Below are 57,671 nucleotides of genomic sequence, written 5' to 3'. Positions count from 1 at the left end.
AAAAAGTAACCCTGAAAACGATCGAAGCCGAGTTCATGCGCCGTTTCGAAGTCGTCCTGGGCTTCGATACCCAGCGCGACCAACAGCTTGCCCGCGGACTTGAGCACGCTCGTCAGCTTGGGCAACAACGCCCGCGAGGCATGCATGAAATCGATCTTGACGACCTCCGCGTACGGCAGGAGCCTCGCGAACGTCTCGTTGGGCTGCGTCACTTCGTCGAGCGCAAAACGATAGCGGCGCCCGTGCAACTCAACGATCCGCGCGACCAGCGCGTCGTCGACCTCGATCGACGGCGACAGTTCGAGCATGAAACGCTCCGCCGGCAGACGCAGGATCGAGTCGTCGAGCAGCATCTCGCGGCTTACGTCGACGTAAGCCGGATGCCCGGTGAGCGCACTGCGTACATTGCTGTGGATCAGGCCACGAACAATGGCCCGCATCAATAACTGCGCCGGCTCGGGCGCGCGACCGGGCAACGCGTCGGCATCCGCAGCCGGATCACTGGCATCGGCCGCAGCCGCGCCTGCGTCCGCTTCGACGGCCGCCGGCAATGCGGGCGCGCGTACTTTGATCTCATAGCCGCACAGCATGCCGTCCCGATTCAGAATCGGCTGACGCGCGAAGCTGGCATTCAATTGTGCATCGGCCGTGGCGTCTGTCTGGCCCGGATTCTCGATTGCGATGGTGGTCATTCCGTTCCCCGCGAAGCGCCGCCCCGGCGCTTCCTGCCGTATTTTGATTTTTGCTGCACCAATCGCGCGCATCCAGGACCTCAGCCCTCGGGCGCGTGCGGTGCGGCGCGCCCGGCGATTTTAGCGCAGGCCACCGTGTGCGGACATGACAACGCCGCAATATCTCGAAATAATTGGCTGCCCGTCTCAATGAAGCCCGGAAAAGAATCGACCATACTCTTGTGCAGTGCAAAAGCGTTCCATCGCCCGCGCTACCCCGCCTTTAACCACCAAGGAAAATCATGGACGTCAAAAGCGTGCTGTCAAATGCCTTCGCGATGCCGATCACGAGCCCGGCGTTTCCAATGGGCCCCTATCGTTTCATCGACCGGGAATTCCTGATCATCACCTACCGCACCGATCCGGACAAACTGCGCGCCGTGGTGCCGGAGCCGCTCCAGATCGGAGAGCCGCTGGTGCACTACGAATTCATTCGCATGCCCGATTCGACCGGCTTCGGCGACTACACGGAAAGCGGTCAGGTGATCCCGGTGTCGTACAACGGCGTGGCGGGCGGCTATACGCACGCAATGTATCTGGACGACCATCCGCCGATTGCCGGTGGCCGCGAATTGTGGGGCTTTCCGAAGAAACTCGCCAAGCCCGTTCTCGAAGTGCACACGGACACGCTCGTCGGCACGCTGGATTACGGCCCGGTGCGCATCGCCACCGGCACGATGGGCTACAAACATCGGCAACTGGATCTCGCCCAGCAACAGAAACGACTGGAGACGCCGAACTTCCTGCTGAAGGTAATTCCGCACGTGGACGGCACGCCGCGCATTTGCGAACTGGTTCGCTACTACCTGCAGGACATCACCCTTAAAGGTGCATGGACAGGTCCTGCCGCGCTTCAGCTAGCGCCGCACGCGCTGGCCCCGGTGGCGGAATTGCCTGTGCTCGAAATCGTCGAGGCGCGCCATCTGATCGCCGATCTGACGCTCGGGCTCGGTGAAGTGGTATTCGATTATCTGAAATAGCACTCACCACTCGACGCTTTCGGCGCCACAGCGCGCCGAGCCATTCCGATAAACGGCCGCTTGCGGCCGTTTCTTATTTCAAGATGCCAAGTTAAGAGCGAATGCCAATAATCGAAAAAATTTGATGCAGGTATTGCGAAGAATAAAACGGACGCCGCACGCTAGAATCAATCCATCCCACCCGAGCCCAGGACCCAAGCCATCCCCGCATCAGCGATACGCCTTCCAACCTAAGGTCATCCTTTCATCACATTTACTTCGTTATACGAATGACACAACAGAACATAAAACCATTCGAATAACGCCCTACCTTCCCTGCCACCAGAGACAACTCCCACCATGAAAATCAACTCCGTTCTGCCCAATGCGTTTTCCATGCCGGTGACAAGCCCCGCCTTCCCCATGGGCCCGTACCATTTCGTCGACCGGGAATTCCTGATCGTCACGTATCGCACGGATCCGGCCAAGCTGCGCGCGGTTGTGCCGGAGCCGCTTGAAGTGCACGACCCACTCGTGCATTTCGAATTCATCCGCACGCCGGATTCCACCGGATTCGGCGCCTACACTGAAAGCGGCCAGGTCATCCCGGTCACCCTCGACGGTGTCGCCGGCAGCTACACCCTGGCCACGTACGTGGACGATCATCCGCCCATCGCCGCCGGCCGCGAACTGTGGGGCTTCCCGAAGAAACTCGCGCGACCTGAACTCGGCGTTCACACCGACACGCTGATAGGCACGCTCGACTATGGCCCGGTGCGCATCGCCACCGCCACCATGGGCTACAAGCACTACTCGCTCAACCTCGCCAAAGAGCGCAAGCGGCTGGGGATGCCGAACTTCCTGCTGAAAGTGCTGCCGCATGTGGACGGCAAGCCTCGTGTGTGTGAACTGGTGCGCCACTACCTCGACAATATCGAACTGAAGGGGGCCTGGACCGGGCCGTCGTCGCTACAACTCTCACCCCATGCGCTCGCGCCGGTGGCCGACCTGCCCGTGCTCGAAATCGTGGAGGCACGCCATCTGATTGCCGATCTCACACTCGGAATGGGCGAACGGGTATTCGACTATCTGGATCACTCGCAGATCGTCGCTGCGCCAGCCCATCGCCGCGTGCGGGCCTCTTCATCGAATTTCTTCGGCAGTCTGACCAAACATATCTAGATGATGAACAGTGTCATCGGCAAGATCGCTGTCGTGACCGGCGCGGCCGGCGGCATCGGTAAACAGATCGCACTGGCGCTGGCGCGCGCCGGTGCAATTGTCGGCGTCGCCGACCTCAACCCGCAGGGAGTCAAGGAAGTTGTACAACAGATCCGAAAGAGCGGCGGCACGGCCGTCTGCATGGCAATGGACGTCACGAACGAGGACGCCGTCAACGAGGGCATCGATCGGGTGGTCGCACAGTTCGGCGCGCTCGATGTCCTCGTCGCGAACGCCGGCGTCCAGCTCCTCAATCCGCTTGATAACAGTTCGTTTTCCGACTGGCGGAAGATGCAGGCGACCCACGTCGACGGGGCGTTTCTGACTACGCGCGCGGCGCTCAGGCACATGTACAGAGACGACCGTGGCGGCGTGGTGATCTACATCGGCTCGGTGGACGCACAGGACACCTCGCCGCAGATGTGCGCGTACGCCGCCGCGAAACACGCCTTACTCGGGATCGCTCGCGTCCTTGCCAAGGAAGGCGCGTCGCACAACGTGCAGGCGTATCTGATTTGCCAGGGCGCGGGGGACGACGACGTCGTCAGGCACGTGGCGCCTCACGGCGGCACCGACACCTCGTTCGCGACCGCCCACGAAGTCGCGCAGACGGTCCTGCATCTGGCGAGCAGTTCAAGCCGCCCGTTAGCCACGCATCCGCCGCTCGACTGTGTAAAGTGATGCCGCAACGATGACGCCGCAATGCAAACCGGCCGCGCAGGCGGCCAGTTTGCATACAACGGAGAACGACGGTCGAGTCTTACTTCAACACAACCTTCACGTCGAAGTACTTCGCGGCGAAGCGGTCGATCGTGCCGTCGGCCTTCAGTTCCTTGAGCGCCTGGTTCAACGCGTCCTTCAACGCCTTGTCGCCCTTGCGGATACCGAAGCCCACGCCCGCGCCGAGCAGCTTTTCGTCAGTGACGGCCGGGCCGGCGAATTCGAAACCCGCGCCTTGCGGTTTCTTCAGAAAGCCCTTCGAAGCCGCTTCCGCGTCCTGGAATGCGGCATCCAGCCGACCCGACGCGAGGTCGGCGTAGATCTGGTCCTGCGTCTGATACGGCACGACGTCGACACCGGCCGGCGCCCAGCGCGCCTTCGCATACGCTTCCTGAATCGTGCCTTGCAGCACGCCGACGTGCTTACCCTTGAGCGAGGCCGGCGTAGGCAGCAGACCACTGCCCTTCTTCGCGATCATCTGATTCGGGATCGTGTAGATCGGATCGGTGAAGTCGATGGCCTGGCGGCGCTGTTCCGTGATCGTCATGTCCGAGTTGATCGCGTTGAACTTGCGTGCTTCCAACGCTGGAATCAGGCCGTCGAACGAATTCTCGACCCACACGCACTTGGCCTTCAGTTTTGCGCACACGGCATTGCCGACGTCGATATCGAAACCTTGCAGCTCGCCTGACGGGGACTTCGATTCGAACGGCGCGTACGACGCCTCGACGCCGAAGCGCACTTCCTTGATATCTGCCGCCGACGCAGCACTCGCCGTGACTGTTGCCGTCGCGAACAGCGCGAGCGCGGCCATGTTTCGCCAATTCATCTTCATTACGGGTGTTCCTCTACGGTATTGAATAAGACGGAGCCGAATCCGGGCAAGCATGATTGCCGCGCCAAAATTGCGATTCAAACTCGTGCGGCCAGTGTGGTGCAACGCAACCGCCGCGAGGGCGGGATTGTACAGAAGCATTCAGACGAGCTTCGAGAGCGTTTCCTGCGTGGTCTCGACGACCAGCAGACCCGCGCGCAAACCCGGCTTGACCGTCGCATTGGGAAACACGATACGTTCTTCGTCGTGACGCACGATGTAGCGATAGTCGCCGTCACGGGCGAGCACGGTGTCCTTCGCAAAGGGCGTGAAATTCGGCACATCCGCGGCAACCAGCAATTCGAATGCGTCGCTTTGCTTGGTGAGCTGGTCGATCACGGTGAATACACGCGGCATCGCCGTGGACACGTTGCCGTTCCTTGTACCGGCCAGCAACTGGTGCAACGCCTCGTCCGCGCCGGCGAAACGCGTCAGGTCGTTCTGCCCGAACGGCCGCACCTTGCCGAGTTCGAGCGTACAGGCTTCGGCGCCGCATGCTTGCGCGGTGAAGTGCGAGTACGTGTTGCCCTTGGTGGTGTGCAGCAGGACCGCGCTAATGCGCGCCTCGCCGAGCCACTCGAACATTGCACGCGAAAACGGCTTGCCTGTATGCGGCAACAAGGCGAATTGCTCGAAAGCCGACGCGCGGATCGCCGTGTGCATATCCACGTGCCAACGAGCGCCCGGCGCCTGCGAGGCAGCGGCAAAGAATTCCGTTGCCGCCCGCTCCAATGCCGCCGCGCGCGGCGCTTCGTGGCTGTGCGGCAGTTGCGTGTGACGTCCGCTAAACAGGCGGTTCAGATCGTCGTCGCGATAACGGCACGCGTCGCGCATTGCATCGACGTTACCGAGAATCACCAGCACGCGGCATGTCAGCGGCGCCCCGCCACGTGCGATATCACGCACGAGACGCGACAGCAGCTCGATCGGCGCAGTCTCATCACCATGCACGCCGGCAGAGGCGAGCACACTGCGCACACCCTCTTCCTGCGTGGCCGGCTCCATGAGCAGAACGCCGTCGTCGAGCCATGACCAGCGCACACTATTGTTGGCGCACGCACCCTGCGCTTCGTGCGCGCCAGGCCGCGTGCCCGCCAATGTGTAGGCGAGGAAATCGTCGAGCATCGGAATCGACATGCCGCGCTCAGCGCTGGAAGTCATACAGCGAACCCAGACCGAGAATCTGCGTCAGTTCATCGAGTGCGGTGCGCGACTCGGCGAGCAATTGCGGATCGGTCAGATCGGACGGCGCGAGACGATCGCGGTAATGCTTGTCGATCCACGTATCGAGGCGGCCAAACAACGTGTCATTGATCCACACGCCAGGCGTCACCGCCGTACGCTCCACCTCGTTCAACACCACGCGCAGCCGCAAACATGCCGGGCCGCCGCCGTTTTTCATGCTTTCACGCAGATCGAAAACGAGCACATCGTCGATCGGGCCGCTGTGCGAAGTCAGATCGTCCAGATACGCGCCCACGCGCGCGTTCTCGCGGCATTCCTGCGGCACCACCAGCACCTGCTTGCCGTCCGGGCGCGTCAGCAACTGGCTGTTGAACAGGTACGACGTGACCGCGTCGGACACGCTCACTTGCGCGTCGGGTACCTCGATCACATTGAACTCGGCTTTCAGCCCGGAGAGCTTCGTGCGCAATTCGTCGTAGACCGCTTTCTGTTCGACAAACGCGAGTTGATGGCAGAACAGCGTGTTGCGATTGCCGACGGCGATGACGTCGTTATGGAACACGCCCGCGTCGATCACGTCGGGATTCTGCTGCGCGTACACCGTGGCCGCTTCGGCCAGACCGTGACGATGCGCGACCGCGCGACTCGCCTCGAACGTCTGACGCGCGGGGAAACGCTTCGGCTCCGGTCCGCGGCGATATTCACTGCGGCCGTACACGAAGAATTCGACGCCACGTGTGCCGTACTCCGAGCAGAAGCGCGTGTGGTTCGCCGCGCCTTCGTCGCCGAGAGCGGGCGTGCCGGGCAAGGCCTCGTGCACGGCAAACCGATCGGCATCGCTAAAGATTGCGCGCAGCGTGCGGCGCGTCGATTCATGCTCGATCGCGCGATGCAGCTTGCTGCACAGATTGGCCGGCGTGAAATGCACGCGGCCGTCGTGCGTATCGGCCGACGGGCTCACCGTCGCCGCGTTCGCGGTCCACATCGCCGAGGCCGAACTCGCCGCAGCGAGCAACTCGGGCGCGTCTTTGGCCACGCGTGCGATCACCGTTGCGTCGTCGCCGGAGAAGCCAAGTTCGCGCAACAGGCGCATCGACGGTCGCTCCTGCGGCGGCAACACGCCCTGATGAAAGCCGAGGTCGGCCAACTGCTTCATCTTCCGCAGGCCTTGCTTCGCGGCCGCTTTAGGGTTGGCAATCGACTTATCGTTGTTCTGCGACGCGACATTGCCGAACGAGAGTCCCGCATAATTGTGGGTCGGGCCGACGAGACCGTCGAAATTGGCTTCAGTGGCTTGCATCGTCGATCCTTAGAATTGAAGACCCGGCGAGACGCTCGCGGGCATTTGCAGTTGCGCGCTTTCGACGGACGCCATCGGATACGCGCAGTAGTCGGCGGCGTAGTACGCGCTCGGCCGGTGATTGCCCGAACGCCCCGGGCCACCGAACGGCGCACCCGACGACGCCCCGTTGGTCGGCCGGTTCCAGTTGACGATGCCCGCGCGGATGGTGCGCTGGAAATGCGTCCACAGCGCTTCGTCGTCGGCGAGCAGGCCGGCGGAAAGACCGAACTCGGTGTCGTTGGCTTTGTCGAGCGCTTCTTCGAAGCTGCCGTAACGGATGATCTGCGCCAGCGGACCGAAATGTTCTTCGTCCGGCAGGTCCTTCACAGCGGTCACGTCGAGAATCGCGGGCGTGACGAAGCCGAGTTTCGGATCGCGCTGCTCCATCTTCAGCAGCGCTTTCGCACCATCGGCCAGCAAACGCTCCTGTGCCGCGACCAGACGCGAAGCCGCCCGCGCGGAAATCACCGCGCCCATGAACGGCTGCGGATCGGCGTTATATTCGCCAACGCTGATGCGCGAAGTCACTTCGGTCAGGCGCTCCACAAAACGGTCGCCGAACGCGTCGTTCGGTACGAAAATACGGCGCGCGCACGTACAGCGCTGCCCTGCCGACAGAAACGCCGACTGAATCGTGTGATGCACAGCGGCGTCGACATCCGCCACCGGGCCGATCACGAGCGGATTATTGCCGCCCATCTCCAACGCGAGGACAATCTCCGGACGGCCGCCGAATTGTTTATGCAGCAATGTTCCGGTATCCGAACTACCCGTAAAGAACAAACCGTCGATCTGCCGATGGTTGGCAAGCGCAATGCCCGTCTCTTTCTCACCTTGCACGAGGTTCAGCACGCCCGCGGGCAAGCCCGCATCGCGCCAGATCTGCACCGTGAGCGCCGCCACGCCCGGCGCGAGCTCGGACGGCTTGAACACCACCGCATTACCCGCGATCAGCGCCGGCACGATATGCCCGTTCGGCAAATGGCCCGGAAAGTTGTACGGCCCGAACACCGCGACCACGCCATGCGGACGGTGCCGCAACACAGCCGTGCCATCGGCCATCGGCGAACGCTTTTCGCCGGTGCGCTCGTTGTAGGCCTGAATCGAAATCTCGACCTTCGCCGCCATCGAAGCCGCTTCCGTGCGCGCTTCCCACAGCGGCTTGCCGGTCTCGCGGCCGATCGCTTCGGCCAGCGCTTCCTTGCGTTCGGTCACGAGCGCGGCGAAGCGGCGTACCGCACCGCACCGCTCGTCGAGGCTCAACGCCGACCACCCGGCAAACGCGCGCCGCGCACTGCGTACCGCACGATCGACGTCGTCCGCCGAGGCGCTGTTGCCTTCCCAAACCGTTGCGCCCGTCCCCGGGTTACGCGACGCGAATGCGGGTCCTGTGCCGGCGGCCCATTCGCCGTCGATGAAAAGCTCGCTCATGATCATCCTTGTTTGTGTTTCAGCGGCAGCACCCGCACCGGGTCGCCTGCCTTGACGTCGAGCGCGGCCGCCTCGGCAGCGCTCATGCGGAACACGCCGCCTTGCGGCACGCCCGCGGCGGCGCCGACGCGAAAGTCGCCCAGCGACGTATTCGATACCAGCGAACGCGGCGCATCCTGCGGCGCGCCCGCCGGCACGTCGCCGATTTCGACCGGCACCACCACGCTTTCGCGCACCGTGCGCAAGTCGGCGATATGGCATTCGAGCACCGGGCCTGCGTCGAAAATATCGACGTGATTCTCGTAGCGCAGCCCCTCCGATTCGAGCATGCGGCGCGCCGGAATCGTGTCGCTATGCGTGAGGCCGACGCATTCCTGCGCTTCTTCCGGCAGCAACTCGACATATACCGGATAGCGCGGCATCAGCTCAGCGAGAAACGCCTTACGGCCGTGCGAGCTCAGATAGTCCGCGGCGTTGAAATCGATCTGATAAAAATGCGAGCCGACCGCGCGCCAGAACGGCGAGGTGCCTTCCGCATCGAAATGACCGCGTAATTCCGCGCACAGACGCTGCGGAAAGCGCTCGCGAAACTGCGCGAGAAACATGAAGCGCGAACGCGACAACAAACCGCCTACCCCGCTCGTGCGGTAACGCGGGCTCAAGAACAGCGAACACACTTCGGCATAACCCGTGAGGTCATGCGAAATATTCAGCGCGCGCATGCGAGTCCAGATCCCGAGATCCTGACTCGCGTGCACGACCGTGCTCACGCGGTAGTTGTAAAACGGTTGCTGCAGACCCACTGCTGTTTCGATGCCGCATACACCGGCCACGTCGCCGGTCTCGGTGTCTTCCATCACGAAGAAGTAACCCGCTTCGTGCGGTTCGGCCTTGTCTTCCATCGTGCGGCGCGCACGTTCCACCCGCGCCGCCAGTGCCTCGCGATCCGGCTTGAAAGTCGTGAGACCGGGCCCGGTCTCTTGCGCCAGCCGCATGAGCGCGTCCACATCGCCTCGTTGCACAACGCGAACGACGATCATTGTGCGTCTCCCGTCAATTCTTCCTGATGCGGCTGATGCAGCGGCACGCAGCGTACCGCATCGCCCTCCTGCACGCCGAGTGCGGCACGCGCCGCATGCGACAACGACGCACCGCCTGTTTTGTCGCCCGGCAATTCACCGAGCACGCAGCGAAACTCGCCATCCGCGCCGTTATGCGCGATCAGATACGTCGAGCCGCCGGCAGCCGCGCTGGCTTCCCGCACCACACGCGTTTCATTGCGCGTCACGCAGGCGCTGCGATCCACCTGCGCGGTCAGCACCGGACCCGCGTCGAAAATATCGATGAAGCGATCCGTCTCGAAGCCTTCTTCAAGATGAATCTCATACGCGAGCAATGCTTTCGAATCGGGCTCGCCGAGCACGCGCTGGGCCGCTTCCGGCAGCAACGGCACGTAGATGGGATAGGTCGGCATCACTTCGGCGATGAAGGTGCGGCTGCGGCCACCCGATTCGATTTCGATGTCGGCGAAGTTGCGGCCGAAGAATTTGCGGCCCACCGCTTCCCAGAACGGCGACACGCCGGAGTCGTCCGTGACGCCGAGCAGCAGCGAGAACACTTCCGATGTGAAACGCTTGCGATTGGCGGCGATGTACATCATCCGCGCCCGCGACATCAGATGCGCGGCCGCATCGCCGCGCAACGACGGATCGATGTAGTATCCCGCCAGGCGGCTCTTGCCGGTCAATTCATGCGACATGGTCAGCGCGTGAATCTTGCGGTTCACGTGCAATTCGCGCGACGCGTGAATCAGTGCGTCGTTGCGAAACGCGTAGAACGGGTCCGAATACCCGGCTGCGGCGACAACACTCGCCGTACCCATCAGCTTGCCGCTCTGCGCATCCTCGAGCACGAACAGATAGAACTCCTCGCCCGGAAAATCCACGTCCGCGCGAAACGAGTCTTCCGACAACGCGACGCGCGCTTCGAGCGCGCGCCGGTCGTGCGGCAGCGAATGCAGCACCGGTTGCGCGGTGCGCGCCATATGTTCGAGCGCATCGAGATCCGCGAGGCGGCTTGGGCGTACGAAGAGCATCATCGTTCCTGTTGAATGTGACGCATGATCAATGCAATGACTCCGTGCTTCGGCTCAGTGTCGTGGCTCAATGCTGTGAATCAATGCCGTGGCTCAGTGCCGTGGCTCAATGTGAAGCCGTTTCGGCTTTCACGCCGACAACCTCTTCGATCGCCTTGGCCAGACGCGCGAAGCCTTCGTTCATATCGTCGAGCGGCATGATCAGCGACGGCACGAAACGCAGCACGTCCGGGCCCGCCATCAGCATGATCACGCCATGCTGACCCGCGGCAGTGACGAAATCTTTGGCGCGGCCCTTGAACGCATCGGTCAATTCAGCGCCGATCAACAGGCCCTTGCCGCGCACTTCCTTGAACAGGCCAAAGCGTTCATTGAGCTTTGCGAGGTGGCCTTTCAATGCTTCGCTGCGGCTGCGCACGCCTTCGAGCACCTTTGGGTCGCTGATCAGCTCGACCACCTTCTCCGCGATCGCCGCGCCCAGCGGATTGCCGCCGTAAGTCGTGCCATGCACGCCGACCTTGAAGTGCGCGGCCAGTTCGTTGGTGGTCAGCATCGCGCCGATCGGGAAACCGTTGCCGAGCGCCTTCGCGGTGGTCAGGATGTCCGGCGTCACGCCGGTGTCCTCATACGCGTAGAAATAGCCGCTGCGGCCCACACCCGTTTGTACCTCGTCGAAAATCAGCAGTGCGCCGTGCTGATCGCAGGCTTCGCGCAAGGCCTTCAGGAACGCCGGATCGGCCGGGATCACGCCGCCTTCGCCCTGGATCGGCTCGACGATCACCGCGCACGTCTTCGCGCCGATCGCTTTCCTGGCCGCTTCGATATCGTTGTACGGCAGATGGATGATGCCGGCCGGCACCGGGCCAAAGCCTTCGGAATACTTCGGCTGGCCACCCACGCTGACGGTGAAGAACGTACGGCCATGGAACGACTGCGTAAACGAGATGATTTCGATTTTGTCCGCGCCATGACGCTCGAACGCGACGCGGCGCGCCAGCTTCAGCGCGGCTTCGTTCGCTTCCGCGCCCGAGTTGGCGAAGAATGCGCGGTCGGCGAAGGTCAGGTCTTCGAGACGTTTAGCCAGACGCAGCACCGGTTCATTGGTGTAACCGTTACCGATGTGCCACAGCTTGCCACCCTGTTCGTGCAGCACTTTCAGCAGTTCAGGATGCGCATGACCGAGCGCGGTCACCGCGATACCGCCGGCGAAATCGATATAGTCGCGGCCTTGCGTATCCCAGACGCGTGAGCCGAGACCGCGATCCGGTACGAAGGCGGCGGGCGAAAACACCGGCACCATGACTTCGTCGAAGGTCTGGCGTGTCACAGTCAGGTCGTTCATGGCAAATCCTCGTTACAGTTGAGAGGTAATACACGTAGTGTAGGAAACCGCGGCCGATACGTCTTGCGCATACGCGACGCTTTCTATGAGCTTCCGGGCGGATCGGTCGCAAGCGGAGCGCAAGCGCGTCGATTAGTCCGCCTCGTCGGGCCGTTCGATCAACGCGGCCGGCCGCGGCTCACTGGCCGCGGCGCCCGTCGCGCCGGTCTGCTTGTCGATCCAGTTACGACGATCCTCGCGCGGTGTGACACCAAAGCGTTCGCGGTAAGCATTCGAAAAGTGCGCCGCCGACGAAAATCCGCAAGCGAGACTGATCTGCACCACCGATTTGCTGGTGCGCTGCAATTGCGTGCGCGCTTTCGAAAGCCGCAGGCCAAGATAGTATTTGGACGGCATCGAGCCGAGATACTGGCGAAACAGCCGCTCCAACTGCCGCCGCGAGACGCTGACGAGACCCGCGATTTCATCGGTGGTCAGCGGGTCTTCGATATTCGCTTCCATCAACATCAGCGCATCGTTCAGACGCGGATGGCGCTCGCCCGGCGCGGTCACGAACGGAATGCGCTGCCGCTCCTCGCCCGCGCGCAGCACGCCGACGCCTAGCGTGTCGGCAATCCGGTCCGCGAGTTCAGGCCCATGATCGCGGCCGATCATCGCCAGCATGAAGTCGACGGTGGCCTGACCGCCCGCGCACGTTGCGCGATCACGGTCGATTTCGAAAATCTGCTGGGTGACGATCGAGCGTTCGAACTGCTCGGAGAACTGCTGATAGGTTTCCCAGTTGACGCTGACCCGATAGCCGGACAACTGCCCCGCCATGGCAAGCCACCAGACGCCGTGATGAATGCCGGTGACGAGCGGCGTGCGCTGTCCGACGCGCGACAAACTGGCAAGAAACAGCCGGTAGTCGGCGAATTGCTGGAACCGCTCGCTGACGATGATCAGCCAGTCACACGAGATCGCATCGCCGAAAGCGGCATCAGCCGGCCATTGCGCGCCGCCCGACAAGGGCACCGCGCGGCCGTCCCACGAACACACCTGCACGCGGTATAGCGCCCGGCCGTCGATTTCGTTGGCGAGATTGAGCGCGTCGACGATCGGCCCGACGCCCGACATCGACACCGGCGGCAACGCGACGATTGCGACCTGCGTGGTGCGAGCCGGGCTGGATGTGCGAGCCATCATCTATTGATCAAACCCGAATGAAGCGCGAAAAGCGCGAGCCGCGCGTTACTTCAGACTGCCGGACAGGAACTGCTTGAGCCGTTCGCTGCGCGGCGTGGTCAGTACGTCGGCGGGCAAGCCCTCTTCTTCGGTACGGCCCTGGTGCAGAAACATCACGTGATTCGACACGTTGCGCGCGAAACCCATTTCGTGGGTGACGACGATCATCGTGCGGCCTTCTTCGGCGAGCTTCTGCATCACCTTCAGCACTTCGCCGACCAGTTCGGGGTCGAGCGCCGAAGTGGGTTCGTCGAACAGCATCACGTCAGGGTTCATCGCCAGCGCGCGGGCAATGGCCACGCGCTGCTGCTGACCGCCCGACAGATGCGACGGATACTGTTTTTCCAGACGCGGCGCGAGACCCACCTTCTCGAGATATTCACGCGCCCTTTCTTCGGCTTCGCGACGCGACATGCCGAGCACATGAATCGGTGCTTCGACGATGTTCTCGATCACGTTCATGTGCGCCCACAAGTTGAAGTGCTGGAACACCATCGCGAGTTTCGTCCGGATGCGTTGCAGCTGCTTGTGATCGGCGACTTCCAGATTGCCGGCGCGGTCGGCCTTGGTTTTCACCATTTCGCCGTCGACGACGATCTGCCCCGCGTTCGGCCGCTCCAGAAAATTGATGCAGCGCAGAAAGGTGCTCTTACCCGACCCGCTCGCACCGATGATGCTGATCACGTCACCCTTGTTCGCGTTCAGCGACACACCCTTGAGCACCTCGTTGTCGCCGTAGCGCTTGTGGATATCCTGAACGGCGAGCTTGCAAGCTTCGGTTTGAGTGGTGTGGAGCAAGATGCTCTCCCTTTGAAAATACGGATCAAATCAAACTACGTGACGGCGCACGCCAGCCGCGCCGCTGGATCGGAACACGCCTCGTCAGTGCGTGCGCACTGCCAGGTAGCCCAGCCAATGACGCTCGGCACGGCGGAACAACGCTACCAGCGCGAACGACACCACCAGGTAAATCAGCGCCGCGAGCCCGAACGAATCGAACGACCGGTACGTGGCTGAATTCGCATCGCGCGCCACCTTCAGGATGTCCGGCTCCGTGGCCGTAAACGCGACCGTGGTGGCGTGCAGCATCAGGATGACTTCGTTACTGTACAACGGCAGCGCCCGGCGCAGCGCGGACGGTATCACAATGCGGCGATACATCGTGAACCAGCTCATGCCATAAGCACGGGCCGCTTCCACTTCGCCATGCGAGGTCGAGCGGATCGCGCCGGCGAAGATTTCGGTGGTGTACGCGCAGGTGTTCAGTGCGAAGGCGAGGATCGCGCAGTGAAAACCGCTGCGGAAGAACGCATCCAGCAGTTGATGCGAGCGCACGAATTCGAGGCTGTACATGCCGGTGTAGATCAGCAACAGTTGCACGTACAACGGTGTGCCGCGAAACACGTAAGTGTAAAGACGCACGGGTGTCGACAGCCAGCGCTTCTTCGACACGCGCGCCACCGCTAGCGGAATAGCCGCGCAAAAGCCGATCCCGACCGATGCCACCAGCAGCCATAGCGTGACCGCCAGGCCGGACAGGCGCTGACCGTCCCAGTACAGGAATGCGCGCCAGAATTGATTGAGAATATCGATCATAGTCTTAGAGCTCCGCGTGCCGCACGCCGATTGAATAGCGCTTTTCCAGCCAGATCAGCACGAGATTCGACGCGGTGGTGATCGCCAGATAGATCAGGGCGGCGACCAGAATGAAGAAGAACATGTTGAAGGTGCTCTTGCCGGCGTCCTGGGCGGCTTTGACGACATCGGCGAGGCCGATGATCGACACCAGCGCGGTGGCCTTGACCAGCACCTGCCAGTTGTTGCCGATGCCGGGCAGCGCGAAGCGCATCATCTGCGGAAACAGGATGCGCGTGAACACGCGTGCGCCGCTCATGCCGTACGCGCTGCCTGCTTCGAGCTGACCGCGCGGCACCGCGAGAAACGCGCCGCGGAAGGTCTCGGTGAAATACGCGCCGTAGATGAAGCCGAGCGTCAGCACACCGGCCACGAACGGATCGATATCGAACTGCGGCAGGTTGAGGGCGTCGGTAAGATTGTTGACGGCGATCTGGATGCTGTAGAAGAGCAGCAGCATCAGGACGAGGTCGGGCACCGAGCGGATCAGTGTCGTATAGCCGGTGGCGATTGCCCGCAGGGGGCGATTGAAGGAGAGTTTAGCTGCTGCGCCCGCGAGGCCGAGCAGCACGGCGGCTGCCAGCGACAGGACGGACAGCTCGATCGTCTGGATCGTGCCGGCTAGCAACACCGGACCAAAGCCGTAAAGGAACACGCGTGTCTCCATCCAGGTTTATTGAGGATGTGATGGATGGGGTCGGGGTGTGGTTGCGGCGACCCATCCGGTATGGCGCGGAGTCTCGCAAGCCGGAATTATTTTCTCAAAGAGAGGGTTGGGGTGTGCTGCGGTGCAGCAAGGGGCCGCCTGGCGCGGCGGAAGCTTGCCCGGGCGTGGTTTTGCAGGAGAGATGGGGTTCGAGCGCTGCGCGAGATTGAGGGATTTTGCAGGTTTTGGGTCGCTTTTTCGATAGAGGTTGGAGGCCTTGCGGTGGGCTCTTGTTGATGTTTGCCTACGGCGTAAGGTGTATGCATGCGGTGCTGGGATGCGGTGCTGGGCTTTCCTTGATCTGGTTGCCCGCTCGGCGCTTTTGGCTGCATGCGTACGGCGTTGGCCTTTGCTTGATTTCTTATTGGTTTATTAGCGTTGCCCCTGTGCGGGGCGGCACCTACTTCTCTTTGCCGGCTGCAAAGAGAAGTAGGCAAGAGAAAGCAGCTCACACCGCTAGTTCTTAAGCGGGTCCCCCGCACAGCCACGGTAGTGGTACATCTGGAATCTGGGTTCTCGCACATTCGACGTTAGTGACCAGGCAGTCATACTTCCCGCCTCGCACTACGTGCTCGCCGGAAGGGTCAATCATCGATGCTGTGGCTTCGTTCGTGCGCAGTGGGAACCATCGGCGTCGCCTCGGCGACGCACCCAACCAGCAGCGGGAACGAGCAAGCGCCAAGCAAGAGCCAAGCAAGAGCCACCGCAGCGGAAAACTGAGAGGCCGGGAGGGCACAGAGGCAAGAAGGCAGAGGGGCGAAGGCGAAAGCGAAAGCGAAAGCGAAAGCGAAAGCGAAAGCGAAAGCGAAAGCGAAAAGACGATACGCGCTGCGGCTTCGGCGCGAAATGAAATGTGAGCGCGAAAACGCAATGATGAGCCAAGCGAAGCCTGTGGCCCCGGCGTGCATGAACGAAGCCCCGTGTTCTCAGTGGCTCCTTCCGGCGAGCACGCAGTGCGAGGCGGGAAGTATGACGCCCTTGTCACGAGAGCCGAATGTGCGAGAACCCAGATTCCAGATGTACCACTACCGCGACTGTGCGGGGGATCCGCTTAAGAATTAGCGGTTTGAGCCGCTTTCTTTTGCCTACTTTTCTTTGCGGCAGGCAAAGAAAAGTAGGTGCCTGCCCCGCACAGGGGCGACGCTAATAGACCACTAACAAATCAAGGAAAGGCCAACGCCATAGGCACACAGACAATAAGCGCCGCGCGGGCAAACGAACCAAGGAAGGGCCACCGCCGCAGGCAAACAGACAACCAAGCGCCGCGCAGGCAAAAAAGAACCCCTTACTCCATCCCTAACCGAGCCCGAATCGCGGGCAACATATACTCAACTGCCGCGCGCCCCTCCTCCATAGCCGGCCCCGCCCGGTGAAAATCAAAAATCCCCATTCCGCCCAGCCGCGGCTGGATCAGAATATCCGCCGGCTCGCCAGCCAGCCGACTCCTCGTAATTCGCACCTGCATGATGTCGATGCTCTGCGCGATCGAACTGAGCATCGACGGCACTCGCGCACTCGGCGCCGGCGGCACGCGTACATCATCGGTAGCACGCACTTCGGCAGGCGCTAGCCAGCGTGGCCAAGGCTTGCCGTTGCGGCGCAGCGCGACCGGCGGCGGCGCATCCGGATCGAGCGCCGGCGTATCGACCACCGCGCCGCCGAAATCGCGGCCATTCAGAATATCGTTGTTCAGATCGACAGCGATCACGCAGTCCGCCCGCATACCGCGCGCCACCGAGACCGGCACCGGATTGCTCAAGCCGCCATCCACCAGCCACACGCCGTTGTAAAACACCGGCGTGAAAATCCCCGGGATCGCAATCGAGGCGCGCACCGCGTCGACCACGCTGCCGTCCTGCAACCAGCTCTCGCGGCCCGAATCGAGTTCGGTGGCCACCGCCGCGAACGGCATGTTCAGCTGCGCAATCGAGCGGCCGGCGAATTTGTCCGCGAATATCTGGATCACCTTGCGCCCGCCGAGCAAACCGCCCGAAAAACGCAGATCGAGCAGCCGCACCACCGTTTGCCAGGTGAGCCGAGAAACCCACTCTTCGAGCCAGTCGAGATCGCCGTTTGCATACACGGCGCCGACCAATGCGCCGATCGACGTGCCGCACACCACATCCGGCTTGATGCCCGCATCATGCAACGCGCGAATCGCGCCGATATGCGCCCAACCTCGTGCGGCACCGCCCCCCAACACCAGCCCGATCCGGCTGTATCGACGTCGACGTATCATTTCTTCCCCGCCTTTTATCGGCTATCGCCCGCGTATCACGTCCGAGCGCGATGTCGTGTACACCTTGTGATATTGATCGAAGTGCACGTTGAATATACCTTCTTCGGTCACGCCGCCCTCACGCCACTTCCAGCTCCACACGGTTTCCGGCTTTAGCGGAAACACGGCGATCTGGCCGGGCTTGCCAAGCAGGCGGCGCACTTCGTCTTCGGTCATGCCGATGCGAATCTTGCCGAAGTTGGCGGCCGTCAGCACCTGGGTGATGGCTTGCAATTTACCGTCACGGTCGATGTCGACCATGTACGTATTCAGCCCTTGCGGGCCGCGCGGATATTCGAAGCGCTTCGACCCGTCGGTAAAAGTGCGCTCGGTTTCCGGCTTGCCCATCTGATCGCGAATCTGTGCCTCGGTCGTGACGCCCGGCGTCATGTTCTTGAGCAATAAAGCATCCGGCTTGACGGCGTTAAAGAATTCCTTGAGTTTTTGCACGGCGCGGTCGCTCTGTTGGTCGTCGCAGCCGGTCAGTGCAAAGCACGCGGCCAGCATCATGACGATAAGCAATTTGAGGCTCACGGCGAGTTTCCTGTACGGATGCGAAGCACAGTTCGCCGGCATCCCGTTGTGTAGGGCGTCTCCAGGGAGACTGACTTCAGGGCGCCCCAAGAGGACGTCCGTCCGACGTGCTACAGGATAACCGCGCACGGAAAAAACCGCGAGCGAGGCCGGCAAGGCGGGCGGTGGGGTTGGTTGGTGGGTTGGTGGGTTGGTGGGTTGGTGGGTTGGTGGGTTGGTAAGTCGGTAAGTCGGTAAGTCGGTAAGTTGGTAAGTCGGTAAGTTGGTAAGTCGGTGAGTCGGTAAGTCGGTGAGTCGGTGAGTCGGTGAGTCGGTGAGTCGGTGAGTCGGTGAGTCGGTAAGTCACCAGGTGCGTGGGCGGCGGGTGTGTGTGGGTGAGTGGCTCCGTGAGTCCGTGGGTCGTTGAGTGGCGAGCGGTGAGCGGTGAGCAATGGGCGATCAGGCGAATGCCGTTGCCGAGACTGGGTGACCTGATGGCGAGTGCCGGTATTGTGCGGAACGCGAGACTGAAATGGTGTAGTCGGTTTTGTGAAGCGCTTCGGCGCGCGCAGCGCCGCCGGAGGTATGACTGCCTGGTCACTAAAGCCGGATGTGCGAGGGCACAGATTCCAGATGCACCACTTACTGCGACTGTGCGGGGGACCCGCTTATGAGCTAGCGGTTTGAGCCGCTTTCTTTTGCCTATCTTTTCTTTGCGGCCGGCAAAGAAAAGTAGGTGCCGCCCCGCACAGGGGCAACGCTAATAGACCACTAACAAATCAAGAAACCACACAACAAAAAAAACCTCATCACTACAAGCAAAAAAGCGACGCTGTGCAAAGCGTCGCCATGCCGGCCGATACGGTCAAACCCGGCAATAACCGGCACCAACAGGCGGCCGAAAAAAACCGCCAGAAAAAGACCGCGGACGACGCGCAGCGGCCCGATCCCAAGCGAAGCGGTGAGAGACCTTAGCCTCTGACCTTACGCCATCGCCGGAATGGTGGACCGCTGCTTGTCTGGTCGCCCTGGTCCCTCGATAAGCCTTCCAAGTGGAGTTAATCTAAACGGAATGGCGGATTTAGACGAGAGCGCGTTTACACCGAATTGGCAGACGATTCGCACTCCGCGGCGCCGGCGTAAGCGGGCTTGCACGGTGGCCACGCGAGCAGCGCACCGAACGCATCGCAATCGAGCGATGGATAACAGCGCGCCACCGCGCTTTCAGCAATCGGAGCGCTTATACGAGGGCGAGGACGAGGACGACGCCTCCATCACCCCCCATCAAGGCAAAGCAAAACTGCGATCAAAGCTCGAGCGCACATCAAGATGCGCACGAATCACATTAGCGGCTTCGTAGGTATCGGCGGTGCGCTGCTGCGCGGCAACCACGCTGTCGTCGATCGCCACCGGATGCACCTGGCCGCGCTGATAGACAGTCTTCAGCACATCCATCGGCAGACCCGTGACTTTCGATTGCATCGTCGCCACTTCATCGGGATGTGAAAGCGCCCAACGCTGCCCAATCGCCACGCGTCGCAGAAAGTCGGCCAGTTGCACGCGCTTGTCCGCGATCGCGCGTTCGGTCGCCACCTGGTAGCTGAGACCTTCGGAAAGGCCCACGCCGTTCGCAATGATGCGGTCGTGATCACGCGCCTCGCCGAGCGCGGTGTAAGGATCCCACACCGACCATGCATCGACGCTGCCCGACGCAAGCGCCGCCTTCGCATCGGCCGGAGCAAGAAATACGAACGAGACGTCGGTAAGCGGCACATTGGCCTTCTTCAACGCGGCGAGCGCGAGATAGTGGCCGATCGAACCACGCGTCGTGGCGATGCGTTTGCCCTTCAGGCTCGCCGCATCGTTCAACGGCGAATGCGCGCCGACAACGATCGCCAGATCCAGCGGATTCGACCGGGTTGCCGCGACCGCGCGTACCCGCGCGCCGGCAGCGAGCGCGAACACGAGCGGCGCATCGCCCAGCCCACCGACATCCACAGCACCGGCATTCAGCGCTTCGCCAAGCGGTTGCGCGGCCGGAAAGTTGAACCACTCGATCTTGTACGGCAGGTCTTTCAGCTGACCGGATGCTTCGAGAATGCCGCGCGTTTGCAAGGACTGGTCGCCGACTTTCAGCACAGGTAAATCCGCTGCATGGGACTGCGTTGCGCAAACCGTCGCGCACAGTGCGAGCATTGCCCTGCCGAGCGATTTGAACAAGGCGCGTTGCAAAGCGGATGAAGCGGGGAAAGAAGAACGGGAGGTCGTCATAGCGGTGCTTAAGTCGTGGCATCGAGGTGATGTGATATCGACGATAAGGCACGCATCTGTATAAGACAAACGCATTATTCTGCTAAGCAAATATGCGACTTTTCTTGCGCGGCGAGGCATGCGCGCGCGTCGATACGGGTATCATCGAGCGCACGAATCGTGCGCCGCCTGCGCCCTCATCGAGTTACCGCTCCCCATGAAGATCGACGAAATCGACGCCTACGTCACCGTGATTCGCTGCCAGTCACTGCAACAGGCAGCGCTCTCGCTCGGCCTCACGCAACCGGCAATCACGCGCCGCCTGCAGAATTTCGAAGAGGCGCTCGGCGTCGAATTGCTCGACCGCAATACGCGCCCGCTGAAAGCGACTGCCACGGGCCGCATCGTCTATGAACAATGCCGAGTGATTCAGCGCGAACTCGACGTGCTGCGCGAGATCGTCGCCACCGACACGCCCCCGGTTGGCACCTTGCGTCTCGGCGTCGCGCAGACGATCGCCGATATCGCGCTCACGGATGCGATGCGCGGTCTCAAGGCGGCCTACCCTGCTCTGCAAGCACGTGCGTCGACCGGCTGGGGCAGCCAGCTCCTGCAACGCGTCGAGCAGGGCGAACTCGACGCCGCCGCGATCCTGTTACCCCGTAATAAGACGTTCGACGAAACAGTGTCGGCACGCTCACTTGGCCGCATCAAACTGGCGGTGGTCGCGCAGAAAGGCAGCTTGAAAAGACGCGCGCATACGCTGGCGGAATGCCAGTCGATCGGGTGGGTGTTAAATCCGGATGGTTGCGGCTTTCGCGACGGCCTGCAACGCACGCTGACGGGCCTGGGGCTCGCGCTCAAACTCAATCTGGAAACGCTCGGCACCGAATTGCAATTGCAACTGGTGGCCGACGGCAACGGCCTGGGCCTCGTGCCCTTACCGCTGCTGCAGGCCAGCGCTCACGCGAGCGCACTTGATATCGTCTCGCTCAGCGACTTCAAGCCGCTGATCGATATCTGGCTCGTGCATCCGCGCGTGCTGGGTAAATTGCAACAGCCGGTGGAGCGCTTCGGCGCGGCGATCGAGCGGCAATTCAAGGAAGTACGGACACAACGCGCGGCTTGAGCCGCACGCCGCGTTCGTTCGCTCCAGCAGGTTCGGCCAGCGCACCGGCCTCGCCTGATTTCTCTGGCCGTGCCTGACCGGCCTTGCCTAACCCGCCGTGCCCGACCGGCCGTGCCTAACCGGCCGTGCCTAACCGGCCGTGCCTGATTCACCAACCTCGTTTGCTTCGCTCAACAAGACCCATCAGAGCACCCGAAAACCATGCGTCCCATCGCGTCCAAGTTGCGCAACGAGGCCATACTCCCATTCCAGATACGCATTCATCGCTTCGCGCGGATTATCGGTTCCCTCATACGGACGACGATAACGATCAATGCGCGGCGACGCCAGGCGCGTCTCGCCGCTTTCCACGGCGAGGCCCGCTTCGATCCACGCGTTCGTGCCGCCGCTTAGCACCTGCACCGGCTTACCGGTCAACGCCGCCACCTCAGGCGCCGCGAAGCGCGCCAGCGCACTGCTGCCACAGGTGAGCACATAGCGTTGCGCATCCGGCAGCTTGGGCAACGCCTCATCGAGCTGTCCGCGAATCACGAACCACGCGCCGGGAATATGGCGCTTCACATAGTTCGCACTGGTCGTGAAATCCAGCACGACGGTGCCACGCGATTGCAGCAGCGTAACCAGTCCTGCCGGCGTGATCTCATCGACATCGGGCGCGGTGGGCGCATGGCGCGCAGCCGGCGCGGGGCCTTTTTCGCCGAAGTCCGCGTTGCCCAGGCCGTCCACCACATACACCTCGATGTTCATCTGCGCGAGCCACGACGCGGTCATGTTCGCGCGCACGCCGTCGTTGTCGGCAAGGATCACGCGCGCGCCACGCACCGGCGCGAACATGTCGGTCTCCTGCACCAGTTGACCGCCGGGCGCGTTGCGAAAGCCGGGCACGTGCCCCGCTTCATATTCTTCGGGCGTGCGCACGTCGAAGCGATACACGGTGCGTACCGCTTCGTCGGCCCAGCGGCGCGCTTCGTCGCGCGAGGTGCGGCCCACCCTTGCACGATCCGCCACGCCGCGCGCCGAATCAGCCGCGGCGAGGCGAAGTGCGTCATCGACAATCGGCTCGAAGCGGCGCGAACTGCCATGCGCGAGTGCCTGGCCGGCAAGCGTCCAGCCGATCGTGCCATTGCGCAGCGCCGCAACCGGATTCGGCAGGCCCGCATTGATCAGCGACTGCGCGCCGATGATGCTGCGCGTACGCCCCGCGCAATTGACGATGATCCGGGTGGCGGGATTCGGCGCGAGCTGCCGCGCACGTAGCACGAGTTCCGCGCCGGGCACGCTCACGCTGCCGGGAATATTCATGGTCTGGTATTCGTCGAAGCGGCGTGCGTCGAGCACCACCACGTCGGCTTCATGATCGAGCAGCGACAGGACCTGCGGCGCCGCCAGAGACGGCGTATGGCGCACGCTTTCGACCAGTTCGCCGAATGCCTTGCTCGGCACGTTGACGTCCTGGAACAGCTCGCCGCCCGCCTCGCGCCAGCCTTGCAAACCGCCTTCGAGCAACGCGACGTCGGTATAGCCCAGCTCGCTTAGCCGGTGCGCGGCGCGCCCGGCAAGCCCTTCGCCGTTGTCGAACACGACCACCGGCACGTCGCGGCGCGGCAAGCGCACCGGTGCATCCAGTTCGAGCCGCGACAACGACAGATTTGCAGCAAAAAGCGGGTGACTGCGAGCGTGCGGATCCTCCTCGCGCACGTCGACGAGTGCGATTTCCTCGCGATCCAGCAAGGTGCGGCGCACGTCGTCGAATGATCGGCTACGGAATTCTTTAGCGAAACTCATGAGATCGGGGACTCCCTTGAAACATTCCAGATATTCGGCAACACGTCGTTCGAGTAACCAGAGATAAACGTTTTGCGGCCTCCGCCGGCGGGATAGACGGAACGCGTCACCGCGCCGATATTCCCACCGTACACGTGAATGCTGATCGACGTACGATCACCAAAAGCATTGCTCACGCGATGGATATCGCCGATGCGCGGCGACACAGCGTCCACCGTGCCGGCGTCGAGGCGTTTTGCCGCCCCCTCTTCCAGTACGCCATCTGACGTGAGGTGATATCCCTGAGCAATTTCCGCACCACGCAGCACGCCGATCAAACCCCATACGGTGTGATCGTGCACGGGCGTCGACTGCCCCGGCCCCCAGACGAAACTGACGATTGAAAAGCGCTGCCGCGAATCGGCGTGCAGCAGGAATTGCTGATAGCGCTCGGGATCGGGTTGCGCGAAGGCGTCGGGCAACCAGTCGTCGTGGGCAATCAGTTCACACAACGCGGCACCGCCGGCTTTGAGCAGGTGCGCTTCGGGCACCTGCTCGTCGACCAGCGACGCAATCCGTCCGACGAACGCGCGCAGCCGGTCCGGTCTCAAAGTTTGAGTCATCGAATGTTCAGAAGATGGGTGGTGGGGTAAGTCGGTCGCGCACCGCGGCCGAGCGCGGCGTTGAAGATGTCGGTGCACAAAGGTGCAACGCCGACGCGCCGAGCCGCGCGACAGCCGGCAGCGTGGACGCGAGCTGCCGGCGCCGGAAGGAAACCAGCGAATCGAAACGAAGAGTCATCCAGGGAGCGCTCTGGTAAGGATGTCAGGCTCGACACCCAGACCGGCTAAAAAGATGCCGTGATTCTTCAGGGTCCCCGCTTTGCGTTCGCCAAGGGCCGCGGCGATGCGCGCGCCTTCATCGGTATCCGGCAGGACGCTGCGGGAATCGCCGAACAACGCGTGATTCTGATAGAACGCGGACGAGTCCTGCATGAGCGGATCGAGCGTGCGGAAGAGCGTCGATCCTGCCTTGCTGCAGTGCGAAGGCGAGTGCGCGACGGACCGATCGGTCATGGTGGCTCCGTTCAGGCGGCCACGCGCTCGACGCGCGCGATTCGTTCGCGGGTGGCGGGAATGAGTTCACGGCCGTAGTCGATGGCGTCTTCGAGCGGATCGAAGCCGCGGATCAGGAAGGTCGAGACGCCGAGCGCGTAATAGTCGGCGAGCGTATCGGCGACCTGTTGGGGCGTACCGACCAGTGCGGTCGAATTCGAGCGTCCGCCGATTTCCCTGGCGACGCCGGTCCACAGCCGTTCGTCGACGCGATCCGATTCACCGGATGCCGCGAGCAGCCGTCGCGCGCCTTCGCTTTGCGCCGGGCCGCCGACGCCGAGCCCTTGCGCCGCGCGCAGCCGGCGGGTTTCCTCGAGGATGTGCTCCGCGCGCTCCCACGCGGCCGCTTCGGTCGCGGCAAGGATGGGCCGGAACGACACCGAGAAGCGCACTGTGCGGCCATGTCTGGCGGCTTCGGCGCGCACGCGGGCAACCTGTTCGCGCACTTGTGCCTTCGATTCGCCCCAGAGCGCGTAAACGTCCGCATGACGTCCGGCGATTTCGAGTGCGGGTGCGGATGCGCCGCCGAAGTACACGGGGATATGCGGTTGCTGCACCGGTTTCACTTCGGAGAAGCCTTGTTCGAAACGGTAGTACTGGCCGGTGTGATCGAAGGGCTTCGTTTCGGTCCAGAGGCGGCGCAGGATGTGCAGGTATTCGTCGGTGCGGGCGTAGCGTTCGTCATGTGACAGGTAGTCGCCATCGCGGCGTTGTTCGGCGTCGTCGCCGCCGGAGATGATGTGGACGGCCAGACGGCCGCCCGAGTAGTGATCGAGTGTGGCGAGTTGGCGCGCGGCGAGCGTGGGCGCGACGAAGCCCGGACGATGCGCGAGCATGAAGTGCACTTTGCTTGTGACGCTGGCCGCGTGGGCAACGGTGAGGAGCGCATCGGGACTTGTCGAATGATGCGGCACGAGGATGCGGTTGAAGCCGGCGGCTTCGTGCGCGCGGGCGAATTGTTCGAGGTAGTCGATGTCGATGACCGGTCCTTGTGGTGCGTGGGTTTCAGACACCTTGCGGGTCTGGATCATGCCGATGAATTCGATGGACACTTTGGGTGTCTCCCAGAGATGGTGTGTGTTTTTGCCCGGCGGGGCGGTGGCTTTTTTTTGCTGGATGCGGTGCTCTGTTCGAAGGGTTTAAGGTAGCAGCGCTACATGCGGTTGTTAAATATTGATCGGACATATCTATATCGGGTTTGCATGTAACAGAGGGGGTTGTCGCTGCGCGGGGATTGGTTGTTTTGTATGCCTGCGGTGGTGTATTTCTGGTTTTTTTTTTTGCCCGCGCGGCGCTTATTGTCTGTATGCCTACGGCGTTGGCCTTTCCTTGATTTCTTATTGGTCTATTAGCGTCGCCCCTGTGCGGGGCAGGCACCTACTTTTCTTTGCCTGCCGCAAAGAAAAGTAGGCAAAAGAAAGCGGCTCAAACCGCTAATTCTTAAGCGAGTCCCCCGCACAGTCGCGGTAGTGGTGCATCTGGAATCCGGGCCCTCGCACACTCGGCGTGAGTGACTAAGCCGTCATCAGCGCCCACTCCGCACTGCGTGCGTCGCGGATGGGTCTGCATGGGAAACCAGAGCCCTTCGTTTGCGCATGGTGAGAGCCATCGGCTTCGCCTCGGCGATGTACCCTGCGATCCAGCGAGACACTGGCAAAGATGCGATATACGCAGTACTCGCCGCCACTGCGCCGAATAAAGCGTCAGCGCGAAAAACGCCGCGGACCGTTTTAAGAAGTACCCTTCGGTACGGCCGTCATACTCCGTCGGCGCTGCGCGCGTCGATGCGCATTTCTCAGAACCGATTGCTGCGTTTCGCGGTCCGAGTCCATTCGCGTTTATCAGCTCATTGGGCTCATTGGGCTCATTGGGCTCATTGAGCTCATTGGGCTCATTGGGCATTCGCCGAGGCGAAGCCGATGACCCCCTGCTCCCAAACGAAGCCACTGGTTTGCATGATGAGCCCTTCCGGCGAGCACGCAGTGCGAGGCGGGAAGTATGACTGCCTGGTCACTAACACCAAATGCGCGAGAACTCAGATTCCAGATGCACCACTACCGTGACTGCGCGGGGGACCCGCTTAAGAACTGGCGGTTTGAGCCGCTTTCTCTTGCTTACTTCTCTTTGCGGCGGCAAAGAGAAGTAAGTGCCCGCCCCGCACAGGGGCGACGCTAATAAACCAATATCAATTCAAGGAAAGGCCAAAAAGCCAGATCAAGGAAAGGCCAACGCCGTAGGCAACCAGACGAACAAGCACCGCGCAGGCACCCAAAACCTGAAAGGCAAAAAAACACCCCTTCCACGAACGTGGACATCCTTCCGCTCATCTGCAGAAAACCCAAACCTTTGCCACAATGCCCCATCGCGCGAAAGCGCCCGAAACGGCATGTGAACAGAAAATGATCCCCTTCTCGGTCCTGGACCTATCCCCGGTCAACACCGGTGCCACCCCCGCGGACGCGTTCAAAAACACATTAGACCTCGCCCAGCATGCGGAAAACTGGAACTACCGCCGCTTCTGGCTAGCAGAACACCACAACATGACCGGCATCGCCAGCGCAGCCACCTCCGTGGTGATCGGCTACGTCGCCGGTGGAACAAAGAAAATCCGTGTCGGCTCCGGCGGCGTCATGCTGCCAAACCACGCACCGCTAGTCATCGCGGAACAATTCGGCACCCTCGCCTCGCTCTACCCGGATCGTATCGACCTGGGCCTCGGCCGCGCACCCGGCACCGATCAAAGTACCGCCCGCGCCCTGCGCCGCGATCTGCAAAACAGCGCCGACTCTTTCCCCGACGACGTCGTCGAGCTGCAACGCTATTTCGCCGACCCCGTGCCAGGCCAACGCATTCGCGCGGTCCCCGGTGCAGGTCTGCATGTGCCGCTGTGGCTGCTCGGATCGTCGCTGTTCAGCGCGCAACTGGCTGCGAGTCTCGGTCTGCCGTTCGCGTTCGCATCGCACTTTGCGCCCGATTACATGTTCAGCGCGCTCAAGGTCTATCGCGAACAATTCCGGCCGTCGGCGACGCTCGACAAACCGCACGCGATGGTCGGCGTCAACCTGTTCGCCGCCGATACCAACGAGGAAGCGCAGCATCTGTTCACGTCGCTCCAGCAGCAGTTCATCAACCTGCGGCGCGGCACGCCCGGTCAGTTGCAGCCGCCGGTCGAGCGGCTCGAAGCGTCGGAGATGGAGTTGAACGGCGTCGCGCATTCGCTCGCCTGCTCCGTGATCGGCGATCGCGATACGGTTCGCGAAGGACTGCTGTCGGTCATCGATCAGACCGGCGCGGATGAATTGATGCTGACCGCGCAAATCTACGATCACAAAGCGCGGCTGCGCTCGTTCGAAATCGCCGCGCAAGTGCGCGAAGAGTTGAGCGCCGGTAAGTAACTTCGCCGGCAAGCAAAAAAAGGGCGGCCCGCATCAGCAGAGGCCGCCCTTCTTTTTTGTCGACACCAAAACTCACCGATTTGCCGGCACCGCCGCCAACCCCTCGAGCAGCGCCTTATGAAACGCCTGCGGGTCCTGCATCTGCGGCGCGTGCCCTAAACCGGCGAATTCGACGAGCGTCGCGTGCGGAATCGCCTTCGCTGCCGCCTTGCCCAACTCCGGGTAATGGCCGAGCTTCGCGCGCACCTCCGGCGGCGCGGCGTCCTTGCCGATCGCCGTGGTGTCCTTCTGGCCGATCAGCAAAAGCGTCGGCATGGTCAGCTGGCTCAACTCGTACACCACCGGCTGCGTGTAAATCATGTCGTACAGCAGCGCGGAATTCCACGCCACGATCTGCTTGCCGGGGCCGCGGTACATGCCCGCCAGCATCTGCACCCACGGCTCATAGTCCGCCCGCCACTGGCCCGCGTAATAGGTGGCCTGTTCGTAGCGGCGAATGCCGTCCGCGGTCGTCTTCAGTTCACGCTCGTACCATTGGTCGACGGATAACGACGGCACGCCCTTCGCCTTCCAGTCCTCGAGGCCGATCGGATCGACCAGCACCAGTTGCTGTGTTTCATGCGGATACATCAGCGCATAGCGGATTGCGAGCATGCCGCCAGTCGAATGGCCGATCACGGTCGCGTCGGTCACGCCGAGCGATGCGAGCAGCGCGTGCGTGTTGCGCGCCAGTTGCTGAAAACTGTACTGATAGTGCTCGGGCTTGCTCGACTTGCAAAAGCCGATCTGGTCCGGCGCGATCACCCGATAGCCGGCGTCGCTCAAACGATGAATGGTCGCGTCCCACGTCGCCGCGCAGAAATTCTTGCCATGTAGAAGCACGGCCGTGCGGCCGTTCGCATGCTCCGGCTTGATATCCATGTACGCCATGTGCAGCGCAACACCTTGCGAGGTGAAGTCGTACTGCTCGACCGGCTCCGGATAGTTGAAGCCCTGCAGCTCGGGTCCGTACGCCGGGCCGCTGTTGTCCGCGGCCGCTGCGGGCGCGACACCGGCTGCAGCGGAACCGGGCTGGGCAACGGTGCCGGAAGCAGGACCAGGGGCGATATTCGAAGCACCAACAGCACCGGCGGCACGAACCGAACCATCCGCCACCGCGGCGTTAGCCGGCGTAGCGGCAAGCAAACCTGGCGCCGCGGCTAGCACGCAGGCGCTCAACATGGCGAACAAAGACTGGCGGCGAAAATTCATCGATAGGTTTCTTGCAAAGAGAATCAGCGGACAACATGCAGGCCTCGCACGCCGACAAGACAACGCGCGCCCCCGTTCAGAGCGCACGATTCTACGACGCGCCGGCCGACTCTGCTGCCGCCCGCGCAAGCTGATGGCGGCACCGGCCGGTTTGGCACGCATATTGCGGCACTTCACTTCGCACGCTATGTGTCGTGGCGCACGGAGGCCTCGGATGCAAGGGTTGATCGTGCGCAAGTAGGCAGGCGACCGGCATCCGCACAATTCACACTACTCGGCCGGGGCAAATCAGTGCTAGAACTAGCAGACGGCGCGGCGAAGACGGCGCCGCCTGGTAGCCCGAATCATCAGCGCAGAGTAGCGGAACAGAAGCAGGCGAACGAGACATCCGGAGCATACAAATCAGCAACTATCTTGCATGGGACCGGAGGAAGCGCCCTGGGGCCGGAGTAAACGCCAAAGCGTTACCTCCCGGCCGGCACGCTAACTCCCGGGTCGATGCGCTGCATGGAGACAGACATGGAAACGCCGGCACGGCTGAATGATCTGCAACGCACCACCCTCGCCATCGTCCTCGCGGGCGGACGGGGCACGCGGCTTGGGCCGCTCACCAACAAGCGCGTCAAACCAGCGGTGCACTTCGGCGGCAAATACCGGATCATCGACTTCGCGCTCTCCAATTGTCTGAACTCCGGCATCCGCCGCATCGCGGTGGTCACGCAATACAAGGCGCACTCGCTATTGCGCCACATGCAGCGCGGCTGGGGCTTCCTGCGCGGCGAATTCGGTGAATTCATCGATCTGTGGCCGGCGCAGCAGCGTGTGGAAGGCGCGCACTGGTACCGGGGCACCGCGGACGCCGTGTTTCAGAATCTCGACATCATCCGCTCGATCCGGCCGAAATATGTGGTGGTGCTGGCGGGCGACCACATCTACAAGATGGACTACACGCGCATGATCGCGGACCACGCGGAAAGCGGCGCGGATTGCACGGTCGGCTGCATCGAGGTGCCGCGCATGGAGGCCGTCGCGTTCGGCGTGATGGCGGTGGACGAAAACCGCCGCGTGACCGGCTTCGTCGAAAAACCCGCCGATCCGCCCGCCATGCCGGGCCGCCCCGATTCGGCGCTCGCGAGCATGGGCATCTACGTGTTCAGTTCCGACTACCTGTATTCGCTGCTCGAGGAGAACATCTCGAGCGTCGATACCGATCACGACTTCGGCAAGGACATCCTTCCGCGCGTGGTCACACAGGGCACGGCGATCGCGCATCCGTTCAGCATGTCGTGTGTGTCGTCGAGCCCGGACGTGGAGCCCTATTGGCGCGACGTCGGCACGATCGACGCCTACTGGGCCGCCAACCTCGACCTCGCCTCCACCATTCCAACGCTCGACCTGTACGACCGCAACTGGCCGATCTGGACGTATCAGGAGCAGTTGCCGCCCGCCAAATTTGTCCGTGACCTGAAAGGGTTGCAGGGCTCCGGCAACAATCTGATCGTGTGCGGCGGCTGTGTGATTTCGGGCTCGCAGATTTCGCGCTCCGTGTTGTCGTCGAACGTCAAAGTGAGTTCGTTCTGTAATATCAATGAGGCAGTCTTATTGCCGCAGGTCACCGTCGGCGCGAGCTGCCGGCTGCAAAAGGTCGTGGTGGACCGCGGCTGCGCCATTCCGGACGGCACGGTGATCGGCGAAGATCCGGTGGCCGACGCCGAACGCTTCTATCGCACCGACGACGGCGTCGTGCTGGTGACGCCCGAGGCCCTGCGGCAGAAGAAGGGCCCCTGAGCCGCGCCGGAACGGCACGGCGAGCGGACTGAATGGGCTGGCGGAGCCGCCGCCCGTCGGGCCGCTCCTGCAAGCCGTCATGTAATCGTTGCGCAAACCTCGCACTAACAGGAACGAGACCGAGCCTATGACGATTCGCGCCCTGCACGTCGCCAGCGAGTTGTATCCCCTCCTCAAAACGGGCGGTCTCGCCGACGTCGCGGGCGCGCTGCCGTCGGCGCTGAGCGAGCTCGGCGCCGATGTACGGGTGCTGCTGCCCGGCTTCCCGGCAGTGGTCGCCGGCTTGACCGACTTGCGGCCGGTGGCGCAACTGGGCCGCCGTTTCGATTCGCCAGGCGTCGCCCTCGAACAGGGCACGCTGCCGTCGAACGGTCTGATCGTCTATGTGATCCGCGCCGGTTCGCTGTACGACCGGCCCGGCAACCCCTATCTGAACGACGAACACGTGCCGTACGGCGATAACGCACAGCGTTTCGCGTTGCTCGGCTGGGTCGCCGCGCAACTGGCGCAGCACCTCGACCCGGCATGGGCGCCGCAGATCGTCCACGCTCACGACTGGCACGCCGGGCTCGCGCCGGCCTATCTGAAGGCCGCTGAACGGCAGCACGGCCGCTCGTTCGCGCGCAGCGTCTTCACGGTGCACAACCTCGCGTATCAGGGCGTTTTTCCGGCGCATCAGTTCGGCCAGCTGGCGCTGCCTGACGACTTCTTCAACATGCGCGGCGTCGAATTCTATGGGCAGTTGTCGTTCCTCAAGGCGGGCCTCTATTACAGCGACCGCATCACCACCGTCAGCCCGACCTACGCCCGCGAAATCCAGACACTCGCCCAGGGCGGCGGGTTAGACGGGTTGCTGCGGCATCGCTCGCACGATCTGAGCGGTATCCTGAACGGCGTCGACTACTCGGTGTGGAATCCCGCCACCGACGCGCTGCTCGACGATCACTACACGGCCACCCGTCTGGCCGGCAAACTGGCCTGCAAGGAGGCGCTGCAGAAACGCTTCGGCCTCGCGCAGAAAAGCGATGCGCTGCTGTTCGGCGTGGTGAGCCGGCTGACCGAACAGAAAGGCCTCGACCTGCTGCTCGAGACGGTCCCCGAAATCGTCAAACGCGGCGGCCAGCTGGTGGTGTTCGGCACTGGCGATCCGGCGCTCGAACACGGTTTGAAACGCGTCGCGCAGGCGCATCCGGAATCGGTGGCGGTCGAACTGGGTTTCGACGAAACGCTCGCGCACACGATCGTCGCCGGCAGCGACGTGATCGCGGTGCCGTCGCGCTTCGAGCCATGCGGGCTGACGCAACTGTATGCGCTGGCTTATGGGTCGCTGCCGCTCGTGCATTGCGTCGGCGGCCTGGCGGACACCGTGGTTGACGTGTCGCTCGAAAATCTCGCCGACGATCTCGCCACCGGCTTCGTGTTCGAACGATTCGAACCGAAAGGCCTGATAGCGGCGATCCGTCGCGCGTTCGCACTCCACGAACGCCGCACCGAGTGGAAAGCCACGCAGCGGCGCGCGATGCGTCAGGATTTCGGCTGGGGCGCTTCGGCCGAGCGCTATCTGGCGTTGTATCGCGAACTCGTCTGAAGCGTCGAAGCACGCCTGCGCAAGACCTCGCCGACTGCCAAACTCTCCTGACGCCGGCTTTGGCGCAAGCCGGCGCCCTCGAGGAGCCGTTCGTCCTCGCGCCCCACCCCGCTCCGCTTGATGGTTCGACGCAACAACACGGGGACGGATCAACTCGCCTGTGACAAACTCATGTATTGTTTCCTGACTACGCGGATTGCGCGTTTTTCTTGCATCATCTGAAACAGTCATAGCGCTTCGGGCGCCCGGCCAAGGCCGGTTCGTTGCCGAGGCCATCCTTCCGCTCTCATTGATCGCGCATCATTGCTTGCGCGGGCCACACCATGACGAAAAACGTTCTGAGCATCCAGTCACATGTCGTCTTCGGGCACGCCGGTAACAGCGCGGCCGTGTTTCCGATACGCCGGCTGGGCGTCAATGTCTGGCCGCTTAATACCGTCCAGTTCTCGAATCACACGCAGTACGGCCATTGGACCGGCGGTGCGATCGAGGCCTCACAAATGGAAGAACTGGTCGAGGGGATCGGCGCGATCGGCATGCTGCCGCGCTGCGACGCCGTGCTGTCCGGCTATCTGGGCACCCCCGAGCAGGCGCAATCGGTACTGGAAATCGTCAAGGCCGTGAAGGCCGCCAATCCACGCGCGTGGTACTTCTGCGATCCGGTGATGGGCGCGGCGAGCGGTTGCAAGGTCGAACCGGGCATCCAGGAATTTCTCGTGCGCACCATGCCGGAGATGGCCGACGCGATGGCACCGAACCACACCGAGTTGCAACGGCTGGTGGGCCGCGAGATCGATACGCTCGAGGAAGCCGTGACCGCCTGCCGCGAGGTCATCGCCCGCGGGCCGAAGCTCATGCTGGTCAAGCATCTGCTCGACCGCAACAGTCCCGCCGACCGCTTCAACATGCTGGTCGTCACCGAGCGCGAGGCATGGATGGGCCAGCGTCCGCTCTACCCGTTCGCGCGGCAGCCGGTGGGCGTCGGCGATCTGACGAGCGCAGTGTTTGTGGCGCGCACGCTGCTGGGCGATTCGATCCGCGCGGCCTTCGAACACACGCTGGCCGCCGTGAACGCGGTAGTCAAGGCGACGTGGCAGGCCGGGCGCTATGAACTGGAACTGGTGCCCGCGCAGAACGAAATCGCGCAACCGCGTGAATGGTTCGACGCCTGGGTGGCGGAGACAGCGTAGAGCGGCGGAGAGAACCGCGGTTGCATGGAGCGATGTCGGTACGGTGTGCCTGAAGACGCGCTGCTTTGGGTAATTCGGCGGCACAGCACGATCTGCTCGCCGGACACATGACCCACGTCTGTCAGCCGGCCATCCTATAATGCGTGCCGCGTGGGCGAGGCAAGCATCCGCCCACACCGCATTTTTTCAGGCGTCCGGGCATCCGGGCATCCGGCATCCGGCATCCGGCATCCGGGCGTCCAGGCACCCGGCATCCGGGCGTCAGGGCGTCCGGCATTCAGCAGACGAGGCATCGATGGACGGTTATATCCGCAGCGAGCGGGAAGAATTTTTTGAGCAGTTGTGCATGAGTGTCGACGCGGACGAAGCGCACGAGCAGGAAGCGATCGAGTACTTCGAGAACCAGTTTGACCAGGCCGACTTCGATCCCGCACAGTGGCTCGACATCGCGCTCTACTACTCGCCGGCGGTGGCGCGCGGCATCGTCGACATGGTGACGTCCGACGACAAGGCACGCAGCAACATCGCCGAAGTGATCGCCGACAACCTCGACATTTCATACGGCGAGGACGAGTGCCAGAAGTTCGCCGAGACCATCGAATTCGCACTCAACAATAGTGTGCCGGTGGACCTCGACCTGGTGCTCGACGGCTGCCAGCGCGCGATCGACGATCTCGACACCTGGGCCGATGAAGAGACCAAGGCGCCGCTACTGCGTCTGCGTGAGGAGTTGCTGCGCCAGCAGGGCGAGCGTTGAGGCGTTTGCCTGGCCCCCCGCCATTGCGCCATTGCGCCATTCCGTTTCTTAAGCATATGCCGCAATCCGCACCTGCGTGATGCTGCGCACTGGCAGTTAGCCCAAGCACTGCACTGCCTATGCTGAAATGCTCATTCAAAGCGCCGCGAACTGCCAAGACGGTAGCAAATTGGCTTTCTATATTCGCGCCAGATTGACTCGCATCTGAAGCCACTTCGCGTCCCCCAAGTTCCCAGGAGCACTTCCTTCGGAGCGGGGACTTCCTTCGGGAGGACTCCCTACGGGGCGTATTCCCGGATTGTTTATGGCGTCCGATCATCCGTACTCTTAATGATGCGCGCCATGCGAAGTGATCCAGAGCTCGCGCGCCGATCCAGCGTTACTGCCTTGCCGCTTTCACACCTGAAACTGTCGATGGAGAGAGAGACCATGAGTCTTCGCAACACGCTGAAACCGCTTGCACTGTTGGTTGGCGCTGTCTTCGCGATCGCGCCGCTGGCCAGTTTTGCCGACGACCTGCCGGTGAAGATCGGCTTCGCCGCGCCGCTGACGGGAGCCAACGCCGGCTACGGCAAGGATCTTGAGAACGGCGTGCGGCTGGCGATCGAGGAAGCCAACGCACAGAAGATCAAGATCGGCGACAAGGTCGCTCAATTCCAGCTCGTGTCCGAAGACGACCAGGCCGACCCGCGCATCGGCGTGCAGGCCGCGCAGAAACTGGTCGACGCGGGCGTATCGGTGGTGGTTGGCCACTTCAATTCGGGCACGACGATTCCGGCTTCGCAGGTGTACGAACAAGCCGGCATTCCGATGCTCGACCCGGCCGCGACCAATCCGATCATTACCGGGCGAGGCTTTGCAAACACCTTCATGGTGATTTCCACCGACGCGCAGAACGCCGGGAACGCGGGCGTCTACGCCGTGGAGGTGACGAAGGCCAAACGTATTGCGATCATCGACGACCGCACCGCCTTCGGCCAGGGCGAGGCCGACGAGTTCGAGAAAGCGGTGAAGGCACACGGCGGCACCATCGTGACGCGCGAGTACACCGACAATCACGCGGTCGACTTCAGCACGCAGATCACCAAGATCAAGGCGGCCAACGCGGATCTGATTTTCTTCGGCGGCCTGGATACCCAGGCGGCGGGATTCGCGAAACGGATGAAGCAGTTGGGGATGAACGCGCAACTGGTCGGCGGTGGCGGCGTGATGGACCAGGACTTCATCAAGCTCGCGGGCGACTCGGCCGAAGGCGTGATGGCCTGGGAATACGGCAGACCGTTGGCCCAGTTGCCGGGCGGCAAGGACTTTTCCGCGAAGTTCAAGAAGCGCTTCGGGGTGGATATCCTGTCGTACGCGCCGTTTGGATATGACGGCGCATGGGCCGCGATCAAGGCAATGCAGCAGGCGAAATCCAGTTCGCCGGCAGCCTACCGGCCGGTGCTCAAGGCGATCGACTACGACGGCGTGACCGGGAAGGTCTCTTTCGACAGCACCGGCGCGCTGAAGAGCGGGGCTTCCACGCTGTATCAGGTCAAGAACGGAGCGTGGGTTCCTATCGTGACCAAGAGCGGGAGTTAAGCGTCTCGTTCTGCCCATGAAGGCCGTGTTGTTTGTGCGGCAGTGGCGGTGTTTTTTACCGCCACTGCCGCAGCCACTGCCGCAGCCACTGCCATCGCCCCTCGCATTTGCCGCTGCCGAAGCCACGGCCCCACATGCCTACCTGGCAACCTTGACCACCACCTCGGCATCGAGATCCCGTTCGATCCGGACAAGATCGTCCTTCACTTCGGCGAATTCATCGGCCGCACACATCTGGTGCCCAAACGTGGCGCGAAGGTGCCGCCTGACCTGCAGAACCCGCGCGCCAGGATCGAACACGTAGCGAGAAGAAAACTCGAAGAACCGATCCCTCACGGTGGCATCCGGCGGAACATCCGTCACGCGCGCGAAGCTCGGCAGCGCCATCTCCAGCGTCTCGTCGAATTCCCCGCCGATGCACGCCCATGGCTGCGTCCGGGCGGGCTCCGCAAGCCATGTCTGCACCTGCCCCGCCATCCCGCCGGACAAACTGGTCAGCGCGGGCACGGCCGTCGTGCCGTCGGTCCAGACAAAGTGCTCGACGCGTCCTTGCATCGACGTGGAAAACGGCCCGCCGGTTGCGCTCAGATCGCCCGCGCGCAACTGCGCGGTGCCATGCAAGCCGGTCAGCATCAGACGATTCGCCGCGACCTGTTGCATACGCTGGCGCGTTGCCCGCCGAAACGTATTGCGTTCGAGCTCCGCGGTATAGCCATCGTCCTCCACGCGGTAAGCGTAGTTCGCCGCCCCGCTCTCATCGATATCGATCTGCAGGCGCGCAGTGCGTTCGCGCAGTTGCGTGGCCGGTGTGCGCGACAACACCCCGGCATCGACCAGCAAGACCGGCCGGTCCATGACGCTCGGCGGCAAATAGCCAAAGCCGATGCCGCCCGCGGTAGTGTCGGCGAACAAAGACAACTCAGGAATCCAGACGATGGCATGATTGATCGCGCTTGCGCCGTATCCAGGCACGTCCGGCAAACTGTAGTAAGGCCCCAGATTGAGCAGCACGGCCTCACTGCGGATCCCGACCACGGCGAGCAGCGCGCTGTACAACGCAACGTGGTCCTTGCAGTCGCCATAGCGGTTGTGCAGGATGTCGATCACCTTGTGCGGGATCGCCGCCGTTTCGCCTAGAAACAGCGCGACGTAGCGAATATTCAGACGCATCCAGTCGTACAGGATCTGCGCTTTCGCGCGCGGGTCGCTGGCCTCGGCGGTCAGGCTCTGCGCGAGTCGAACGATCGCCGGGTCGCTCGCCGTCGCGTCGGCGGCAGGACCGCGATAACGCGCGGCAAAACTCGCGAAGTCCGGCACCGTCGACACCATCAACCGGTCGCCCCAGTTCGCATAGCCCACCGCGCCCGCTTCGAGCGGCGCATAGGTGCCGTGCCGGTAGTCGAACTCGTAGCGGGTGCGGCCGTTTGCCGTCACGGGCGGCACCGCGACGTAGCCATGCGCATCGGCATAAAGCGGCACGTCGGTGGGCAGGTCGAAGATCAGACGCTGCATCTCGACCGGGTCGCGCGTCGGTTCGACCAGGTAGGCGAAGGTACCGGCCTGCAGGGGCTTCGTGCGGGTCTTGCGAAACGCCAGATGCACGCGCGAGCCAGGCTCGACGCCCGGAAAGATCACCGTGCGCAGCACGCCGTCTTCGAAACTCGGCGCGCCCGCCGAGCGCGGCTCCTGCACGTCGCGGATCGCCTCGGGGCCGACCGGATGCGCGACGCCGCTCGGGTCGATCGTTTCGGCGCTCAGCAATTGCACCTGCTCGATATCCTTGTTGAACCACACGTAGCGTTGCGCAATATCGTCGACGCCGCTCGTCGTGTTGGCCCGCAGGACCGTGTCGTCGTGCTCTTCGACGGAACCGTCTTTCTGGATCATGAAAAGATGGACGTCGCGCTCCATCGTCGAGGGGGCGAGGTCGTCGTTGGGGATGCTTGAGGTGCTTGAGGTGCTGGCGGTGCCCCCCTCAGCCTTCGAGACAGTTGCACATGCAACCAGCGCCAACCCGGCGGCCAGCTTGATGAACAGAGCGCAGCGCGTCATGCGCGACGCGCCCTGCCCCGTGCGCATTGCGCAAGCGCCCGCGCGGATATCAATCCCCCTCCCCGATTTGCCCAAGCAAAGCCTGCAAACGCTCCACATGCCTGAGCAGTAAATGCCGATGCTTTTCGATCTGCTCCAGCCGGCCCGCCAGGTCGGCCTGAATCGGATCGTCGAGATCGGCGGCGGCGATCACCTCCTCCACTTTCGAGCGCATCGACGCAAGCTCCACCGGCGCATGATTCAAATGCCGCTCGAAGCGCCGCACGTCCTGCATCGCCAGATCGCGAACCTTGCGAAAATGCGCCTGACGCCGATGCATTTCGGCGTCGAGCGTCTCTTCTTCCACCCGTTTGGCCGGGCCCGTCTGGCCGAAAATCGGCTCGGGCGGCCTCAGCACGGTCTTCTTGCGCACCGGATGCGCGGTGCCGCGAAAGCGCGCAAGCGGCTGTTCATTGTCGATTGCTTCGCGCGCCTTGGCAGGTATGTCATGTTCCGTGTGTGACACGTTCATCCAGCCATTGGGCAAGCCCGTCACGGCCTCGATACCGCGCACGAACTCCTCGCTGAATTCGCGCTGACCGGACAACATCAATTTCAGGTAGCTGGCGGAAAAGGTCATCATGCGCGCGAGACGCGTCGCCGCGCCCACCTCGCGGGTCAGCAGCACCAGGTTCGCTCGCCAGACCGGGAGCAGGTGTTCGTCGGAATCTTCCATCGCTGGGTCTTCCATCTTTTGCCCGATGTATGGACGACGCGATGCACACGCGTCATCGGTTTGAAAGGGTAGCCGTTTCACCGCGTGGCGCGCAATCCCGGAGCGAATATATGGCGGCTGGAGATGTGCTGAAATTACACGCTACGCTGCGCCACCGCTCAGGGATAAAACGCCCCGAAGCTCGTCGTTTTGAGTTGACCCATGCATTCGCTCAGCGTTCCTGTGCTGAACGCGCGATCTGTGGCATCCTTTTGCGCCGTTGCGGCACGCTTCGTGCTGCAGCGTTAGCACCATCACGTCGATTAAGGATTTTGTAATGAAGAAGATCATTCTTGCCCTCGCAGCATCCGTAGCTGCCCTCAGCGCGATCGCTCCCGCCCAGGCCTACGAGCATCATCACAAGGAATGCCACAAAGTGCGCGTCCACCATCATTGGGAAAACCGCTGCCATTGATGGCCAGGTGCGCCCGCGAGGGTGATTCAAAAACCCCGCTGTTAGGCGGGGTTTTTTTACGCCCAGAAGCGCCGGCCAGCATGTTTCGCAACGCTCTATAAGTTCTGCGCGAAACCGCCAGCATGCAATCACGGACACATGCTGTTACACCTTTGCGGTGTGAGGGGATGCGTCAAGGCGGCCTCGCGCAATGCGAAGCGCCGTGAACGCCGTAGGGATCGGATGAAAAGCAACGACAGCGGCGCCAACCGGGTCGACGCGCGCGAGTGGTGGGTCAAGCGGCCTTGACGCGCTCCAAAGCCGTCGCCACCAGTTCTTCAAGCAGAGGCTGAACCTTCACGGCCAGTGTTTCGTCATACGCATACGGCATCTGCTCCTCCATATACGTCATCTGCGACAACTCGAGCTGCACCGCGTGCACACCCTGCGAGGGCTGCCCATACTGCCGCGTGATATAGCCGCCCTTGAAGCGCCCATTGGCGATGGCGGAATACCCGCCATGCCGCTCGACCACCGCAGCCAGTTCCTCGCCCAATCCCGCCACCGCGCTCGCGCCATTCGAGGTGCCGAAATTGAAATCCGGCAGACGTCCTTCGAAGAACCGCGGCACATGCGAGCGGATCGAATGCGCCTCCCACAGCAGCACCTTGCCGTGCTTCGCCTTCAACGCGGCAAGCTCGCCCGTCAACGTATCGTGATAGGGCTTCCAGTAAGCATCGCGCCGGCGTGCGACTTCGGCGTCGGTCGGCAGATGGCCGTCGAGGTACAAGGATTCCTTGTCGAAGGTATCGACCGGCAGCAAACCGGTGGTGTCCTGCCCCGGATAGAGATTCGCGCCATCGGGCGGACGGTTCAGATCGATCACATAACGCGCGTACGTCGGCGCCAGAATCGACGCACCCATGCGCCTCGCAAATGCGTAGAGACGGTCGAGGTGCCAGTCGCAGTCGTCGGTGCGCTGCGCGGCAGGTGTCATCGTCGCGGCGATATCGGCGGGAATTTGCGTGCCCAGATGCGGGATCGAAATCAGCAACGGCAGGCTGCCCTGATGCAGCGATAAAACCGGCGGAGTAGTTGCAGTAGACAAAGCAGTCATGTCAGTCCGGAATCGATGTGATCGAAATAAATCTCAGTGTATTCGGCAATTCACGCGCGCATTTTGCTTCAGCATGTGGCCTTCAGCCGCTTACCTGAGCAAATCGGCGAGCGCCCCACGATAGCGCGCATAAGCGCCCTCTTCATCGCGATGCCGACGCTTGTCGACGACCTTCTCGCCGCCCGTGTAGACGTCGCGAATCGGCGTCTCGCCATGCTCGCAGAATACAACGCCCGAGAGCCACGCGTTCGGCGCGTGCTCGGCGATGCTCGAATGATCCGGATCGAGCACCAGCCAGTCGGCACGCCTGCCGGCTTGCAGCGCGCCGACGGCACGGCCCGTGGCATGCGCGCCGCCTTCGAGCGCGGCGCCGAACAGACGATCGGCCACATGCGTGGCCTGTGCCGATGCCAGCACGTTGCGCTGGCGCCGCGTAAGACGCTGGCCGTATTCGAGCAAACGCAATTCCGCCCGCCAGTCGACGCCGATATGGCTATCCGAACCGACGCCGATGCGCCCCTGCGCATCGAGATACTCGTGCGCCGGAAAAATGCCGTCGCCGAGATTGGCTTCGGTGGTCAAACACAAACCGGCGACCGCGCCGCTTTTCGCGAGCGCAAGCGTTTCGTTCGCATCGACGTGCGTTGCATGCACGAGGCACCAGCGGCTATCGACATTGAAGCGATCGAGCAGCCACTGCACCGGCCGCGCCCCTTCGGTTTCGAGGCAGGCGTCGACTTCGGCGGTTTGCTCGGCAATATGGATGTGCACCGGCGCGCTTTTATCGATACCGCTCAGCAATTCACGCAACGAGTCAGCCGATACCGCGCGCAACGAATGCGGCGCCACGCCATAACGCAACGCCGCGCTCTCAGGCCGCGCCGTGCGCACCGTGCCGAGCAGGTCGAGCAAACTCTCCGGCGTATTGATGAAGCGCCGCTGATCTTCGCGCGGTGCACGCGAACCGAAACCGCTGTACTGATACAACACGGGCAGCATCGTCATGCCGATGCCGCTCGTCGAAGCCGCGTCCACCACACGCTGCGCCAGCTCCGCCTGGTTCGAATAGCGGCTGCCATCCGGCGTGTGATGCACGTAGTGGAATTCGCAGACCGACGTGTAGCCCGCTTTCAACATCTCGATGTACAACCACTGCGCGACAGCAGCGAGTCCTTCCGGCGTGATCCGCGCAGCAAAGCGATACATCAGATCGCGCCAGCTCCAGAAGTTATCAGTGGCCCCTGTGCCCGATGCCGCGCGATATTCGGTGAGACCGGCCATCGCGCGTTGAAACGCATGAGAGTGAAGATTCGGCATGCCGGGCAATACCGGACCGGCGGCTTTTTCTACGCCGTCAGGAACCACCGCCGTAGCGGGCGTAACCGACGTCAGCGTGCCGTTGGCATCCCATTCCAGCAGCACGTTGCGGCGCCAGCCATCAGGCAGATAGGCGTGATCGGCGAACAGTGATTGTTTTGCTTGCATCATCTCTCAGACCCTAGCTCAATTCACGCCGTGTATAAACGGTCTCGCCCGCGCGCACGACCCGCGCGCACAACGGACGCCCAATCCAGTAAGCCAGTTCGGCCAGCGTTGCCACCGACCACACCGCGAAATCCGCCGCACGTCCCGCTTCCAGCGAACCGTGTATCTCCGCTTTGCCGAGCGCTTGCGCCGCGTGCACGGTCACGCCCTGCAGCACTTCGGGCACGGTCATGCGGAACAGCGTGGTCGCCATGTTCATCATGAGCAGTAGCGACGTGGTGGGTGAGGTGCCGGGATTGCTGTCGGTGGAAATCGCGATCGGCACTTGATAGCGCCGCAGCAAGTCCAAAGGCGGCAGTTGCGTCTCACGGATGAAGTAGTACGCGCCGGGCAGCAGTACGGCGACGGTGCCGGACGCTTTCATCGCGGCGACGCCCGCTTCGTCGAGAAATTCGAGGTGATCCGCGGACAGCGCATGATGGCGCGCGGCCAATGCCGTGCCGCCGCCGTTCGACAACTGCTCGGCGTGCATTTTCACCGGCAATTTATAGCGCTCGGCGGCTTTGAACACGCGCTCGCTTTGTTCCAGCGAAAAGCCGATCCGCTCGCAAAACACGTCGACCGCGTCGATCAGGCCTTCGTCGGCGAGCGCGGGCAGCATCGTGTTGCAGACTTCGTCGAGATAGGCGTCGGCCCTTCCCGCGAACTCGGGCGGCAATGCGTGCGCACCGAGAAAGGTCGTATAGACCGTCACCGGATAGCGCTCGCCCAACTGGCGCGCGACGCGCAGCATCTTGCGTTCGTTCGCGAGATCGAGGCCGTAGCCGGATTTGATTTCGACCGCCGTCACGCCTTCGGCGAGCAGCGGTTCGAGGCGCGCGGCCGACTGGCGGAACAACGAGTCTTCGTCGGCGGCACGCGTGGCGCGCACCGTCGAGACAATACCGCCGCCCTGCCGCGCGATTTCCTCATAGCTGACACCCGCGAGGCGCTGCGCGAATTCATCGGCGCGCTGCCCGCCGTACACCAGATGCGTATGACAATCGACGAGACCCGGCGTCACCCACGCACCGTGCAGATCTTCGCGCGGCCATGCGGCGTAATCGGCGGGTAATTCGGAGGTCGCGCCGAGCCATGCGATTTTGCCGTCTTCGACGGCCATCGCGGCATCGGGCAGCGTGTGTTGGGGATCGCCCTGGGGGCACAGTTTCAGGTGATGCCAGACGGTTTGCTTCATCGCGTGCTCTTTGCAGCTCGTTGCGTGTCTGTGGTGGTTCGCGGCGCGCTTAAGGCCTGGCTTGCTTCGCCAGGCCTTAAGCGCGTACGCGAATCGTCGTCATTGTTACGCTCATCACTTATAGCGGATGCTGATCGCGAGCAATGCGCCCGTGCCCTCGACCACGCACGGCAGCGCGTTCGGTGTGTCGATGCGCAGCGTGTCGCCGGTTTCGAGCGCGCGCGGTTGAGCGTCGCCACCGAGCGCGACCTGGACCGAACCGCTTGCGCAGAACAACAGCACCACGTCGGCGAACAAAGTACGCTGCGTAGCGCCGCGCCACACTTCCGTTTCGCCCACCGCCGCGCCACGGCGGACCATCAGGTTGAAGTCGCGCGTGGCGCCGTCGACGAGGCGTGCGTCGATCCGCGCTTCGCCTGCAAACTGCGCGATGGCGAGTGGCTGAGTCAGCGCATGGGTCTTTACGGCGTGCGCGCCACTGCTCTCTGTGTCGTTAGTGCCGTCGGTTTCGTCGAGCAACATGCCCGCGCCGGACAACAGCACCAACGTGCGGTCAATACCCGCAAACGCCGAGAACGGACCGGCCTGCGCCACGTCGGCAATGCTCACGCGCCACGTGAAGGTGTCCAACCCCGCGTTCAGCGGAAACGCCGCCACTTCACGCGTGACGCCGCCGCCGTTCTTCCACGGTGCCGCCACGAGGTCGGCGCCGCGAATCAGCGTCGTGGTTGCCATGTTATCGACAAGCGGGCTGTGAAACGCCACGATCAACGGCCCAGCATCGGCAGATTCAACCCTGCCTCGCGCGCCGTTTCCTGGGCGAGTTCATAGCCCGCATCCGCATGACGCATCACACCGGTCGCCGGGTCGTTGAACAGCACGCGGCCGAGGCGCTCCTTCGCAGCATCGGTACCGTCGGCGACGATCACGACGCCCGAGTGCTGGCTGAAGCCCATGCCAACGCCGCCGCCATGATGCAGCGAGACCCACGACGCGCCGCCCGCCGTGTTCAGCAGTGCGTTGAGCAAGGGCCAGTCGCTGACCGCGTCCGAGCCGTCCTTCATCGATTCGGTTTCGCGATTCGGGCTCGCCACCGAACCCGTATCGAGGTGATCGCGGCCGATCACGATCGGCGCCTTCAGCTCGCCATTCCTGACCATTTCGTTGAAGGCCTGGCCCAGCCGATAACGATCCTTCACACCGACCCAGCAGATCCGCGCCGGCAGACCCTGGAACGCGATGCGTTCGCGCGCCATGTCGAGCCAGTTGTGCAGATGCGCATCGTCGGGGATCAGTTCCTTGACCTTTGCATCGGTCTTGTAGATGTCCTCCGGATCGCCCGATAGCGCGACCCAACGGAACGGGCCCTTGCCTTCGCAGAACAACGGGCGGATATACGCCGGCACGAAGCCCGGGAAATCGAACGCGTTTTCCACGCCCATTTCCAATGCCATCTGACGGATGTTGTTGCCGTAGTCGAGCGTGGCCGCGCCGCGTTCCTGCAACGTGAGCATCGCTTGCACCTGCTTGGCCATCGACTGCTTGGCGGGCAGCACGATGCTGTCCGGCACGGTCTTCATACGCTCGCGCCAGTCTTCGACATTCCAGCCTTGCGGCAGGTAACCGTGAATCGGATCGTGCGCGCTGGTTTGATCGGTCACGCAATCCGGCGTGATGCCACGCGTCACGCATTCAGCGAACACATCCGCCGCGTTGCCGAGCAGACCGATCGACACCGGCTTGCCCGCTTTCTTCGCTTCGTCGAGCATGGCGAGCGCTTCGTCGAGCGTCTGCGCTTTCTTGTCGACGTAGCGCGTCTTCAGACGGAAGTCGATACGCGTTTCATCGCATTCCACCGCGATCATCGAGAAGCCGGCCATGGTCGCTGCTAGCGGCTGCGCGCCGCCCATGCCGCCGAGACCGCCGGTCAGAATCCAGCGGCCCGACGCATCGCCGTTGAAATGCTGATTCGCCACCGAGAAGAACGTCTCGTAGGTGCCTTGCACGATGCCCTGGCTGCCGATGTAGATCCAGCTGCCCGCAGTCATCTGCCCGTACATCATCAGGCCCTTGCGATCGAGTTCGTGGAAGTGTTCCCACGTCGCCCAATGCGGCACCAGATTCGAATTCGCCAGCAGGACGCGCGGTGCGTCCGCATGCGTGCGAAACACGCCGACCGGCTTGCCCGATTGAATCAGCAGCGTCTCGTCTTCGTTCAGGTCCTTCAGCGACGCGAGGATCTGATCGAAACAATCCCAGTTCCGCGCCGCACGTCCGATCCCGCCGTACACGACCAGCGCATGCGGATGCTCGGCGACTTCCGGGTCCAGATTGTTCTGGATCATCCGGTACGCGGCTTCCGCGATCCAGGTCTTGCAGGTTTTTTCCGCGCCGCGCGGTGCGCGGATCGTGCGGGTCGGGTCCAGACGCGGGTCGATGTGTTTCGGGTTGTTCATGGTGGCCCTCGGAATGCGTGAAAATGTTCGGGAGAAGTGCTAGAAAACGAGTCGAAAAATGAATCTGGAAAACGGCTCTGAAAACGCAGCGAAATCAGAAATGTCCGGTGAAACGATAGCGGCTGCCCGGATGCCAGAGATTGGCGATCGAAGCGACCTGGCTTTGCGACCACGTGCGCCGATGCAGCACGAGACACGGTTCGAGTTCATCCATGGTCAGCAGTTCGCGCGTGTGGGCATCCGCCGCCAATGCTTCAATGCGGTACTCGACGCGCTGCAATGGCGCCACGCGCACCAGATACTGGTTCGGCGTGGTGTTCGTGAAGTCCTGCAATGCATATTCGGGCGCGACCGCCGGGTTGACCCAGCGTTCTTCGAGCTGCACGGGTTCGTCGTTTTCGAAATGCAGCACGCGTGAATGAAACACCGGACTGCCCGCGCTCACCTGCATTTCTTCGGCGAGCGCTTCGTCAGCGATGCTCGCGCCGATATGCAGCACCTTTGCCTGATAACGATGACCGCGCGCGACGATTTCGTCGGAGATACTGCGAATCGCCACGAGTGTGGATTCGTACTTGGGCCGGGCCACGAACGTGCCCGAGCCCTGCACACGCGTGAGCACCTGCTCCGAAGTCAACTCGCGCAACGCGCGGTTGACCGTCATGCGCGCGACGTTGAATTCGCGCGCGAGCTCGTTTTCGGAGGGCACCTGGGCGCCTTCAGCCCATTCGCCCGCGTGGATGCGGCCGAGGATGAAGTCCTTGATGCCCTGGTAAGCCGGTGCGTTCATTGGCTGGATTGGGGTGCTTGAAACGGGTGGTTCGAGCTTACTGTTCGGAGGCGAACGAGAACGGGCTCAGCTTCGCGATCGTGCCGTTCTGCACGAGACGCGTCACCGCCTCGATATCCGGCGCGAAATAGTGATCGAGCTCGTAATGCGCGACATCCTTGCGCACTGCGTCCATCACTTTCTGCAAGCTCGGGCTGGTCTTATGCGGCGCACGCAGATCGACGCCTTGTGCCGCGGCGAGCAACTCGATCGACAGGATGTTCGCCACGTTTTCAGCGATGTCGCCGAGCTTGCGCGCGGCGAACGTCGCCATCGAAACATGGTCTTCCTGGTTCGCGGAGGTCGGCAGCGAATCGACCGAAGCCGGATGCGCGAGCGTCTTGTTCTCGGAGGCGAGCGCGGCAGCCGTTACGTGAGCGATCATGAAGCCGGAGTTCACGCCGCCGTCGCGCACGAGGAACGGCGGCAGGCCCGACAGCGTCGTGTCGATCAGGAGCGCGATGCGGCGCTCGGCCAATGCGCCGATTTCAGCGACGGCGAGCGCGAGGTTGTCGGCGGCGAAGGCCACCGGCTCAGCGTGGAAGTTGCCGCCCGACAGCACTTCGCCCGTGTCCGGGAAAATCAGCGGATTGTCGGAGACGGCATTGGCTTCCAGCAGCAGCACGTCGGCCGCATGGCGCATCTGATCCAGACACGCGCCCATCACCTGCGGCTGGCAACGCAGACTGTATGGGTCCTGCACCTTGTCGCAATCGGCGTGCGAGACATTGATGCCCGAGCCTTGCAACAGCGAGCGGTACGCCGTGGCCGCGTCGACCTGACCTTGATGGCCGCGCAGTTCGTGAATGCGCGCGTCGAACGGCTTGACCGACCCCGCGGCGGCGTCCACCGACAACGCGCCCGCCACCAATGCGGTGCGGTACAGGTCTTCGATTGCGAACATGTTGTAGAGCGCGAGCGCGGTCGATGCCTGGGTGCCGTTCAGCAGTGCCAGACCTTCCTTCGCCTGCAACGTAAGCGGCTTCAGGCCGACCAGCGCGAGGCCTTCGGTGGCCGGCATACGCTCGCCCTTCGCGAACACTTCGCCGACGCCGAGCAAGGTAGCCGACATATGCGCGAGCGGCGCGAGGTCGCCCGATGCGCCGACCGAGCCCTTGACCGGAATCACCGGCAGCACGTCGGCGTTGTACAGCGTGATCAGCGCTTCCATCACTTCGCGGCGGATGCCCGAATGGCCGCGGCCGAGGCTCGACAGCTTCAGCGCGATCAACAGACGCACGACCGGACGCGACATCGGCTCGCCCACGCCGACCGCGTGCGACAGCACCAGATTGCGTTGCAGCAGCTCGAGCTGGTCGTGCGGGATGTGCGTGCTGGCGAGACGCCCGAAACCCGTGTTGATGCCGTAGGCCGGCTCACCCTTTGCGGCGATATCGGCGACGGCTTTGGCGCAGGCGTCGATGGCGGCGTGGCTGGCGGGATCGAGTTGCAGCGCGACGTGCTCGCGTGCGATCTGGCGCAGTTGCGGGAGGGTCAGGTAGCCGGGCTTCAGAATCATCATGATGTTGTGTCCTGTCTTGTCTATACAATTTGAGAGAAGTCTAGCGGCGTCAGCTTGTATATACAACTGGTTTTTGCAGGTTCGGGACTAGGGGTTTCCATTAGGGGCGGGATGCCTGTCTGGCATACATATCGCTTCGGCTGGGGGCTCGGGTGCGACGGAGCGCCGCGTGCTTCTGCTGATGGTCATAGCCGTTGACTTGTATATACACATTCAAAAGCCACGCCGCTAGGCGAACAAAATAGTCAGGTCCCTGAAGGACGCCGGCGGACGTCTTCATTATTGATTTCAAATCAAGATTCATTTGAGATTAATACGCTTTTTGTGAGAATCAAGACGGCGGATACTGCGTCCATGTCATCGTGTTTCCGATGTTTCCACACCAAGGAGAACGTCTTGAAGATTTTCATTACTGGCGCAAGCGGCTTTATCGGCGGTTCGATCGCGGCACACCTCGTGCGCGCCGGCCATCAGGTACGCGGTTTGATCCGCAAGCCCGAGCACAGCGCCGAGTTACAACGCCTCGGTATCGAACCCGTGATCGGCACGCTCGACGACCGCGATCTGCTGATCGCCGAAGCAAAGGCCGCCGACGCGGTCATCAATGCCGCGAGCAGCGACCATGAAGGCGCGGTGAAAGCGTTGATCGACGGCCTCGCGGGTTCCGGCAAGCCGTTTCTGCATACGAGCGGCTCGAGCATCGTCGGCGATGCGTCGGGTGGCGAAGCGGGCGAGGCACGCATCTATCACGAGGACGCGCTGCCCGAGCCGACCGCGGATAAAGCGGCGCGCGTCGCGATCGATCAACTCGTGCTCAAGGCCGCGGAGAAGAACATCCGCTCGGCGGTGCTGTGCAACACGCTGATCTACGGCCACGGCGCCGTGCCGGGCAGCGCAAGCGTGCAGTTGCCGCGGCTCGTGCGCCAGGCGCAGAAGAGCGGCGTGGTACGGCATGTGGGCAGCGGCGGCAATATCTGGTCGAACGTCCATGTCGACGACGTCGCCGAGCTCTATCGCCTCGCGTTGGAGAAGACGCCGGCGGGCACCTTCTACTTCGTCGAAAGCGGCGAGGCGTCGTTCCGCGACATGAGCGCCGCGATCGCCCGCGTGATGAAACTCGGCGACGCGCAAGACTGGCCGCTTGAGGAAGCACAGAAGGAATGGGGTTACGAAATGGCTTCGTACGGGCTCGGTTCGAACAGCCGGGTGCGCGGCGAACGCGCACGCAAACTACTCGGCTGGCAACCTCAGCGCACGTCGGTGATCGACTGGATCGAGCACGACATGATGGCCTCCGAGTGACTGTTCTACGAGGTGCCCGCCAAGGGCACTTCGTGCGCAGCGTCCACCAGGAAGATTTCCTCCGGAACGGAAGTTAGCAACCCTGCCCTTCGCGCGTCGAGTACTTGTGCTCGACGCTCCCTAGACGGGTGCCCTACGCAGACGCGCAACGTTCTGTTCGCGCACAGAAAACCAGAGTGCCAACATGCCGACTGCCGCCATTGCGCTCGCGAGCACAAACGCCGAGGAATAGCCGGCGCCGTACTGGATCATGAAACCAGTGATGCTCGGCGCCAGAATCCCCGCAAGGTTCGCGAGCAGATGAACAAAGCCGCCGGTCGCACCGATCCTGCCGCGCGGCACGATGTCCTGCAACAAAGACCAGCACGCCTGGGGCGTCATGAAGGCAAACAGGCTCGCCACCGCGATCAGCGACACGGCGGCACCGAGCGATGTCGCGCGCGAAACCAGCAGCACGCAAATGGCCGCCATCCCCAGGCCCATGATGATCACCGTCTTTCGTGCGAACAGGACGTTTCCGGTGCGCCTGTAAAGTCCGTCGGAGATCAGGCCGCCCAGCACGAATCCAACCGTCGCGCCGAGCCAGGGCAGGATGCCGACGATGCTCATATGTTTGATGTCGAGATGCTGATAGTCGGTGAAATAGCTAGGCAGCCAGGACAGGAAGAAATACAGCACGTAATTGAAGGCGAAGAATGCCACCGCAACGCCGAGCACGGGCATCGACAACAGGTAACGCATGACGCCGTCTTCCGCCGGAGCGTCAGCGGCATTAGCGAGCTGGCGATCCGACGCAATCAATTGGGCTTCTTCTTGCGAGACCGCAGGGTGATCGGTCGGCTGATCGCGGAAACAACGCCACCAGAACGCCATCCAGACGAAACCGAGCAGTGCGATCACGACGAACGAGATGCGCCAGCCGAACTGCAAGGCAACAAGTCCGACGATCGGCGCGGCGATGGCCGCGCCAAGCGGCTGGCCCGCGTTCGTGATGCCAACCGCGCGACCCGCCTCCCGGCGCGGAAACCAGTTCGAAATCGACTTGTTGGTGGTCGTGCCCATCGGGCCTTCGGCGACACCGAAGGCGACGCGCGCAACCATCAACGTCGCGTAGTTTCCCGCGAATGCGGTGGCGCCGCAGAACACGGACCAGAAGCCCGCGGCCAGCATGAATACCTTGCGCGGACCGTAGCGGTCGGCGGCCCATCCGCCGATGAGGCAGAACAGGCAATAGCCGATAAAAAAGCTGCTGAACAGAAGGCCCATCTGCGCGTCGTCAATATGCAGATCGCGCTTGATGATGGGTGCCACGACCGACAACGCGGCGCGATCCAGATAGTTCAACATGCCCGCAAAGAACAGCAAGGCTGCGACCATCCAGCGGTAGTGGGATTTCATGTCTCCTCCGGTGATACAGAACGTTGATGTCCCGCCGGCAAGGAAGACTCCCTCACGTTTGTGCCAGCTATGAAAGCGGCCTTGCCGGGGGCTAGCTCGGTGCGCAACTCGACGCACCGATATAATTCATACGTCATCCTATAACGTATGGACGAAATCGGTCGGCAGTAATTGCCCTGGTAGTCCGGGCGCGACGAACGAGTTATACGATAACTTATGAGAATCCGCTTGCGCTAGTGATCGGAGGACAAATTTCGCCCTGCTGCGCAAAAGGATAGGTGCGAGCTGCCGTGGGACGGCGTCACGTTCGGCGAATTGCACTTACGCGGTCCGTGGTGAACTGCATACGTGCAGCTTCGGGTCGAAGCATTAGCCTGGAGCGGCAACGCGTTGAACGTTGAGCATCTACGATGCTCCGTCTGCGCTACCGACAGAGATCAACAGCCCTGGGGGCGTCCCGCGAGGCGTAATTAGTGTAAGCACAATCGTTGCGAATCCGTAAGCTCAACTCGCTAGAATCCGGTTCACGTAATTGCGCGATTCGACGATGCGAGTCGCGCGTGAGTCCGGATTTAATCGATGACCTTCGCGCTGAACTTCGACTGGCTAACCAACCTCATGGCGATCATTTTCGTCGTGGCGTGCCTGTACGATTCACGCTACGACGAATACGGCACATTGACGCTGTCAGCCGCAGTAATGGGTCTTGTGGTGATGGCGATCGAGTTCTTCCTCAAGCCCGCCCTCGAGATGACGCTGTGAATTTGACGCTGCGCGATGCAACGCCATTCGTCTCGACTTGCGTTTTATCTCGCTGCTGAAAGATAGCCGTAAGCAGCCACCAGTATCCAGAGATCAGCCATCGCACCGGCCAGCGGAAACACCTGGCCACCATCACGAGCCGCACGCGGCGCAACCGCTCGCCTTCTCTTCGTAGCGATCGTGATGCTTGAGCCACTCGCCCATATTCTTCTTCTCGTTGCGGCCTTTCGGCGTGACGTCGAAATGCGCGTACGTGCTGAGGAACTGCTCGCCGCCGCGTCCATAACTGGAATACGTGTGATAGACGTCGCCCGCTTCGTCCTTGTAGAACACGCTGTGGCCGGATAGCTCGTCGATGCCGACATCCTGCCCGGTGAAGTTGTAGAACGCCTTCTTGCTGGCGATCTCCTCCGGCGTGAACGACACGTGATAGTCGAAATTGAAGTCGCTCTCATTCGACGACACCCAGGGAAACTTCCAGCCCATCCGTTTCCTGAATGCCTCGATCTTCGCGAGCGGTCCACGCGAGACCGCCACGTACGAAACGTCGTGATGTTCAAGATGCGTCAGGATGCCATCCATGTGATCCGACACGAACGAGCAGCCGAAACAGCCCTCTTCCCAATCCGGGCCCAGCATGAAGTGATAGACGATCAACTGGCTCCGGCCGCCGAACAGATCCGCGAGTGTCTTGCGGCCTTGCGGCGTGTCGAACACGTAGGTCTTATCGACCTTCACCCACGGCAATGCGCGGCGTTTGCGGGCGAGTTCGTCGCCGGCGCGTGTGTACGCTTTCTCTTCGACCAATAGCGCCTTGCTGGCGGCCAGCCATTCTTCCTGGGTACCGATCCGGTGTTGCGGGTCCATGTGCGTCTCCTTGTCTGCGTCGTGCAGGTTCGATAGAGCAAAATCAGGCGAAGTAGCGTTCCAGCGAATCGAGACCATCGCTCCAGCCGGATTGATGCAGATCGCGCGTTTCTTCGTCCACGAACTGCTCGTGAGTGAGCGTCAGCAAGGTGCCGTTTCCGTCCGGGCGCAACAGCACCGTGACCCGTGATTCCTGCTCCGGATTCGCGCGCCACGCCCACGTGAACACCAGCTTCGCGTCGGGCACGATTTCCAGATACTGGCCGTTGGCCTCGATCTCCCGGCCGTCCGGCTTGCGATACACAATCGCGAAGCGCCCGTCGACGCGCGCATTCAGTTCCGCGCGGACCACTTCGGAGTCGCCCGGATGCATCCATTTCATCAGTTGCGCCGCTTCCGTCCAGGCGCGGAAGACTTTGGCTGGCGCGGCGTTGAGACGCCGCTGGAGGGTGAGGCTGGGCTTGGTGGACATGGGGTTTCCTCTTCGACGAAAGCAGCCAGACGATCGAGTGATTCGGACCAGAAGCGCTGATAGCGGGTGAGCCACGCCATGGCTTCCTGCATGGGTCCGGCGGACAGGCGGCACGCTACCGTACGGCCTGTTTTGCAGCGCGTGATGAGACCGGCCTCGGACAACACGTCGAGGTGCTTCATCACCGCGGGCAAGGACATCGCAAATGGCTCGGCGAGTTCGCTGACCGACAGATCGTTCAGTTGCGACAGACGGGCGAGCAATGCACGACGCGTCGGATCGGACAGCGCCGCAAAGGTGCGATCGAGTAACGCTTCGTTAAACTTAACCATGAGGTTAAGTATAGAAACATGCTTGAGGATGTCAAGGACAGGTGCGTGCTTTCTTCAAAGCGAGCAGGAAGCGATAAGAGAAGAGGCGAACAAAGCGCTGAAACAAGCCGCGAAGGGGACGCTGAAAAAAAGATACGCGGCGTGTCGCAGATAAAACCCTGCAACACGCCGCGTCAAGGTGGAGAACAACCGACTACACGTTCAAGCAAAGCGGCAGGGAACGCCGCCCCACTCTCTCGTTACAGCAAATCGCAAAACGCAATGCGGCAGGATCAGATCGCCCAACCGCCGAGATAGAAGCCGACCAGCACGATCGCGATCGCGACCGTACCCACGTTCAGCTTGCGATACTCGCCGCTCACCACGCGGCCGATCACCAGCGTCGCGAAGCCGAGCATGATGCCCGTCACGATGTTCGCGGTCAGCACGATGAACACCGCGCACATCAGGCCCGACATCGCGTCGACCATATCGTCCATGTGCAGCTTGCTCACGTTCGAGAGCATCAGCAGGCCGACGTACATCAGCGCCGGAGCGGTTGCATACGAAGGCACGAGACTGGCCAGCGGCGAGAAGAACATCACCACGAGAAACAGCAGACCGACCACCGCTGCCGCCATCCCGGTCTTCGCGCCGGCTGCAACGCCAACCGTCGATTCGATGTAGGCAGCCGCCGGCGCACCGCCGAGCAGGCCCGAGAAAATCGAGCTCAGCGAATCCGCCGTCAAGGCGCGGCCACCGTTGATGATGCGGCCATTTTCATCGAGTTGACCGGCTTGTCCGGCGACCGCGCGAATCGTCCCGGTGGCGTCGAACACGGCCGTCATCACGAGGGCCAGCACGCTGGGCAGGACGGCCATCGACAGCGCGCCCTTGATGTCCATCGCGCCGATCAGCGACGCATGACCCGGTGCGCTCAGCGACGGCAGCGCGAACACGCCGTGGAACGAGACCGCCGGATCGATCAGCAAGGCGAGCGCCGAAATCGCGACGATCACGATCAGGATCGAACCCGGCACGCGACGGCGCACCAGACCGAAGATCGCCGCCAGACCCGCCACCGACATGATCGCCGGCAACGCCGTGATATTGCCGAGCGCGACCGGCAGACCGGCGCCCGGGTTCTTGACGACCAGACCCACGTCATTCGCGGCGATCAGCAGCAGGAACAAGCCGATGCCGATACCCGTGCCGTGCGCGATGCCCGTCGGCAGATTGCGCAGGATCCACGAACGCACGCCCGTCACCGAGATCGCGGTAAAGACGACCCCCATCAGGAACACCGCGCCGAGCGCGACGTTCGGATGCAGACCTTTACCGAGCACGAGACCAAACGCGGTGAACGCGGTCAGCGAGATCGCGCAGCCGATCGCGATCGGCAGACGCGCCCACACGCCCATCAGCAACGAGCCGAACGCGGTGGTCAGGCACACGGCAACGAACACCGCGCTGGTATCGAAGCCCGCTTTGCCGAACATGCCCGGCACGACGAACACGGAATAGACCATCGCGAGGAAGGTCGTGATGCCCGCGACGATTTCCGTACGCTGCGAACTGCCGCGTGAAGAGATTTCGAAGTAGCGGTCGAGAAAGCCTTTTCCGTCGAATGATTCGGCGCCGACTTCAGAAATCGGTTGGGCGTGGGGTTCCATCATGATGAGTAGCCTCCTTTATCAGCGTGCTGAAACGGCCCGTTTTCCGGCCGCCATCAGGTTCGTCTCGTTGCATTGATTTAATGTGGTGTGGCAAGGTTTGAACGTCGGCTTGCGATGCGTCGGGACATTCCGCCCTCCGTCCTTCTTTTGCTGTCTCGAAATGTAGGTCAACACAAATATATCTCCCATCGCATGGATGGCATGCCCGACATGTCCCGATGCTTATATCGTCTAAAGGACGGCAAACCACGTCGGCGCTCCGCGCGTTAACACCTACGGTTTGTCATGAAGTCGCGAAAGGGTTTTGACGGGTTCGGCGCGCAGAAACGGCCATTGAGCGCGGCATGAACCGTGCGTGGGGGACACCTGTCAGAAAGCCTGCAAAAGCGGGCCGCCCTGGCGCCGCGGGTTACACTCTGACCCTTGCCTGACTTGACTGAATGTCTTAACCGCGGCGGTCCACAGCGCCCGTCCGCACTGGCCCATGGAGTTCTTCCTGATGAGCGGCGGTTTTTCGCGTCCTGCCTGGCGTCTACTGATTCTTGCTGTGTTCGCGCTCTTCGCGCTGTCCGGCTGCAGCCTGTTGTGGGGCCCGCAGCAGGCGCCGATTGTCGATGCCACGGTGATGCCCGTCGAGCCCGCGAGCGCGCCCGTGGTGGCCTCCGAGCCGGAACCGGTCGAGACTGAAGCGGCTGAGCCCGAACAGCCGAGGAAGCCCCGCAAGCCGGTCGTCAAGCCACGCAAGGTCGAGCCTCCGCCGCCGGTCGTCACGCCCGCGCCGCCGCCGCCCCCGCCGCCGCCACTGATCGTGCTACGCACGATCGAGCGCAGCGAGGCGCGCGCATTGCTCGACAGCGAAGTGCAGAAGCCTGACGGCAAGGTGATCGGCCGCGCGGTCGACATGATCGCCGATGCGAGCGGCAAGCCGCGCGAGATGGTGGTGAATCTGCAGGGCTTCCTTGGGGTTGGCGATCGCAAGGTCAATTTCCCTTGGAGCGCGTTCCGCTTCGCGCCGACCGCGAAGGCCGCGCCGATCACGCTCAACGCGGCCGCCGTGCCCGCTCCCGCGGCGAAGTCCGCTGTCATGCAAGTGCCGCTGATCGACACCGACGTCGAGCGCTCGAACGGCGCCAAGGTGGGCCGCGTGATCGACGTACTGGTCGACGCCAACGCGCAGCCGCAAGCGGTCGTGCTCGACGTCAACGGCATGGTCAGTACCGAGCGGCGCACGATTGCCGCTAACTGGTCGGCGCTGCGGTTCGTCACGAAAGACAAGGAGTTGCATCCGCTGATCGATCTGAGCGACGCGCAGATCAACGCGACGCCGCCGTACGCCAACGACAAACCGATTCGCGCGGTGTCGCCGGCTCCGCCGCCGGCCCCTGCTCCCGCTGCTGCGTCTGCGCCGGCTACTGCCACAGCGGGTTCCAACGCACGGGCGGCCCGATGACAGGCCGCACTTTGGTTACCGCGCGCAGTCTGCGCGCACTCGATTGGATGAATTTTTTCGTCGCCAATGTGCAGACGGGTTTCGGGCCGTTCATTGCGTCGTACCTCGCCTCGCACAAATGGACCCAGGGCGAGATCGGCATGGCGCTGTCCGTTGGCACCATCAGCGCGATGGTGAGCCAGGTGCCGGGCGGCGCTGCCGTCGACGCGCTGCGCAACAAAAAAGGCGCTGCCGCGTGGGCAATCTTCGCGATCATCTTCAGCGCGGTGCTGCTGGCCGCGAGCCCGACCGTGCTGCCGGTGATTGCCGCCGAGGTGTTCCACGGCTTTGCCAGCTGCATGCTGACGCCGGCGCTGGCTGCGATCTCGTTCGCGCTGGTGGGGCGTGCGAATCTGGGCGACCGGTTGGGGCGCAATGCGCGCTGGGCGTCGATCGGCAGCGCAGTGGCGGCTGGGCTGATGGGTGTATTCGGCGAATATTATTCCCCGCGCGCGGTGTTCTGGCTGACTGCGGCGCTGGCTGTCCCCGCGCTGTTCGCGTTGATGATGATTCAGCGCACCGACACGATCGAACTGCCGAAATCCGGCCCGACGCCTGCACAGATCGAACGGCGCGAGAGTTTGCGCGAGTTGTTGCGTGACAAGCGGATGTTGCTGTTTGCGGCTTGTATCGTGCTGTTCCACTTGTCGAATGCGGCGATGCTGAATCTTGCCGCTGGCGAGGTGACGGCCGGCATGGGCGACAACGTTCAGCTCGTGATTGCGGCGTGCATCATCGTGCCGCAGGCGATTGTGGCGATGATGTCGCCATGGGTTGGTCGCTCTGCCGAGCGGTGGGGGCGCAGGCCGATATTGCTGCTTGGGTTTTCGGCGCTGCCGATACGGGCATTGTTGTTTGCCGGGATCAGCAGCCCGTATTTGCTGGTGCCGGTGCAGATGCTGGACGGCCTGAGTGCAGCGGTGTTCGGTGTGATGTTGCCGTTGATTGCCGCCGATGTGGCTGGCGGGAAGGGGCGGTATAACCTTTGTATTGGGTTGTTCGGGTTGGCTGCTGGGATTGGGGCGACTTTGAGCACGACGGCTGCTGGGTTTGTGGCGGATCGTTTTGGCAATGCCGTGAGCTTTTTTGGGCTTGCTGCGGCGGGGGCACTTGCCGTTTTGCTGGTGTGGGCCGCGATGCCGGAGACGCGGGATGCAGCGGCAGAAGATGCTGCGGCTGTGGGAGGGGGGAAGTCGGCTGTAAGGTAAGTTTTTCTGTTGCCTACGGCGTTGGGCTTTCTCTTGTTTTTGTTTGCCTGCGCGGCGCTTGGTTGTGTGCCTATGGCGTTGGCCTTTTTCTGGTTTGTTTGCCTGCGCGGCGCTTGTTGTCTGTTTGCCTACGGCGTTGGCCTTTTTCTGGTTTGTTTGCCTGCGCGGCGCTTCTTGTCTGTTTGCCTACGGCGTTGGCCTTTCCTTGATTTGTTATTGGTCTATTAGCGTCGCCCCTGTGCGGGGCAGGCACCTACTTCTCTTTGCCGCCGCAAA

The 57,671-nt window shown here is 62.5% G+C and carries 48 protein-coding genes and 1 pseudogene (1 of these 49 running past the window's edge); 15 read left to right on the top strand and 34 right to left on the bottom strand.

The window, feature by feature from the left end; genetic code table 11:
* Positions 1-692, bottom strand: partial view of an EAL and HDOD domain-containing protein gene (locus PQR53_RS08950; RefSeq protein ID WP_408452425.1) — the 5' portion only. It extends 691 nt beyond the left edge of the window; only the first 692 of its 1,383 coding nucleotides appear in the window; its start codon is at positions 690-692; its stop codon lies beyond the left edge, outside the window.
* Positions 693-973: 281 nt separating this feature from the next.
* On the opposite strand from PQR53_RS08950, the gene PQR53_RS08945 reads away from it, so the two are divergent.
* The 3 genes and pseudogenes from PQR53_RS08945 to PQR53_RS08935 all read left to right on the top strand — a co-directional run bounded on the left by PQR53_RS08945 (position 974) and on the right by PQR53_RS08935 (position 3,592).
* Positions 974-1,711 carry an acetoacetate decarboxylase gene (locus tag PQR53_RS08945; protein WP_408452424.1) on the top strand — a complete coding sequence of 246 codons (738 nt, stop codon included), beginning with the start codon at positions 974-976 and terminating at the stop codon, positions 1,709-1,711.
* A gap of 339 nt (positions 1,712-2,050) precedes the next feature.
* Positions 2,051-2,782: pseudogene (locus PQR53_RS08940) on the top strand (acetoacetate decarboxylase); the annotation flags it as partial.
* A 90-nt stretch (positions 2,783-2,872) separates the two neighbouring features.
* Positions 2,873-3,592 carry an SDR family NAD(P)-dependent oxidoreductase gene (locus PQR53_RS08935; RefSeq protein WP_408452422.1) on the top strand — a complete coding sequence of 240 codons (720 nt, stop codon included), beginning with the start codon at positions 2,873-2,875 and terminating at the stop codon, positions 3,590-3,592.
* A 79-nt stretch (positions 3,593-3,671) separates the two neighbouring features.
* On the opposite strand, the gene PQR53_RS08930 is transcribed toward PQR53_RS08935, so the two are convergent.
* The 14 genes from PQR53_RS08930 to PQR53_RS08865 form a co-directional block, all read right to left on the bottom strand.
* Positions 3,672-4,466 (bottom strand): ABC transporter substrate-binding protein, encoded by a 795-nt coding sequence (locus tag PQR53_RS08930; RefSeq protein WP_179741808.1) that lies wholly within the window; start codon positions 4,464-4,466, stop codon positions 3,672-3,674.
* A gap of 141 nt (positions 4,467-4,607) precedes the next feature.
* Positions 4,608-5,666: a succinylglutamate desuccinylase gene (gene astE / locus PQR53_RS08925; RefSeq protein WP_408452420.1), complete on the bottom strand. Its 1,059-nt coding sequence runs from the start codon at positions 5,664-5,666 to the stop codon at positions 4,608-4,610.
* Positions 5,650-6,990, bottom strand: coding sequence for an N-succinylarginine dihydrolase (gene astB, locus PQR53_RS08920; protein ID WP_408452418.1), 1,341 nt, complete (start codon positions 6,988-6,990; stop codon positions 5,650-5,652). The genes astE and astB overlap by 17 nt, the downstream gene beginning before the upstream one ends.
* Positions 6,991-6,999: 9 nt before the next feature.
* Positions 7,000-8,463, bottom strand: a complete 1,464-nt coding sequence (gene astD / locus PQR53_RS08915; RefSeq protein WP_408452416.1) for a succinylglutamate-semialdehyde dehydrogenase — start codon at positions 8,461-8,463, stop codon at positions 7,000-7,002.
* A gap of 2 nt (positions 8,464-8,465) precedes the next feature.
* On the bottom strand, positions 8,466-9,503 hold the full coding sequence (gene astA, locus PQR53_RS08910) for an arginine N-succinyltransferase (RefSeq protein ID WP_408452414.1): 1,038 nt from the start codon (positions 9,501-9,503) through the stop codon (positions 8,466-8,468).
* Entirely contained in the window at positions 9,500-10,558 is a 1,059-nt protein-coding gene (gene aruF, locus PQR53_RS08905) for an arginine/ornithine succinyltransferase subunit alpha (protein ID WP_408452826.1), read from the bottom strand. The genes astA and aruF overlap by 4 nt, the downstream gene beginning before the upstream one ends.
* A gap of 106 nt (positions 10,559-10,664) precedes the next feature.
* Positions 10,665-11,900: an aspartate aminotransferase family protein gene (locus PQR53_RS08900; RefSeq protein WP_408452412.1), complete on the bottom strand. Its 1,236-nt coding sequence runs from the start codon at positions 11,898-11,900 to the stop codon at positions 10,665-10,667.
* Between the two features lie 132 nt (positions 11,901-12,032).
* A complete protein-coding gene (locus PQR53_RS08895) occupies positions 12,033-13,082 on the bottom strand; it encodes a GlxA family transcriptional regulator (protein ID WP_408452824.1) in 1,050 nt (349 codons plus the stop codon).
* A gap of 48 nt (positions 13,083-13,130) precedes the next feature.
* On the bottom strand, positions 13,131-13,922 hold the full coding sequence (locus PQR53_RS08890; protein ID WP_179741802.1) for an ABC transporter ATP-binding protein: 792 nt from the start codon (positions 13,920-13,922) through the stop codon (positions 13,131-13,133).
* Between the two features lie 84 nt (positions 13,923-14,006).
* Positions 14,007-14,720: an ABC transporter permease gene (locus PQR53_RS08885; RefSeq protein ID WP_408452410.1), complete on the bottom strand. Its 714-nt coding sequence runs from the start codon at positions 14,718-14,720 to the stop codon at positions 14,007-14,009.
* A gap of 4 nt (positions 14,721-14,724) precedes the next feature.
* Positions 14,725-15,414 (bottom strand): ABC transporter permease, encoded by a 690-nt coding sequence (locus PQR53_RS08880; RefSeq protein ID WP_012432581.1) that lies wholly within the window; start codon positions 15,412-15,414, stop codon positions 14,725-14,727.
* Positions 15,415-16,750: 1,336 nt separating this feature from the next.
* On the bottom strand, positions 16,751-17,704 hold the full coding sequence (locus tag PQR53_RS08875) for a patatin-like phospholipase family protein (RefSeq protein ID WP_408452408.1): 954 nt from the start codon (positions 17,702-17,704) through the stop codon (positions 16,751-16,753).
* Positions 17,705-17,725: 21 nt separating this feature from the next.
* Positions 17,726-18,277, bottom strand: a complete 552-nt coding sequence (locus tag PQR53_RS08870; protein WP_408452406.1) for a hypothetical protein — start codon at positions 18,275-18,277, stop codon at positions 17,726-17,728.
* A gap of 1,263 nt (positions 18,278-19,540) precedes the next feature.
* Entirely contained in the window at positions 19,541-20,452 is a 912-nt protein-coding gene (locus PQR53_RS08865) for an ABC transporter substrate-binding protein (protein WP_408452822.1), read from the bottom strand.
* A 271-nt stretch (positions 20,453-20,723) separates the two neighbouring features.
* Between PQR53_RS08865 and PQR53_RS08860 the strand changes: the two genes are divergently transcribed.
* Complete coding sequence (locus PQR53_RS08860) at positions 20,724-21,635, top strand: LysR family transcriptional regulator (RefSeq protein ID WP_408452405.1); 912 nt, start codon at positions 20,724-20,726, stop codon at positions 21,633-21,635.
* Positions 21,636-21,818: 183 nt separating this feature from the next.
* Here the strand turns inward: PQR53_RS08860 and PQR53_RS08855 are convergent, their stop codons facing one another.
* From PQR53_RS08855 to PQR53_RS08840, 4 genes are all read right to left on the bottom strand, one after another.
* The gene (locus PQR53_RS08855) at positions 21,819-23,420 is read right to left on the bottom strand and encodes a rhodanese-related sulfurtransferase (protein WP_408452404.1); all 1,602 of its coding nucleotides are present in this window, start codon (positions 23,418-23,420) and stop codon (positions 21,819-21,821) included.
* Complete coding sequence (locus PQR53_RS08850; RefSeq protein WP_408452402.1) at positions 23,417-24,022, bottom strand: cysteine dioxygenase family protein; 606 nt, start codon at positions 24,020-24,022, stop codon at positions 23,417-23,419. The genes PQR53_RS08855 and PQR53_RS08850 overlap by 4 nt, the downstream gene beginning before the upstream one ends.
* Before the next feature lie 174 nt (positions 24,023-24,196).
* Positions 24,197-24,475, bottom strand: a complete 279-nt coding sequence (locus PQR53_RS08845) for a class II aldolase/adducin family protein (protein WP_408452400.1) — start codon at positions 24,473-24,475, stop codon at positions 24,197-24,199.
* Positions 24,476-24,486: 11 nt separating this feature from the next.
* On the bottom strand, positions 24,487-25,566 hold the full coding sequence (locus PQR53_RS08840; protein WP_408452398.1) for an LLM class flavin-dependent oxidoreductase: 1,080 nt from the start codon (positions 25,564-25,566) through the stop codon (positions 24,487-24,489).
* 1,347 nt (positions 25,567-26,913) lie between these two features.
* On the opposite strand from PQR53_RS08840, the gene PQR53_RS08835 reads away from it, so the two are divergent.
* Positions 26,914-27,909 (top strand): LLM class flavin-dependent oxidoreductase, encoded by a 996-nt coding sequence (locus PQR53_RS08835; protein ID WP_408452396.1) that lies wholly within the window; start codon positions 26,914-26,916, stop codon positions 27,907-27,909.
* Positions 27,910-27,981: 72 nt separating this feature from the next.
* Here the strand turns inward: PQR53_RS08835 and PQR53_RS08830 are convergent, their stop codons facing one another.
* Positions 27,982-29,160 carry an alpha/beta fold hydrolase gene (locus PQR53_RS08830; RefSeq protein ID WP_408452394.1) on the bottom strand — a complete coding sequence of 393 codons (1,179 nt, stop codon included), beginning with the start codon at positions 29,158-29,160 and terminating at the stop codon, positions 27,982-27,984.
* Positions 29,161-29,679: 519 nt separating this feature from the next.
* Here PQR53_RS08830 and glgC point away from each other — a divergent pair.
* The 5 genes from glgC (at position 29,680) to PQR53_RS08805 (ending at position 36,064) form a co-directional block, all read left to right on the top strand.
* Complete coding sequence (gene glgC / locus PQR53_RS08825) at positions 29,680-30,948, top strand: glucose-1-phosphate adenylyltransferase (RefSeq protein WP_408452392.1); 1,269 nt, start codon at positions 29,680-29,682, stop codon at positions 30,946-30,948.
* Between the two features lie 127 nt (positions 30,949-31,075).
* On the top strand, positions 31,076-32,536 hold the full coding sequence (gene glgA, locus PQR53_RS08820) for a glycogen synthase GlgA (protein ID WP_408452391.1): 1,461 nt from the start codon (positions 31,076-31,078) through the stop codon (positions 32,534-32,536).
* Positions 32,537-32,859: 323 nt separating this feature from the next.
* The gene (gene pdxY / locus PQR53_RS08815; protein ID WP_408452389.1) at positions 32,860-33,726 is read left to right on the top strand and encodes a pyridoxal kinase PdxY; all 867 of its coding nucleotides are present in this window, start codon (positions 32,860-32,862) and stop codon (positions 33,724-33,726) included.
* Positions 33,727-34,021: 295 nt separating this feature from the next.
* Positions 34,022-34,483, top strand: a complete 462-nt coding sequence (locus tag PQR53_RS08810) for a hypothetical protein (RefSeq protein WP_408452387.1) — start codon at positions 34,022-34,024, stop codon at positions 34,481-34,483.
* A gap of 429 nt (positions 34,484-34,912) precedes the next feature.
* Positions 34,913-36,064: a branched-chain amino acid ABC transporter substrate-binding protein gene (locus tag PQR53_RS08805; RefSeq protein ID WP_408452385.1), complete on the top strand. Its 1,152-nt coding sequence runs from the start codon at positions 34,913-34,915 to the stop codon at positions 36,062-36,064.
* Between the two features lie 138 nt (positions 36,065-36,202).
* On the opposite strand, the gene PQR53_RS08800 is transcribed toward PQR53_RS08805, so the two are convergent.
* Complete coding sequence (locus PQR53_RS08800; RefSeq protein WP_408452383.1) at positions 36,203-38,116, bottom strand: DUF3857 domain-containing transglutaminase family protein; 1,914 nt, start codon at positions 38,114-38,116, stop codon at positions 36,203-36,205.
* 49 nt (positions 38,117-38,165) lie between these two features.
* Complete coding sequence (locus tag PQR53_RS08795) at positions 38,166-38,831, bottom strand: hypothetical protein (RefSeq protein ID WP_408452381.1); 666 nt, start codon at positions 38,829-38,831, stop codon at positions 38,166-38,168.
* 316 nt (positions 38,832-39,147) lie between these two features.
* Between PQR53_RS08795 and PQR53_RS08790 the strand changes: the two genes are divergently transcribed.
* Complete coding sequence (locus tag PQR53_RS08790; protein WP_179741783.1) at positions 39,148-39,285, top strand: hypothetical protein; 138 nt, start codon at positions 39,148-39,150, stop codon at positions 39,283-39,285.
* A 274-nt stretch (positions 39,286-39,559) separates the two neighbouring features.
* Here the strand turns inward: PQR53_RS08790 and hutG are convergent, their stop codons facing one another.
* The 7 genes from hutG to hutH form a co-directional block, all read right to left on the bottom strand.
* Positions 39,560-40,381, bottom strand: a complete 822-nt coding sequence (hutG, locus tag PQR53_RS08785) for an N-formylglutamate deformylase (protein ID WP_408452379.1) — start codon at positions 40,379-40,381, stop codon at positions 39,560-39,562.
* A 90-nt stretch (positions 40,382-40,471) separates the two neighbouring features.
* Positions 40,472-41,869: a formimidoylglutamate deiminase gene (locus PQR53_RS08780; RefSeq protein WP_408452377.1), complete on the bottom strand. Its 1,398-nt coding sequence runs from the start codon at positions 41,867-41,869 to the stop codon at positions 40,472-40,474.
* Between the two features lie 10 nt (positions 41,870-41,879).
* A complete protein-coding gene (hutI, locus tag PQR53_RS08775) occupies positions 41,880-43,103 on the bottom strand; it encodes an imidazolonepropionase (RefSeq protein WP_408452375.1) in 1,224 nt (407 codons plus the stop codon).
* A 114-nt stretch (positions 43,104-43,217) separates the two neighbouring features.
* Positions 43,218-43,838 (bottom strand): HutD/Ves family protein, encoded by a 621-nt coding sequence (locus PQR53_RS08770; protein ID WP_408452374.1) that lies wholly within the window; start codon positions 43,836-43,838, stop codon positions 43,218-43,220.
* Positions 43,839-43,870: 32 nt separating this feature from the next.
* Entirely contained in the window at positions 43,871-45,559 is a 1,689-nt protein-coding gene (hutU, locus tag PQR53_RS08765; RefSeq protein ID WP_408452372.1) for a urocanate hydratase, read from the bottom strand.
* Between the two features lie 94 nt (positions 45,560-45,653).
* Entirely contained in the window at positions 45,654-46,349 is a 696-nt protein-coding gene (gene hutC / locus PQR53_RS08760; RefSeq protein WP_408452371.1) for a histidine utilization transcriptional repressor HutC, read from the bottom strand.
* 37 nt (positions 46,350-46,386) lie between these two features.
* Complete coding sequence (gene hutH / locus PQR53_RS08755; RefSeq protein WP_408452369.1) at positions 46,387-47,910, bottom strand: histidine ammonia-lyase; 1,524 nt, start codon at positions 47,908-47,910, stop codon at positions 46,387-46,389.
* A 396-nt stretch (positions 47,911-48,306) separates the two neighbouring features.
* Between hutH and PQR53_RS08750 the strand changes: the two genes are divergently transcribed.
* Positions 48,307-49,212 (top strand): NAD-dependent epimerase/dehydratase family protein, encoded by a 906-nt coding sequence (locus PQR53_RS08750; protein WP_408452367.1) that lies wholly within the window; start codon positions 48,307-48,309, stop codon positions 49,210-49,212.
* A 120-nt stretch (positions 49,213-49,332) separates the two neighbouring features.
* Here the strand turns inward: PQR53_RS08750 and PQR53_RS08745 are convergent, their stop codons facing one another.
* On the bottom strand, positions 49,333-50,610 hold the full coding sequence (locus PQR53_RS08745) for an MFS transporter (protein ID WP_408452366.1): 1,278 nt from the start codon (positions 50,608-50,610) through the stop codon (positions 49,333-49,335).
* A gap of 579 nt (positions 50,611-51,189) precedes the next feature.
* Between PQR53_RS08745 and PQR53_RS08740 the strand changes: the two genes are divergently transcribed.
* Positions 51,190-51,372, top strand: a complete 183-nt coding sequence (locus PQR53_RS08740) for a hypothetical protein (protein ID WP_323043740.1) — start codon at positions 51,190-51,192, stop codon at positions 51,370-51,372.
* A 132-nt stretch (positions 51,373-51,504) separates the two neighbouring features.
* Here the strand turns inward: PQR53_RS08740 and PQR53_RS08735 are convergent, their stop codons facing one another.
* The 4 genes from PQR53_RS08735 to PQR53_RS08720 all read right to left on the bottom strand — a co-directional run bounded on the left by PQR53_RS08735 (position 51,505) and on the right by PQR53_RS08720 (position 54,698).
* Positions 51,505-52,239 (bottom strand): DUF899 domain-containing protein, encoded by a 735-nt coding sequence (locus PQR53_RS08735; protein ID WP_408452365.1) that lies wholly within the window; start codon positions 52,237-52,239, stop codon positions 51,505-51,507.
* A gap of 43 nt (positions 52,240-52,282) precedes the next feature.
* Positions 52,283-52,711 (bottom strand): SRPBCC family protein, encoded by a 429-nt coding sequence (locus PQR53_RS08730; RefSeq protein ID WP_408452364.1) that lies wholly within the window; start codon positions 52,709-52,711, stop codon positions 52,283-52,285.
* Positions 52,621-53,043, bottom strand: coding sequence for an ArsR/SmtB family transcription factor (locus tag PQR53_RS08725; RefSeq protein ID WP_408452362.1), 423 nt, complete (start codon positions 53,041-53,043; stop codon positions 52,621-52,623). The genes PQR53_RS08730 and PQR53_RS08725 overlap by 91 nt, the downstream gene beginning before the upstream one ends.
* Positions 53,044-53,315: 272 nt before the next feature.
* The gene (locus PQR53_RS08720; RefSeq protein ID WP_408452361.1) at positions 53,316-54,698 is read right to left on the bottom strand and encodes an NCS2 family permease; all 1,383 of its coding nucleotides are present in this window, start codon (positions 54,696-54,698) and stop codon (positions 53,316-53,318) included.
* Positions 54,699-55,197: 499 nt separating this feature from the next.
* Between PQR53_RS08720 and PQR53_RS08715 the strand changes: the two genes are divergently transcribed.
* Together PQR53_RS08715 and PQR53_RS08710 are read left to right on the top strand one after the other, a co-directional pair.
* Positions 55,198-56,148: a PRC-barrel domain-containing protein gene (locus tag PQR53_RS08715; RefSeq protein ID WP_408452359.1), complete on the top strand. Its 951-nt coding sequence runs from the start codon at positions 55,198-55,200 to the stop codon at positions 56,146-56,148.
* Positions 56,145-57,395 (top strand): MFS transporter, encoded by a 1,251-nt coding sequence (locus tag PQR53_RS08710; RefSeq protein WP_408452357.1) that lies wholly within the window; start codon positions 56,145-56,147, stop codon positions 57,393-57,395. Before PQR53_RS08715 ends, PQR53_RS08710 begins: the two co-directional genes overlap by 4 nt.
* The last annotated feature ends 276 nt before the right edge of the window (positions 57,396-57,671 follow it).

Source organism: Paraburkholderia fungorum (genome assembly GCF_046027605.1).
Taxonomy (GTDB): Bacteria; Pseudomonadota; Gammaproteobacteria; order Burkholderiales; family Burkholderiaceae; genus Paraburkholderia; species Paraburkholderia fungorum_F.
The sequence above is the reverse complement of the archived record's forward strand: the minus strand, read 5'-3'. Positions and strand labels throughout refer to the sequence as shown.

Excerpts from the sequence above, each read along its gene's own strand:
- PQR53_RS08740 (WP_323043740.1), top strand. The coding sequence starts at position 51,190 with ATGACCTTCGCGCTGAACTTCGACTGGCTAACCAACCTCATGGCGATC.
- PQR53_RS08875 (WP_408452408.1), bottom strand. The coding sequence starts at position 17,704 with ATGATACGTCGACGTCGATACAGCCGGATCGGGCTGGTGTTGGGGGGC.
- glgC (WP_408452392.1), top strand. The coding sequence starts at position 29,680 with ATGGAAACGCCGGCACGGCTGAATGATCTGCAACGCACCACCCTCGCC.
- astA (WP_408452414.1), bottom strand. The coding sequence starts at position 9,503 with ATGATCGTCGTTCGCGTTGTGCAACGAGGCGATGTGGACGCGCTCATG.
- PQR53_RS08845 (WP_408452400.1), bottom strand. The coding sequence starts at position 24,475 with ATGACCGATCGGTCCGTCGCGCACTCGCCTTCGCACTGCAGCAAGGCA.
- PQR53_RS08780 (WP_408452377.1), bottom strand. The coding sequence starts at position 41,869 with ATGATGCAAGCAAAACAATCACTGTTCGCCGATCACGCCTATCTGCCT.
- PQR53_RS08900 (WP_408452412.1), bottom strand. The coding sequence starts at position 11,900 with ATGAACGACCTGACTGTGACACGCCAGACCTTCGACGAAGTCATGGTG.
- PQR53_RS08810 (WP_408452387.1), top strand. The coding sequence starts at position 34,022 with ATGGACGGTTATATCCGCAGCGAGCGGGAAGAATTTTTTGAGCAGTTG.
- PQR53_RS08855 (WP_408452404.1), bottom strand. The coding sequence starts at position 23,420 with ATGAGTTTCGCTAAAGAATTCCGTAGCCGATCATTCGACGACGTGCGC.
- astD (WP_408452416.1), bottom strand. The coding sequence starts at position 8,463 with ATGAGCGAGCTTTTCATCGACGGCGAATGGGCCGCCGGCACAGGACCC.
- aruF (WP_408452826.1), bottom strand. The coding sequence starts at position 10,558 with ATGCTCTTCGTACGCCCAAGCCGCCTCGCGGATCTCGATGCGCTCGAA.
- PQR53_RS08710 (WP_408452357.1), top strand. The coding sequence starts at position 56,145 with ATGACAGGCCGCACTTTGGTTACCGCGCGCAGTCTGCGCGCACTCGAT.
- PQR53_RS08745 (WP_408452366.1), bottom strand. The coding sequence starts at position 50,610 with ATGAAATCCCACTACCGCTGGATGGTCGCAGCCTTGCTGTTCTTTGCG.
- hutC (WP_408452371.1), bottom strand. The coding sequence starts at position 46,349 with ATGAACGCACCGGCTTACCAGGGCATCAAGGACTTCATCCTCGGCCGC.
- pdxY (WP_408452389.1), top strand. The coding sequence starts at position 32,860 with ATGACGAAAAACGTTCTGAGCATCCAGTCACATGTCGTCTTCGGGCAC.
- PQR53_RS08835 (WP_408452396.1), top strand. The coding sequence starts at position 26,914 with ATGATCCCCTTCTCGGTCCTGGACCTATCCCCGGTCAACACCGGTGCC.
- PQR53_RS08800 (WP_408452383.1), bottom strand. The coding sequence starts at position 38,116 with ATGACGCGCTGCGCTCTGTTCATCAAGCTGGCCGCCGGGTTGGCGCTG.
- PQR53_RS08830 (WP_408452394.1), bottom strand. The coding sequence starts at position 29,160 with ATGAATTTTCGCCGCCAGTCTTTGTTCGCCATGTTGAGCGCCTGCGTG.
- PQR53_RS08805 (WP_408452385.1), top strand. The coding sequence starts at position 34,913 with ATGAGTCTTCGCAACACGCTGAAACCGCTTGCACTGTTGGTTGGCGCT.
- PQR53_RS08865 (WP_408452822.1), bottom strand. The coding sequence starts at position 20,452 with ATGCTCGCACTGTGCGCGACGGTTTGCGCAACGCAGTCCCATGCAGCG.
- hutI (WP_408452375.1), bottom strand. The coding sequence starts at position 43,103 with ATGAAGCAAACCGTCTGGCATCACCTGAAACTGTGCCCCCAGGGCGAT.
- hutG (WP_408452379.1), bottom strand. The coding sequence starts at position 40,381 with ATGACTGCTTTGTCTACTGCAACTACTCCGCCGGTTTTATCGCTGCAT.
- PQR53_RS08935 (WP_408452422.1), top strand. The coding sequence starts at position 2,873 with ATGATGAACAGTGTCATCGGCAAGATCGCTGTCGTGACCGGCGCGGCC.
- PQR53_RS08735 (WP_408452365.1), bottom strand. The coding sequence starts at position 52,239 with ATGGACCCGCAACACCGGATCGGTACCCAGGAAGAATGGCTGGCCGCC.
- PQR53_RS08730 (WP_408452364.1), bottom strand. The coding sequence starts at position 52,711 with ATGTCCACCAAGCCCAGCCTCACCCTCCAGCGGCGTCTCAACGCCGCG.
- astB (WP_408452418.1), bottom strand. The coding sequence starts at position 6,990 with ATGCAAGCCACTGAAGCCAATTTCGACGGTCTCGTCGGCCCGACCCAC.
- PQR53_RS08725 (WP_408452362.1), bottom strand. The coding sequence starts at position 53,043 with ATGGTTAAGTTTAACGAAGCGTTACTCGATCGCACCTTTGCGGCGCTG.
- hutH (WP_408452369.1), bottom strand. The coding sequence starts at position 47,910 with ATGATGATTCTGAAGCCCGGCTACCTGACCCTCCCGCAACTGCGCCAG.
- astE (WP_408452420.1), bottom strand. The coding sequence starts at position 5,666 with ATGACTTCCAGCGCTGAGCGCGGCATGTCGATTCCGATGCTCGACGAT.
- PQR53_RS08790 (WP_179741783.1), top strand. The coding sequence starts at position 39,148 with ATGAAGAAGATCATTCTTGCCCTCGCAGCATCCGTAGCTGCCCTCAGC.
- PQR53_RS08770 (WP_408452374.1), bottom strand. The coding sequence starts at position 43,838 with ATGGCAACCACGACGCTGATTCGCGGCGCCGACCTCGTGGCGGCACCG.
- PQR53_RS08930 (WP_179741808.1), bottom strand. The coding sequence starts at position 4,466 with ATGAAGATGAATTGGCGAAACATGGCCGCGCTCGCGCTGTTCGCGACG.
- PQR53_RS08860 (WP_408452405.1), top strand. The coding sequence starts at position 20,724 with ATGAAGATCGACGAAATCGACGCCTACGTCACCGTGATTCGCTGCCAG.
- PQR53_RS08895 (WP_408452824.1), bottom strand. The coding sequence starts at position 13,082 with ATGGCTCGCACATCCAGCCCGGCTCGCACCACGCAGGTCGCAATCGTC.
- PQR53_RS08885 (WP_408452410.1), bottom strand. The coding sequence starts at position 14,720 with ATGATCGATATTCTCAATCAATTCTGGCGCGCATTCCTGTACTGGGAC.
- PQR53_RS08720 (WP_408452361.1), bottom strand. The coding sequence starts at position 54,698 with ATGATGGAACCCCACGCCCAACCGATTTCTGAAGTCGGCGCCGAATCA.
- PQR53_RS08945 (WP_408452424.1), top strand. The coding sequence starts at position 974 with ATGGACGTCAAAAGCGTGCTGTCAAATGCCTTCGCGATGCCGATCACG.
- PQR53_RS08715 (WP_408452359.1), top strand. The coding sequence starts at position 55,198 with ATGAGCGGCGGTTTTTCGCGTCCTGCCTGGCGTCTACTGATTCTTGCT.
- PQR53_RS08795 (WP_408452381.1), bottom strand. The coding sequence starts at position 38,831 with ATGGAAGATTCCGACGAACACCTGCTCCCGGTCTGGCGAGCGAACCTG.
- glgA (WP_408452391.1), top strand. The coding sequence starts at position 31,076 with ATGACGATTCGCGCCCTGCACGTCGCCAGCGAGTTGTATCCCCTCCTC.
- hutU (WP_408452372.1), bottom strand. The coding sequence starts at position 45,559 with ATGAACAACCCGAAACACATCGACCCGCGTCTGGACCCGACCCGCACG.
- PQR53_RS08850 (WP_408452402.1), bottom strand. The coding sequence starts at position 24,022 with ATGACTCAAACTTTGAGACCGGACCGGCTGCGCGCGTTCGTCGGACGG.